Source organism: Acinetobacter sp. YH12102 (genome assembly GCF_013419125.1).
Taxonomy (GTDB): Bacteria; Pseudomonadota; Gammaproteobacteria; order Pseudomonadales; family Moraxellaceae; genus Acinetobacter; species Acinetobacter pseudolwoffii.
The window spans coordinates 1-56649 of record NZ_VPAS01000001.1; the positions used below are offsets into that span (position 1 = coordinate 1).

The 56649-nt window shown below is 45.1% G+C and carries 58 protein-coding genes and 1 rRNA gene (1 of these 59 only partly in view); 27 read left to right on the forward strand and 32 right to left on the reverse strand.

What is annotated here, in order from left to right; genetic code table 11:
• The 3 genes from rrf to FTU42_RS00015 form a co-directional block, all read left to right on the forward strand.
• A 5S ribosomal RNA gene (rrf, locus tag FTU42_RS00005) occupies positions 1-110 on the forward strand; the annotation flags it as partial.
• A gap of 180 nt (positions 111-290) precedes the next feature.
• A protein-coding gene (locus tag FTU42_RS00010; RefSeq protein WP_100358110.1) for an IS3 family transposase occupies positions 291-1438 on the forward strand; the annotation gives its coding sequence in 2 pieces (ribosomal slippage) (positions 291-537 and positions 537-1438; 1149 coding nt in all).
• Between the two features lie 156 nt (positions 1439-1594).
• The gene (locus FTU42_RS00015) at positions 1595-2767 is read left to right on the forward strand and encodes a PQQ-dependent sugar dehydrogenase (RefSeq protein ID WP_180082865.1); all 1173 of its coding nucleotides are present in this window, start codon (positions 1595-1597) and stop codon (positions 2765-2767) included.
• Positions 2768-3527: 760 nt separating this feature from the next.
• Here the strand turns inward: FTU42_RS00015 and FTU42_RS00020 are convergent.
• The 5 genes from FTU42_RS00020 to ribF all read right to left on the reverse strand — a co-directional run bounded on the left by FTU42_RS00020 (position 3528) and on the right by ribF (position 9125).
• Positions 3528-4070, reverse strand: a complete 543-nt coding sequence (locus FTU42_RS00020) for an NADPH-dependent FMN reductase (RefSeq protein ID WP_100354971.1) — start codon at positions 4068-4070, stop codon at positions 3528-3530.
• Between the two features lie 135 nt (positions 4071-4205).
• The gene (locus tag FTU42_RS00025; protein WP_100354970.1) at positions 4206-4688 is read right to left on the reverse strand and encodes a peptidylprolyl isomerase; all 483 of its coding nucleotides are present in this window, start codon (positions 4686-4688) and stop codon (positions 4206-4208) included.
• A complete protein-coding gene (lspA, locus tag FTU42_RS00030; RefSeq protein WP_074383807.1) occupies positions 4681-5220 on the reverse strand; it encodes a signal peptidase II in 540 nt (179 codons plus the stop codon). Before lspA ends, FTU42_RS00025 begins: the two co-directional genes overlap by 8 nt.
• Complete coding sequence (ileS, locus tag FTU42_RS00035) at positions 5213-8059, reverse strand: isoleucine--tRNA ligase (protein WP_180082866.1); 2847 nt, start codon at positions 8057-8059, stop codon at positions 5213-5215. Before ileS ends, lspA begins: the two co-directional genes overlap by 8 nt.
• A gap of 64 nt (positions 8060-8123) precedes the next feature.
• Complete coding sequence (gene ribF, locus FTU42_RS00040) at positions 8124-9125, reverse strand: bifunctional riboflavin kinase/FAD synthetase (protein ID WP_180082867.1); 1002 nt, start codon at positions 9123-9125, stop codon at positions 8124-8126.
• Positions 9126-9368: 243 nt separating this feature from the next.
• Here ribF and FTU42_RS00045 point away from each other — a divergent pair, with 243 nt between their 5' ends.
• The gene (locus tag FTU42_RS00045; RefSeq protein ID WP_005173404.1) at positions 9369-9932 is read left to right on the forward strand and encodes a 5'-methylthioadenosine/S-adenosylhomocysteine nucleosidase; all 564 of its coding nucleotides are present in this window, start codon (positions 9369-9371) and stop codon (positions 9930-9932) included.
• A 66-nt stretch (positions 9933-9998) separates the two neighbouring features.
• Here the strand turns inward: FTU42_RS00045 and FTU42_RS00050 are convergent, their stop codons facing one another.
• The 14 genes from FTU42_RS00050 to ubiG form a co-directional block, all read right to left on the reverse strand.
• Entirely contained in the window at positions 9999-10619 is a 621-nt protein-coding gene (locus FTU42_RS00050; RefSeq protein ID WP_005173402.1) for a TetR family transcriptional regulator C-terminal domain-containing protein, read from the reverse strand.
• A gap of 325 nt (positions 10620-10944) precedes the next feature.
• A complete protein-coding gene (locus FTU42_RS00055) occupies positions 10945-11751 on the reverse strand; it encodes an ABC transporter ATP-binding protein (RefSeq protein WP_100329557.1) in 807 nt (268 codons plus the stop codon).
• Positions 11752-11771: 20 nt separating this feature from the next.
• Positions 11772-12587, reverse strand: a complete 816-nt coding sequence (gene ssuC, locus FTU42_RS00060; RefSeq protein WP_180074918.1) for an aliphatic sulfonate ABC transporter permease SsuC — start codon at positions 12585-12587, stop codon at positions 11772-11774.
• Positions 12587-13762: an FMNH2-dependent alkanesulfonate monooxygenase gene (gene ssuD, locus FTU42_RS00065; protein ID WP_180074919.1), complete on the reverse strand. Its 1176-nt coding sequence runs from the start codon at positions 13760-13762 to the stop codon at positions 12587-12589. The genes ssuC and ssuD overlap by 1 nt, the downstream gene beginning before the upstream one ends.
• A gap of 36 nt (positions 13763-13798) precedes the next feature.
• Positions 13799-14794, reverse strand: coding sequence for an aliphatic sulfonate ABC transporter substrate-binding protein (locus FTU42_RS00070; protein ID WP_004647162.1), 996 nt, complete (start codon positions 14792-14794; stop codon positions 13799-13801).
• A 24-nt stretch (positions 14795-14818) separates the two neighbouring features.
• Complete coding sequence (locus tag FTU42_RS00075) at positions 14819-15775, reverse strand: sulfonate ABC transporter substrate-binding protein (RefSeq protein ID WP_180082868.1); 957 nt, start codon at positions 15773-15775, stop codon at positions 14819-14821.
• A gap of 333 nt (positions 15776-16108) precedes the next feature.
• Positions 16109-17452 carry an amino-acid N-acetyltransferase gene (gene argA, locus FTU42_RS00080; RefSeq protein ID WP_114542064.1) on the reverse strand — a complete coding sequence of 448 codons (1344 nt, stop codon included), beginning with the start codon at positions 17450-17452 and terminating at the stop codon, positions 16109-16111.
• Between the two features lie 132 nt (positions 17453-17584).
• Entirely contained in the window at positions 17585-17971 is a 387-nt protein-coding gene (locus tag FTU42_RS00085) for an RcnB family protein (RefSeq protein ID WP_180082869.1), read from the reverse strand.
• Between the two features lie 246 nt (positions 17972-18217).
• Complete coding sequence (locus FTU42_RS00090; protein WP_005173376.1) at positions 18218-18607, reverse strand: RcnB family protein; 390 nt, start codon at positions 18605-18607, stop codon at positions 18218-18220.
• Between the two features lie 313 nt (positions 18608-18920).
• On the reverse strand, positions 18921-19076 hold the full coding sequence (locus FTU42_RS00095) for a hypothetical protein (protein WP_005173373.1): 156 nt from the start codon (positions 19074-19076) through the stop codon (positions 18921-18923).
• A 181-nt stretch (positions 19077-19257) separates the two neighbouring features.
• A complete protein-coding gene (locus FTU42_RS00100; RefSeq protein ID WP_074383818.1) occupies positions 19258-19677 on the reverse strand; it encodes a hypothetical protein in 420 nt (139 codons plus the stop codon).
• A gap of 362 nt (positions 19678-20039) precedes the next feature.
• The gene (locus tag FTU42_RS00105) at positions 20040-20786 is read right to left on the reverse strand and encodes a YciK family oxidoreductase (protein WP_005173370.1); all 747 of its coding nucleotides are present in this window, start codon (positions 20784-20786) and stop codon (positions 20040-20042) included.
• 39 nt (positions 20787-20825) lie between these two features.
• A complete protein-coding gene (locus tag FTU42_RS00110; protein WP_180082870.1) occupies positions 20826-21515 on the reverse strand; it encodes an HAD family hydrolase in 690 nt (229 codons plus the stop codon).
• Positions 21512-22240, reverse strand: a complete 729-nt coding sequence (ubiG, locus tag FTU42_RS00115; protein WP_100357013.1) for a bifunctional 2-polyprenyl-6-hydroxyphenol methylase/3-demethylubiquinol 3-O-methyltransferase UbiG — start codon at positions 22238-22240, stop codon at positions 21512-21514. Before ubiG ends, FTU42_RS00110 begins: the two co-directional genes overlap by 4 nt.
• A 227-nt stretch (positions 22241-22467) precedes the next feature.
• Here ubiG and FTU42_RS00120 point away from each other — a divergent pair, with 227 nt between their 5' ends.
• The gene (locus FTU42_RS00120; RefSeq protein ID WP_005173368.1) at positions 22468-23082 is read left to right on the forward strand and encodes a thiol:disulfide interchange protein DsbA/DsbL; all 615 of its coding nucleotides are present in this window, start codon (positions 22468-22470) and stop codon (positions 23080-23082) included.
• Positions 23083-23135: 53 nt separating this feature from the next.
• Here FTU42_RS00120 and FTU42_RS00125 read toward each other — a convergent pair whose 3' ends face one another.
• Positions 23136-23831 (reverse strand): TetR family transcriptional regulator, encoded by a 696-nt coding sequence (locus FTU42_RS00125; protein ID WP_180082871.1) that lies wholly within the window; start codon positions 23829-23831, stop codon positions 23136-23138.
• 195 nt (positions 23832-24026) lie between these two features.
• On the opposite strand from FTU42_RS00125, the gene rph reads away from it, so the two are divergent.
• Both rph and FTU42_RS00135 read left to right on the forward strand, forming a co-directional pair.
• On the forward strand, positions 24027-24743 hold the full coding sequence (gene rph / locus FTU42_RS00130) for a ribonuclease PH (protein ID WP_005173362.1): 717 nt from the start codon (positions 24027-24029) through the stop codon (positions 24741-24743).
• A 200-nt stretch (positions 24744-24943) separates the two neighbouring features.
• Entirely contained in the window at positions 24944-25120 is a 177-nt protein-coding gene (locus tag FTU42_RS00135; RefSeq protein WP_180082872.1) for a hypothetical protein, read from the forward strand.
• 94 nt (positions 25121-25214) lie between these two features.
• Here FTU42_RS00135 and nadC read toward each other — a convergent pair whose 3' ends face one another.
• Positions 25215-26066 carry a carboxylating nicotinate-nucleotide diphosphorylase gene (gene nadC / locus FTU42_RS00140; protein WP_180001046.1) on the reverse strand — a complete coding sequence of 284 codons (852 nt, stop codon included), beginning with the start codon at positions 26064-26066 and terminating at the stop codon, positions 25215-25217.
• Between the two features lie 180 nt (positions 26067-26246).
• Here nadC and ampD point away from each other — a divergent pair, with 180 nt between their 5' ends.
• Positions 26247-26843: a 1,6-anhydro-N-acetylmuramyl-L-alanine amidase AmpD gene (ampD, locus tag FTU42_RS00145; protein ID WP_005173355.1), complete on the forward strand. Its 597-nt coding sequence runs from the start codon at positions 26247-26249 to the stop codon at positions 26841-26843.
• A gap of 54 nt (positions 26844-26897) precedes the next feature.
• Complete coding sequence (gene murJ, locus FTU42_RS00150; RefSeq protein ID WP_180001045.1) at positions 26898-28448, forward strand: murein biosynthesis integral membrane protein MurJ; 1551 nt, start codon at positions 26898-26900, stop codon at positions 28446-28448.
• A 110-nt stretch (positions 28449-28558) separates the two neighbouring features.
• Here murJ and FTU42_RS00155 read toward each other — a convergent pair whose 3' ends face one another.
• Complete coding sequence (locus tag FTU42_RS00155; RefSeq protein WP_004647174.1) at positions 28559-28717, reverse strand: DUF1328 domain-containing protein; 159 nt, start codon at positions 28715-28717, stop codon at positions 28559-28561.
• Between the two features lie 191 nt (positions 28718-28908).
• Here FTU42_RS00155 and FTU42_RS00160 point away from each other — a divergent pair, with 191 nt between their 5' ends.
• The gene (locus FTU42_RS00160; RefSeq protein ID WP_180082873.1) at positions 28909-29361 is read left to right on the forward strand and encodes a YcgN family cysteine cluster protein; all 453 of its coding nucleotides are present in this window, start codon (positions 28909-28911) and stop codon (positions 29359-29361) included.
• Between the two features lie 17 nt (positions 29362-29378).
• Here FTU42_RS00160 and FTU42_RS00165 read toward each other — a convergent pair whose 3' ends face one another.
• Positions 29379-31517: an EAL domain-containing protein gene (locus FTU42_RS00165; RefSeq protein ID WP_180082874.1), complete on the reverse strand. Its 2139-nt coding sequence runs from the start codon at positions 31515-31517 to the stop codon at positions 29379-29381.
• Positions 31518-31781: 264 nt separating this feature from the next.
• Between FTU42_RS00165 and FTU42_RS00170 the strand changes: the two genes are divergently transcribed.
• Positions 31782-33053, forward strand: coding sequence for a replication-associated recombination protein A (locus tag FTU42_RS00170; RefSeq protein WP_100354960.1), 1272 nt, complete (start codon positions 31782-31784; stop codon positions 33051-33053).
• A gap of 335 nt (positions 33054-33388) precedes the next feature.
• Here FTU42_RS00170 and purC read toward each other — a convergent pair whose 3' ends face one another.
• The 3 genes from purC to dapA are packed head-to-tail and all read right to left on the reverse strand — an operon-like array spanning position 33389 to position 35665.
• Positions 33389-34108 (reverse strand): phosphoribosylaminoimidazolesuccinocarboxamide synthase, encoded by a 720-nt coding sequence (gene purC / locus FTU42_RS00175; RefSeq protein ID WP_005173343.1) that lies wholly within the window; start codon positions 34106-34108, stop codon positions 33389-33391.
• A gap of 37 nt (positions 34109-34145) precedes the next feature.
• On the reverse strand, positions 34146-34751 hold the full coding sequence (locus FTU42_RS00180; protein ID WP_100329542.1) for a lipoprotein-34 precursor (NlpB): 606 nt from the start codon (positions 34749-34751) through the stop codon (positions 34146-34148).
• Positions 34752-34765: 14 nt separating this feature from the next.
• On the reverse strand, positions 34766-35665 hold the full coding sequence (dapA, locus tag FTU42_RS00185) for a 4-hydroxy-tetrahydrodipicolinate synthase (RefSeq protein WP_005173340.1): 900 nt from the start codon (positions 35663-35665) through the stop codon (positions 34766-34768).
• 724 nt (positions 35666-36389) lie between these two features.
• Between dapA and mhpT the strand changes: the two genes are divergently transcribed.
• From mhpT to FTU42_RS00200, 3 genes are all read left to right on the forward strand, one after another.
• Entirely contained in the window at positions 36390-37595 is a 1206-nt protein-coding gene (gene mhpT / locus FTU42_RS00190) for a 3-(3-hydroxy-phenyl)propionate transporter MhpT (protein ID WP_100329541.1), read from the forward strand.
• A 195-nt stretch (positions 37596-37790) separates the two neighbouring features.
• Positions 37791-38420: a bifunctional nicotinamidase/pyrazinamidase gene (pncA, locus tag FTU42_RS00195; RefSeq protein WP_180082875.1), complete on the forward strand. Its 630-nt coding sequence runs from the start codon at positions 37791-37793 to the stop codon at positions 38418-38420.
• Between the two features lie 123 nt (positions 38421-38543).
• Positions 38544-39518 (forward strand): bile acid:sodium symporter family protein, encoded by a 975-nt coding sequence (locus FTU42_RS00200; protein WP_180082876.1) that lies wholly within the window; start codon positions 38544-38546, stop codon positions 39516-39518.
• A gap of 126 nt (positions 39519-39644) precedes the next feature.
• Here the strand turns inward: FTU42_RS00200 and FTU42_RS00205 are convergent, their stop codons facing one another.
• Positions 39645-40898: a hypothetical protein gene (locus tag FTU42_RS00205; RefSeq protein ID WP_180082877.1), complete on the reverse strand. Its 1254-nt coding sequence runs from the start codon at positions 40896-40898 to the stop codon at positions 39645-39647.
• A 77-nt stretch (positions 40899-40975) separates the two neighbouring features.
• On the opposite strand from FTU42_RS00205, the gene serB reads away from it, so the two are divergent.
• From serB to FTU42_RS00240, 7 genes are all read left to right on the forward strand, one after another.
• Positions 40976-42196 carry a phosphoserine phosphatase SerB gene (gene serB, locus FTU42_RS00210; protein ID WP_100534551.1) on the forward strand — a complete coding sequence of 407 codons (1221 nt, stop codon included), beginning with the start codon at positions 40976-40978 and terminating at the stop codon, positions 42194-42196.
• Positions 42197-42611: 415 nt separating this feature from the next.
• Positions 42612-42947, forward strand: a complete 336-nt coding sequence (aciT, locus tag FTU42_RS00215; protein WP_074383829.1) for a ciprofloxacin tolerance protein AciT — start codon at positions 42612-42614, stop codon at positions 42945-42947.
• Between the two features lie 140 nt (positions 42948-43087).
• Positions 43088-43567 (forward strand): SCP2 sterol-binding domain-containing protein, encoded by a 480-nt coding sequence (locus FTU42_RS00220; RefSeq protein ID WP_180082878.1) that lies wholly within the window; start codon positions 43088-43090, stop codon positions 43565-43567.
• Positions 43568-43611: 44 nt separating this feature from the next.
• Positions 43612-43863, forward strand: a complete 252-nt coding sequence (locus FTU42_RS00225; protein WP_180082879.1) for a hypothetical protein — start codon at positions 43612-43614, stop codon at positions 43861-43863.
• 71 nt (positions 43864-43934) lie between these two features.
• Positions 43935-44330: a transposase family protein gene (locus FTU42_RS00230; RefSeq protein ID WP_180082880.1), complete on the forward strand. Its 396-nt coding sequence runs from the start codon at positions 43935-43937 to the stop codon at positions 44328-44330.
• Positions 44278-44748: a transposase family protein gene (locus FTU42_RS00235; RefSeq protein WP_180082881.1), complete on the forward strand. Its 471-nt coding sequence runs from the start codon at positions 44278-44280 to the stop codon at positions 44746-44748. The genes FTU42_RS00230 and FTU42_RS00235 overlap by 53 nt, the downstream gene beginning before the upstream one ends.
• 82 nt (positions 44749-44830) lie before the next feature.
• A complete protein-coding gene (locus tag FTU42_RS00240) occupies positions 44831-45346 on the forward strand; it encodes a hypothetical protein (RefSeq protein WP_180082882.1) in 516 nt (171 codons plus the stop codon).
• On the opposite strand, the gene dtd is transcribed toward FTU42_RS00240, so the two are convergent.
• Complete coding sequence (gene dtd / locus FTU42_RS00245; protein WP_180082883.1) at positions 45347-45787, reverse strand: D-aminoacyl-tRNA deacylase; 441 nt, start codon at positions 45785-45787, stop codon at positions 45347-45349.
• A gap of 227 nt (positions 45788-46014) precedes the next feature.
• Here dtd and FTU42_RS00250 point away from each other — a divergent pair, with 227 nt between their 5' ends.
• From FTU42_RS00250 to asd, 5 genes are all read left to right on the forward strand, one after another.
• Complete coding sequence (locus tag FTU42_RS00250) at positions 46015-47529, forward strand: catalase (RefSeq protein ID WP_180082884.1); 1515 nt, start codon at positions 46015-46017, stop codon at positions 47527-47529.
• A 187-nt stretch (positions 47530-47716) separates the two neighbouring features.
• Positions 47717-48247, forward strand: a complete 531-nt coding sequence (locus FTU42_RS00255) for an ankyrin repeat domain-containing protein (protein WP_180082885.1) — start codon at positions 47717-47719, stop codon at positions 48245-48247.
• Between the two features lie 118 nt (positions 48248-48365).
• Positions 48366-49571 (forward strand): nicotinate phosphoribosyltransferase, encoded by a 1206-nt coding sequence (pncB, locus tag FTU42_RS00260; protein ID WP_100357001.1) that lies wholly within the window; start codon positions 48366-48368, stop codon positions 49569-49571.
• A gap of 183 nt (positions 49572-49754) precedes the next feature.
• Positions 49755-50603 carry a sulfurtransferase gene (locus tag FTU42_RS00265; RefSeq protein ID WP_180082886.1) on the forward strand — a complete coding sequence of 283 codons (849 nt, stop codon included), beginning with the start codon at positions 49755-49757 and terminating at the stop codon, positions 50601-50603.
• Positions 50600-51451 carry an archaetidylserine decarboxylase gene (asd, locus tag FTU42_RS00270; RefSeq protein WP_180050761.1) on the forward strand — a complete coding sequence of 284 codons (852 nt, stop codon included), beginning with the start codon at positions 50600-50602 and terminating at the stop codon, positions 51449-51451. The genes FTU42_RS00265 and asd overlap by 4 nt, the downstream gene beginning before the upstream one ends.
• Before the next feature lie 163 nt (positions 51452-51614).
• On the opposite strand, the gene FTU42_RS00275 is transcribed toward asd, so the two are convergent.
• Together FTU42_RS00275 and argS are read right to left on the reverse strand one after the other, a co-directional pair.
• Positions 51615-52229 (reverse strand): SPOR domain-containing protein, encoded by a 615-nt coding sequence (locus tag FTU42_RS00275; RefSeq protein WP_180050764.1) that lies wholly within the window; start codon positions 52227-52229, stop codon positions 51615-51617.
• Between the two features lie 308 nt (positions 52230-52537).
• Positions 52538-54328, reverse strand: a complete 1791-nt coding sequence (gene argS, locus FTU42_RS00280) for an arginine--tRNA ligase (protein ID WP_180082887.1) — start codon at positions 54326-54328, stop codon at positions 52538-52540.
• Between the two features lie 258 nt (positions 54329-54586).
• Between argS and FTU42_RS00285 the strand changes: the two genes are divergently transcribed.
• Positions 54587-54874: a DUF2798 domain-containing protein gene (locus FTU42_RS00285; RefSeq protein ID WP_159138402.1), complete on the forward strand. Its 288-nt coding sequence runs from the start codon at positions 54587-54589 to the stop codon at positions 54872-54874.
• An 80-nt stretch (positions 54875-54954) separates the two neighbouring features.
• Here the strand turns inward: FTU42_RS00285 and FTU42_RS00290 are convergent, their stop codons facing one another.
• Positions 54955-56256 (reverse strand): DUF445 domain-containing protein, encoded by a 1302-nt coding sequence (locus FTU42_RS00290; RefSeq protein ID WP_180082888.1) that lies wholly within the window; start codon positions 56254-56256, stop codon positions 54955-54957.
• 11 nt (positions 56257-56267) lie between these two features.
• Positions 56268-56649, reverse strand: partial view of a hypothetical protein gene (locus tag FTU42_RS00295; RefSeq protein WP_180082889.1) — the 3' portion only. Its footprint extends 170 nt past the window's final position; the window shows 382 of its 552 coding nt (coding positions 171-552); its start codon lies off the right edge, out of view; its stop codon occupies positions 56268-56270.

Sequence of the window (56649 nt, forward strand, 5' to 3'; positions counted from 1 at the left end):
CGACAATAGCAAGAGTGAACCACCTGATCCCTTCCCGAACTCAGAAGTGAAACCTCTTTGCGCTGATGGTAGTGTGGGGTTACCCATGTGAGAGTAAGTCATCGCCAGCTCATTATTCGAAACACCCTCAAGCCAAGGCTTAGGGGTGTTTTTTTGTGCGCGGGATAATATTATAAGTAGATGAAATTGGGGCAGGTATTTAGATGCTAGATCCAAAAGTAAAATCTGAATAGCCACCGATTTTGTAGACACCTTTTAGTTAGATAAAATGGCTAATTAACGAGGTGCTTATGAGCAGTAAACGATACCCTGAAGAATTCAAAATTGAAGCAGTAAAACAAGTCACTGAGAAAGGTCATAGTGTGGCTGAAGTTGCTACACGTTTAGGAACCACTACACATAGTCTGTATGCTTGGATCAAACGTTATGATCCACAGCAGCCCAAGACAACAGAATCTAGTGATCCAACTACAGAATTAGCGAAATTAAAAAAAGAGCTGCAAAGGGTCACTGAAGAAAGGGACATATTAAAAAAGGCCGCGGTGTACTTCGCAAGCCAGTCCAAATGAGGTACGCCTTTATTCGGGACAACCAACATATATGGTCTGTTCGTCGTTTATGTTCAACGTTAGATGTTCATCACAGTGGTTATTACGCCTGGTTAAAGAAACCTACCAGTATAACTGCGAGGAAGCGGCAACAGCTTTCAGGATTAATTAAACAGTTCTGGTTGGAATCTGGCGGAGTCTACGGTTATCGCAAGATTCATTGTGATTTGAAAGACGTTGGCGAAAGTTGCGGTATCAATCGAGTACATCGACTCATGAAGGCGAATGGTCTCAAGTCACAGCGTGGCTATCGCAAACCTAGAGCTAATGTTAGTACTCCATCGATTGTGGCTCGAAATACTTTAGACAGACAGTTTAACCCCACCCAGCCCAACCAGTTGTGGGTGACTGACATCACTTATATTCGCACTCATGAAGGATGGCTGTATCTTGCAGTAGTAATCGACCTATTCTCACGGCTAGTCGTTGGCTGGTCTATGAAGTCGAGAATCACAACAGATCTGGTTTTAGATGCTCTACTGATGGCTTTGTGGCGAAGAAGCCCAAAGAACAAAGTCCTGATTCATTCTGATCAAGGTAGCCAATACACCAGTCATGAATGGCAGACATTTCTCAAGCATCACAACCTTGAAAGCAGTATGAGCCGGCGTGGAAACTGCCATGATAATGCTGTTGCTGAGAGCTTCTTTCAGCTGTTAAAGCGAGAGAGGATCAAGAAGAAAATCTATGTGACAAGAACTGAAGCAAGGTCGGATATCTTTGAATATATAGAGATGTTCTATAACTCAAAACGCAGACATGGTTCCAATGGTCAGCGTTCTCCATTAGATTATGAAAAGGCCCATCAAAAGATGGTTATGTGTGTCTAGAATTTTGGTGGCTATTCAATCAAAGCCATTCAAATACTATAAAACGAGTCTCTGCTGTTGCTGCAAATATATCTGTTTACTTTTCTATGCTGAATTTCTGTGAAGACTTGTGTATTGTGATATTAATTTAGAGAATAAAAAAGCGTGGAGAGGATGATGGTAGCGCAATTTAAAATAAAAATTTTACTCAGTTGTTGTGCTTTGGCATTGACTGCCTGTCATGCCGATAACTCATCTTCTGGCAGTATTCAAGAGGCTTCCACCTCATCTTCTAAATCTGAAGCTACAGCCTCAAATGTACAAAAATATAAGATCGCACAGGTGGCACAATTTAATGAGCCGTGGGCAATTGCATCACTCAAAGATGGCCGTTTACTGATTACCGAACGTAAAGGAAAATTACAACTTTTTGATCCACGTACCAAGCAGAAAGTCGAAGTTAAAGGTATTCCTCAAGTTGCCTATGGTGGCCAAGGAGGCTTGGGTGAAGTCGCTTTACATCCGGATTTTGCAAACAATCAGTGGGTCTATCTCAGCTATGCTGAACAAGGTCAGGGTGGCTATGGCGCAGTGGTGATCCGTGGCAAACTGGATTTAAACCAGACTACCCCTCAATTGACTCAAATTGAACGGATCTGGACTCAAGTCCCTAAATTTTCAGGGCAGGGACATTATGCACACCGGATTGTATTTGGACCGGATGGCAAGCTCTGGATCGGTTCAGGGGAACGGCAGCAATTTACTCCAGCACAGGATATGCAGTCCAATGCCGGTAAAATTATTCGTTTAAATGATGACGGTTCAATTCCTGCTGATAATCCTTTTATGAATCAGGGTAAAATTGCCCAGCAGATCTGGAGTCTTGGACACCGCAATCCTTTAGGCATGGCTTTTGATCCACAGGGGCAGTTCTGGGTGATTGAAATGGGTCCCAAAGGTGGGGATGAGCTGAATAAGATCATCAAAGCTAAAAATTATGGTTATCCAGTGGTGTCAAATGGTGATCATTATGATGGCAAGCCCATTCCCGACCATGCTACTCGCCCGGAATTTGAAGCGCCAGCACTGGATTGGACGCCGGTCATTTCTCCTTCAGATCTGTTGTTTTATACAGGAAATGTATTTCTACAATGGAAAAATAAAGCGATCACGACTGGTTTGTCTTCCAAGGCGCTTGTGATTGTGGATACGACACAGAATCCGGTCAAAGAAGTCCAGCGTGTGGATATGAAGGAGCGGATTCGTGGCGCGATTCAGGCCAGTGATGGTACGCTTTGGATAATTCAGGATGGCACGCAAGCCAAGTTATTAAAAATGACAGCACCTTAATCCTTTGTTTGAAAGGCTGCATTTGAACATGAAATATCGAGCGAGGCAGAATGCTCATGATCTGCTGACGATCTGAATAAATTTTTTTTAAAGATGATCCTGATATGAAAGAAAAAGGCCTCGACATTCTGTGAAGGCCTTTTCATATTCTGGCAAAGGTATAATGTCTGTTACACCGATCAGCATCCTGCTTGGTGAATATTTTTATTTTTCTGATAAGACTGCCTGTCTTGGTATGACTCGAATATAGCCCGAAGTAGTGTAGCCCAATAGGGCATTTAACTGCATCGATTATAGGTCAAAGCTGACAGGTGAATTTCAAAAATAGCAGTGAAAGAATGATTATTATTTTTATTCAATGAATCATTGAATACAACCTGAATATTTCTCTTGATCAGGATAAATTTTTGACTAGCCAGATCCTGAATACTAAGCCTACTCTGTATCAGCAGATTATAAAAAGTCTAGGGGAAATAACTATTCTTGCAAATCATATTTTGATGCATACAGATCACGATCTAAGCTTAAAAACAAAAAAGCCTCAACATCCTGTTGAGGCTTTTCTGGATTTGCTTCTCAGATCTGACTCCTGTCTAATCTGTCAACGTCCTGTTGATTTGCGCTTGTTATTGTTGTCGTATCGCTTTGCAGACGTCCTGTCTGTCTATGTAGTGACTATAGTCCTAACTAAGCGTAGTACATAGCCGCTATATGCAGCGGTCGCTGTAGGCGAAAACCTACGATGCTGTCGGCTAAAGTCTCAAGCACTGACATACTGAATTAATTTATCTACTACTACTTTTAGATTTTTAGTATCAAATTCATTGCCCTGGAACGAATAATCCTTATTTCTTGCGAAGATGTCACGGATTTCAATCACGGCATTGGTATCGATCAGTCCAAGTTGAGTCCCGACCTGACGAATCTGGTCTATTGAACGTGAACCGTTGGTGACACCATAACCAATATAGGCTGCCGGTTTGCCTTGCCATTCCTTGGCAAGGTAATCCAGCGCATTTTTTAGCGCAGGGCTGTAGCCATGATTATATTCAGGTGTGATAAAAATAAAGGCATCGCCGCGCGCAATTTTGTCTGCCCAGTCTTGCTGTTTGGGCTGATCATAGATCCCGGTCAGTGGCGGATGAGCACCGCTAAAGAGTGGAAGAGCCCATTCTTTTAAATCGACAATTTCAATTTCAAGCGTACTAAAACCATAGCTTTTAATTTCCTGTAGTACCCAGTGCGCCACTTTAAGCGCGGTACGCCCCTCACGTACACTGCCGACCACAATATAAATTTTCATACCTATTCCTTTCTGGGTTTCTTATCATCCAATTAAATTAATCAGATTTCAGAGAGGTGACTAGAGATGATTTGTATCCTGAGTATAAAAAAGCTCCCGAAGGAGCTTTTAAAAATCATGCGATTAGCAGATGTTTTACATCAACTTTAGGCCTTGCTGACCGGCAGGGGTTACTTTAAAGATTTCCACTTCAAAGGTGATGTTCTTGCCTGCCAGTGGATGGTTAAAGTCCACTTCGGTGATGTCATCATTGACTGAACGTACCACACCATACAAGGTCGCCTTGGCTTTGTCTTCAAACTCGATCATGTGACCCTCGATCGGACGTTCTCCAAACTTCACCGTATCGAACTTCTGGATGTTTTCCGGATTCCACGGACCAAAAGCATCTTCCGGAGGCAGACTTACAGTACGACGGTCACCGGCACGTAAACCAAACAGTGCTTTTTCAAAGCCTGGCAATAAATTACCATCGCCAATCGTGAGGCTGACCGGGGCTTCACGGCTACGGGTATTGTCAATTTCTACACCATTTTCGATCGCGACAGAAAAATGCAGCTCGACCTTAGAGCCGTCTGCAACCCGGGTTTCTTCATTAGGATGAATAAAATCAGTCATGTTGTGCTTGCGCCCGTTGAATTCGATGTTTTTCTAAGAAAAAGGTATCAATTAGCATCAGAATAGTGCCAAGCGTGATGGCACTGTCTGCGATATTGAAAGCAGGGAAGTGGCTGTTCTGGTAATACACATGAATAAAATCGACCACATAGCCGAGACTGACCCGGTCGATTAAATTACCGATTGCACCACCCAAAATCAGGGCAATTGCTAGCGGTAAAACCTTCATGTTTTTTGGCATACGCATTAGCCAAAAAACAAAGATCACAGACACAATCCCTGCCAGTGAAGTAAAGAAATAACGTTGCCAACCACCCGCATCGGACAGAAAACTAAAGGCAGCGCCATAGTTATGCAATAGTGTCCAATTTAAAAAGGGCAGCACAGGGATAGGATCTGCATAGTTCAGATTCGTCACTGCAATCCATTTGGTCCATTGATCCAGAATGATCGCCACAATGGCCAGCCCAATCCACCATAAATTATGTGGATAGAACTGGAATAAGCCCTTTTTAGTCTGGGTATTAGGCATATTTTCTCTCTTCGCCTTGGCCTGTAGGAAGGTTAATAATACAACGGCCACAGAGTCCTGGATGTGAGCTATGTGTATTTACATCCGGAAGCACGTGCCAGCAGCGTACACATTTCTCGCCATCTGCCGCAGAGACTTTCACGTTAAGCCCTTCAAGATCTGAGGCTTCACCTTGTGTAGCCTCAAACTCGTTCACGATCACTTGCGAGGTAATCAGAACGAAGCGTAATTCATCATCGAGACGGTCAAGTACGGTTTTCAGTTCTGCTGTTGCCCACAGTTCAACTTTCGCCGACAGGTTCGAGCCGACTGTTTTGGCACCACGTGCAGTTTCAATAAACTTGTTCACGGCCGACTTCACCGCAATCAGGGTTTGCCATTCTGCTTCTGAAATCACGTTGGCTGTAGACGCGACCGGAATGTCATACCATTCAGTGGTGAATACATATTTCTCTGATTGCTCAGGAATAAGTGGCCAAGCTTCTTGTGCAGTAAAGCTCAGGATCGGTGCCATCCAGCGCACAAAGGCCTGTACCAGATGATACAACGCAGTTTGTGCAGAATGACGCGCTTTTGAGTCCGCTTTGGTGGTGTATTGACGGTCTTTGATGATGTCGAGGTAGAAACCACCGAGGTCGTTGATACAGAAGTTAGTTAATGCGCTGGTCACGATATGGAAGTTCATATCTTCATAAGCTTGCTGAACGGTTTTCTGAACTTCCGCTGCACGTTGCAGGATGTATTGATCCAGTGCAATCAACTGATCGACTGGTAATGCATCTGTTGAAGGTTTGAAGCCATTCAAGTTGGCTAACAAGAAACGCAAGGTGTTACGGATACGACGATAACCATCGGATGCACGGCTAAAGATTTCTTTACCCGCGGTCATTTCATAACGGTAATCTGCAGAGGCGATCCAGAAACGTAAGCCGTCTGCACCCATATCTTTAATGATGTCTTGCGGTGTGATTACATTACCGATCGATTTCGACATCTTACGGCCTTTTTCATCGACCACGAAACCGTGAGTCAGCAAGCCTTTATACGGTGCGCGTTCATTGATGGCAATCGAGGTCAATAACGATGACTGGAACCAGCCACGGTGCTGGTCTGAACCTTCAAGATACAAATCAGCAGGATCAGTTAAGTCTTCACGTTCACGCAGTACCGCATAATGGGTGGTACCAGAGTCGAACCAAACGTCTAGCGTATCGCGTACAGCATTGTATTGCTCCGCGTCTGCACCGATGAATTCAGATGCATCACGGTTGTACCAACCATCAATGCCTTCTTGTTCAATCAGTTTTGCTACGATTTCGATCAATTCAGGTGTACGTGGGTGCAATTCATTGGTGTCTTTATGTACGAAGAACGGAATTGGCACGCCCCAAGTACGTTGACGTGAAATACACCAGTCCGGACGACCTTCGATCATGGCCTGAATTCGATTTTTACCCCAATCTGGAACGAATTGGATGTCATTTTCAATCGCATTCAACGCGCCCTGACGCAGGCCTTTGGCATCCATGCTGATAAACCATTGTGGTGTGGCACGGAAGATAATCGGGGTTTTATGACGCCAGCAATGTGGGTAGCTATGCTTGATTGGCTTATGTGCCCACAGCTTATTGGCTTCACCCAGCGCCGCAATAATTTGTGGATTGGCTTTATAAATGTGCTCACCCGCAAACAGTGGCGAAGTCGGTAAATACACCCCATTTCCGCCGACTGGATTGTCAACTTTCAAGTTGTACAATAAGCCCACTTTATAGTCGTCCACACCATGACCCGGAGCCGTATGTACTGCACCAGTACCACTGGTGGCAATCACGTGCTCGCCCAAAATGACCGGTACCTGACGATCGCTAATTAAAGGATGTTGCAGAACAAGATGTTCAAGTTTGCTACCGCTAAAGCCTGCAATTACTTCGAATGAAGTAAAACCATAACGCTCAGTTGCCGATTCCACCAGATCTTTGGCCAGGATAAAGTTTTGCACCGGCTTTTCGTCACCACGTGCTTTAACCAGTTGATACTCAATTTCGGCATGTACAGCAACGGCCTGGTTGGCAGGTAGTGTCCAAGGCGTGGTGGTCCAGATGACGATGTCTGTTGAATCACTAACAGTTACACCCAAACGTGCAGATAAATCCGCTAAATCAACCACCGTAAAACCGACATCAATGGCATCTGATTTTTTATCTTCATATTCAACTTCAGCTTCAGCGAGCGACGAACCACAGTCCAGACACCAGTTCACCGGTTTCAGACCCGGCTCGATATGACCGGCTTTAGCAATCGCACCCAATGAACGAACGATGTCGGCTTCCTGTTTGAAGTTCATGGTCAGGTAAGGGTTGTCCCAATCACCGAATACACCCATACGCACGAAGTCTTTCTTTTGCAGTTCAACTTGGGTGTAGGCATATTCACGGCAGGCTTTACGGAAGGTAGAAGCATCTACCTTGACGCCGACTTTACCGACTTTTTCTTCAACTTTGAGTTCGATTGGCAGACCGTGACAGTCCCAGCCCGGTACATAGGGTGCATCAAAACCATCCATCACGCGGCTTTTGATGATGATGTCTTTTAATACTTTATTGACTGCATGACCCAAATGGATTTGACCATTTGCATAGGGAGGGCCGTCATGAAGTACATATTTTTTCTTGCCAATACGCGACGCACGAATCTGCTGATAAATGTTGTCGGCATACCACTCTTCTAACCATTTCGCTTCACGTACTGCCAAATTTGCTTTCATTGCAAATTCAGTACCTGGGAGGTTTAGCGTGGCTTTATAGTCCACTGCATTTTCAGGAGTTTGCTTATCGCTCATGCAAGTCGTCTTCCAATCTAATCAGTTATGTTACTGACACGTTTTACAATAAAAATATGGGATATTAAAAGGGAAATGTAGGATGATTTCGACGAAACTCCAGCAGTTTCTCGACATCATCATCAATTCCGGCTTTTAGCGCTTCAAGCGAAGGATAGTCCTTTTCGCCATGTAAATAGTTTAAGAACGTCACCCGCATTAACAGGCCATACAGATTAGCAGAAACATCCGGAAAATGTACTTCTAATCGCCATTCTGGATGGGCTTGTTTGATGGCTGGGCGTGTTCCCACATGACCCGCACCAAACAGGGCAGTGGGGTCATAACCCGCAATGCCTGTTTTAGTAGCATGATCATGTTTTACTTTATCCCTGAGGGATTCAGTTTCACAGATGACTTCAACCCCATAAATGCCATTCAGACAGGGCTTATGCCGGTTTAGTCGTACATTAATGGTTGGGAAATCAATGGTTCGGCCAATCTGATCGCCGTATTGCACCCGTCCGGTAATGCTATAGGGTCGGCCGAGTAATTTGGCAGCAAGGGCTAAATCGCCTGCTTGTAAAGTTTGACGAATCCGGGTTGAACTGACCCGTTCACCCTCTAAAGCAATGGTGCTTAAATTGGTGACTTGGAAACCATAATTGCGCAGGAATTCGCTATTGCCCTGACGGTTTTTACCGAAGTGAAAGTCATCACCGAGTACCAGATGCTGTGCATTGAGTTTGTCTTTTAAAATATCGGCAAAGGCTTCTGCAGTCAGGCTGCGAAAAGTATGATCGAATTTCGCCACCGCAATATAGTCCACACCGAGTTCAGTCAGGTATTCGACTTTTTCACGTAAGGATGAAATCCGCGGTGGGGCTTCATAACCCTTAAAATATTCAAGCGGTTGCGGCTCAAAAATCATTACAACAGATTTTAAGCCCTGTGCTTCAGCCACTTGTTGCAGCTGACGGATCATCGCCTGATGACCTAAATGCACGCCGTCAAAATTGCCGATTGTCACGGCCGTTTTGGGTAGTTCAGAATGAGATGCTAAAGCATTTAGACGGAGCAGCTGCATGGGCAAATCAAGTGCTTGGAAATATCGAGAGGCTATATATTGCCATAATCTCGCCGTTTCGTCTTGTTGTTGTGTTTTTATGCAATATTTTTCTTGAAAATTCATTTTCCTGAATATCAAATCAGATTGTTTTTCGACGCTTTAAATGGATCCGATCAGCGCATTCCTGCTTTTCATTCAGCGAATTTTGCTTTCTAATGTCAGCGCTTTTCTTTGTATTTTTCTTTATATCAGGTATTTCAAATGTCCAATCTGGCACTCATCATGGCGCTACCCAATGAATCAAAAGGCTTGTTTGAAGCTCAAGGCATAAATGTGCATTACAGCGGAATTGGTAAAGTGAACGCAGCCTTTAAAGCCTTCGAGGTGATTCAAAAAACGGGCTGCAAAACCTTGCTGAATTTGGGTACAGCCGGCAGCTCGCATTTTAATGCTCATGACCTGATTGAAGTCAGTCAGTTTGTACAGCGTGATATGGATGTTTCACCACTCGGTTTTGAAGTCGGCGTAACACCCATGGATCAGGATTATCCTGCCGCGATTGAACTGGAGGCTTTCTTTGAACATTTACCCAAAGGAATTTGCGGGACAGGCGACAGTTTTGAAACCGGTAGTGCGAAAGTGCCATGTCATCTGGTCGATATGGAAGGTTATGCCCTGGCAAAAGTGTGTAAGAAGCTCGGTGTTCGCCTGATTTCAGTCAAGTATATTACGGATGGGGCCAATGAGACTGCGCATCTGGACTGGGAGGAAAACCTGTTACTGGGTGCGAAAAAGTTATTAGATTTATATCGAATGGTAAAATAAGAGAGAAGGGTAAGTTTGCTCGGCGACCATAGCAGCTATGGTCGTATGCCAATCAGAAGCGCTTGCTTATTTATCCGTACGTGGAATTACGCCGTATAACATCATATTGACCGTATGCTGGATAATGCGTTGCTGCATACTGCGGTTACGCAAGGTTTTCCCTGTCACCATTTCCATCTGGGTCGAAAAATCTGCATAGTTCTGGGTAAGGGCCCAAATATTCAGAATCAGCAATTCAGGATCGATATCTGCTGAAATCTTGCCCTGTTCCTGCCAGTTAGAAATGACTTTGGCTTTACGCTTCACCAGTTTCTTTAGTGGGCCTTTTAAAATTTCCAGTATATGCGGTGCGCCTTGGATCACCTCTAAAGCAAACAAACGAGATGCTTTAGGCTGGGTACGCGATACTTCAATTTTTTGCATTAAATAGTTGGTAATCGCTTCTTCAGGCTCAAGTTCGGCCTCAAGGGTTTGTAAAGGTGCCAGCCATTTTTGTAGAACGGTGGTCAATACCTCTACATAGAGGGCTTCTTTATTTTCATAATAATAGAAAATATTCGACTTATGCATTTCTGCAATCTGTGCAATTTCATCTAGACTTGCCCCATTAAAACCGTACAGGGAAAATACATCTAGTGCAGCATTCAGCAGCTGGTTGCGTTTTTGAGTACTCTTTTTTTGTTCCATTAGCAAATATAAAAAACAATGAAAAAATGGGAATCCTCAATTGTACGGCAAATCATCAGATTTGTGCACACAGTCCATGGCTAATTTTTTGAATAATGATGATTTATTCTCTAGATCAATATTTAAAATGGCTTAAATGCATCAAGCCAGAGCAAAAAATGCAAGTTTATGAAAATACTTAAATTATTGAAATATTTTTATTTTGAAATAGAGTCAAAAAATGAATGCTTTTATGACCCAGATTAGCCTGCAGTTTTAAATTCAGCTCAGGACTTGGCTTGAAGATGAAACCCAAAACTCCCCTATTCTGGGCTTCATCGGATATTTAGGTGGCCAAAACTGCCTGTAAGACTTGCTGTTCCAGTTCTGCAAATTTCAGACTTTTTTGCCGTGGACGTGGCAAGCCAACCCGAAACTCTTTGGCAATATGACCCTTATCCAGCAGGATAATCCGGTCTGCCAGTTGCACTGCCTCACTGACATCATGAGTCACCAGAATCGCGGTAAAGCCTTGCTCGGTCCATAAGCGTTCGATCAGGTTTTGCATCTCCAGACGTGTCAGGGCATCCAGGGCGCCGAGTGGTTCATCCAGCAGCAGAATACGGGGCTGATGCGATAATGCACGTGCTAGGGCCGTCCGTTGACGTTGACCGCCAGACAACTGTGATGGCCACAGCCCGGCTTTTTCTTTTAAGCCCACTTTTTCCAGCATGTGTGAAGCTTTGGCATGTTGCTCTTTGCCGAGGCCTAATTGTACATTCTGTTCGATGCTACGCCATGGCAGCAGGCGCGGGTCTTGAAACATCACCCGAATATCATCTGCAGTAATTCCTTCACGGATATGCCGTGCGGATTTAAACTTGATTTCGCCATAACTCTGTTTTTCCAGATCAGCAATCAGGCGCAAAAGGGTACTTTTACCACAACCACTACGACCGACAATCGCTAGAAATTCGCCCGGTTGAATATGCAGATCCAGATCTTCCAGAACTTTGACTGAACCATAAAATTTGTGCAATTGTTCAATAATGATTTCGGCACCAAGGGCTGCATTCGGATTGATATCTTTCGCAGGTTGCTCGGGTGGTGCAATCGGGTCATTGACATGACGCCCTAAACTCAGATCAGTCATCACATGCTCTCATTTATTCTTTATTTTTGATAGCCGGCATGCCAGCGCAACAGGAATCGCTCTAAGGCCACGGCCAGAACATCGGCCAGTTTGCCAAGCAGGGCATACAGTAAAATACCCACCAAGACCACGTCAGTTTGCAAAAATTCACGTGCATTCATGGTCATATAACCAATACCAGACTGAGCAGAAATAGTTTCGGCAACGATTAACAGTACCCAGACCAGACCTAGAGAAAAACGCAGTCCGACCATAATTGACGGCATCGCACCCGGCAGAATAATTTCTTTATACAGTTGCCAGCGAGTTAAGCCGTAGCTTTTGCCCATCTCGATCAATTGCGGATCGACGGAACGAATCCCATGATAGGTATTGATATAAATCGGGAAAAATACCCCAATCGCTACCAGAAACAATTTGGCAGATTCATCAATCCCGAACCATAAAATCACGAGGGGAATAAGTGCCAGTGCAGGAATATTGCGGATCATCTGCAAGGTGGTATCGAGCAGGGTAGAGGCAGTTCTGGATGAGCCATTTAACAGGCCCAGTAATAGGCCCAAACCACCACCCACCAGTAAGCCACTGATGGCACGCCCCGCACTGACTTGCACATTCGTCCATAGCTCACCGCTGAGCAATAAATTCCAGAAGGCTAAAACCACTGCACTCGGTGCAGGCAGAATCCGGCTTTCCAGCAGGCCTGTACTAGAGGCAATCTGCCAAATCGCAATCAAAAAAATTGGAACCAGCCAGGGCAGCAGATGCTGCCCCAGAATTGTTCCACGTGAAACCTGCTTTTGGGCCAGGGTTTCAACGGAAACGACTTTTGACATTAAGCAGACTCCTTAATTTTCTCAGCCTGCTTGTTCTCGTCCGGTGTATAGTTGTTCGCCACGATTTCACCAAATGGACCGGTCAAGTTTGGTTGAGTGAGTTTTTGCTGGGTTTCCAGTGGAAGTAAAGGGAATACCAGTTCGGCAAAACGGATTGATTCTTCCAGATGTGGATAGCCTGAGAAAATAAAGGTGCTAATTCCCAGAGCTGCATATTCCTGGATACGTGCAGCGACAGTTTCCGGATCGCCGACCAGTGCCGTACCTGCACCACCACGAACCAGACCTACGCCTGCCCACAGGTTCGGAGAAACTTCGAGTTTACTGCGATCGCCATTGTGCAGTTCTGCCATACGGCGCTGACCGACCGAGTCCATGGATTTGAATTTGGCTTGGGCTGCAGCGATAGTGGCATCATCCACATACTGAATCAGTTCTTCAGCCGCCGCCCAGGCCTGCTCATTGGTTTCGCGTACGATCACGTGTAAACGGATCCCGTAATTCAATTCACGACCTTTAGCTGCGGCCTTGGCTTTTACCACTGCAATTTTTTCTTTGACTGCGGCCGGTGGCTCGCCCCAGGTCAGGTAAGTGTCGACCTGATCCGTAGCCAGTTCAATGGCATCATCTGATGAACCGCCAAACCATAAAGGCGGATGTGGTTGCTGGATTGGTGGATACAGCAATTTTGCCTCGTCGACACTTAAGCGTTCGCCATGGAAGCTAAAGCTTTCACCGGTATGTGAGCGTTTTAAAATTTCACGCCAGATGGTGGTGTATTCGGTCGCCGTTTTATAACGGGTTGTGTGATCTTCATAGACGCCATCACCTTTTAGCTCCTGCTCGTCACCGCCAGTCACCAGATTCAGCAGTACTCGGCCATTAGACAAGCGGTCAAAGGTCGCGGCCATACGTGCAGCCAGTGCCGGCGTGGTCACGCCTGGACGCAATGCCACCAGGAATTTTAATTTTTTGGTCGCATCAATCAGGCTGGCTGCAGTTAACCATGGATCTTCACAAGAACGGCCAGTCGGAATCAGGACACCTTCATAACCTAAGTTATCTACCGCAACGGCAATCTGCTTCATGTAGGCATGATCTACAACACGTGCGCCCTTGCTGGTGCCTAAGTAACGACTGTCGCCATGAGTGGGGATAAACCAGAAAATTTTCATGTAATATTCCTTAAATTAAATGATCTTGTTTGCTCATCAATGTGTGGCCGCTGGCGACCAGATCTGTTGCTGGACGCTGATGGTTTTGGGAATCAGTTGAACCTGCTGGAAGAGATCGGCAATATTCTGTTGAGCTTTGATCACTTCCGTCGTTAATGGTTGTACCGGCGAAGGTTTAAGACGACGCTCAAATGCAATCTTCGCTACATCCGGTTTCAGACCGGTACTTTTCTGATAAATATCTAGAGCTACAGCCTGGTTTTTAAGAATCCACTGGTCAGATGCATTTAAAGCCTGGATAAACTTCCCGGGGCTATCCGGATGCTTCTGAATAAATTCGGGATTGCCGATATAAAAGGAGTAGGTTTGTGGAAAGTCACTAGATTCAATCAGCACCTTAACCTTGCTGTCGAACTCGGCTGCACCCAGGAAGGGATCCCAGATTGCCCAGGCATCAATGGCTTTTTTGTCAAAAGCAGCACGTGCATCCGCAGGGGGAAGCCAGACGGCTTGAATCTCTGACCAGCTTAATCCGGCTTTTTCCAGGGTTTTGGCCAGAAGTTCATGGGCACTTGAACCTTTCTGCACCGCGATCCGTTTTCCTTTCAATTGTTGAATATTTTGAATGGCACTGTCTTTCGGCACGACCACGGCCAAAGAATTTCCCGCCACTTTTTCAAAGGCCACGTAGCTCAGGGCTTTGTCTGCCGCCTGTGCAAAAATAGGCGGAGTATTTCCCACATAGCCATAATCCACTGCACCGACTGCTAAGGCTTCCAGCATTTGTGGGCCTGCCGGAAACTCTTTCCATTCAATTTTGGCATTGGGAAATTGTTGTTCTAACAGCTTTTCATCACGTGCCACCAGCAGATTTAAGGCTGATTTCTGAAAGCCAATCGCAATGGTTTTAACTTGTTGCGCTGACGTGGTTTCTGCGGCAGCCGTTTGCTGTGGTTCCTGTTTCTGGCAGCCAGTCAGACTAAAGCTCAATAGCGCTAAGCTGATATAAGAAACTGTTTTTATATGACTCATCTTTATTCTCGAATTATTCTGCTGTTATTTAATAATTGCTGCATCAATATTCAGCTTTTGTGGAATCAGCTGCTGCGCATAAAACGCATCGGCGACCTGTTGCTGTTTTTGAATCACGTCAGTCGTGAGGGGTTTAACACCGAAGCCCATGCGTGAAATAGAGGTTTTTAAGACATCGACGGCTAGACCTGTCGGTTTTTGCAGGAGCTGAGCGGCAGCGTCCTGATTTTTTGCGACCCAGTCCGTGGTCAGGTTTAGTTCATTGACAACCGCCTGTACCACCTGAGGATGGCTTTCTGCGAACTTGCGATCTGCCAGATAGAATTGGTGGTTGCTCACCACATTTTCACCGCTGGCAATGACACGTGCACCAATCTGATGTTCAGCAGCTGCAAAGAAAGGATCCCAGATCACCCAGGCATCGACTGCACCACGTTCAAACGCAGCACGTGCATCGGAAGGTGGTAAATAAATTACTTCAATATCACCGAGTGTCAGCTTGTTGGCTTCCAGAACTTTTAATAGCAGGTAATGCACGTTTGAACCTTTGTTCAGGGCCACCCGTTTACCTTTCAGATCCTGAATGGACTGGATTGTTGAATCTTTCGGTACAATTAAGGCTTCGGCCTTAGGTGCTTGCGGCTGATTGGCCACATAGACCAGATTTGAGTTGGCCGCCTGAGCAAAAATTGGCGGTGCTTCACCGGCTTCACCAAAAGAGACGCTGCCGACATTCAGGCCTTCAAGCAATTGCGGGCCAGCCGGAAATTCTACCCATTTCACATTGACCCCTTGCTGTTTTAAGCTGGTTTCCAGGGTACCGCGTTCTTTTAAAATCGGTAATACGCCGTATTTTTGGAAACCGATATTCAGGGTAATGGTCTCTTCTTTTTTCGAGCAGCCTGAAAGCATCATGACACCCGCCATCGCAGTACCGAGTACCGCAGTCTTTGTTAAAAACTGAACATGAGATTGGCGCATGAATCAAAACTCCCGAAAGTGAAAAACTAGTGAATGAAAACTTAGACACACGCTAATCGTTTTTGTTTTTCTAAAAAAATAACTATTCAGGAATTTCTAATGAAGAAAAAAGATAAATAAAAAAGCGCAAAACTTATGCAGAAAAGTGATTTATATAAAAATAAAGATTTAATATTTAAATTAATCAAGATTATGAAATTTATAGTTATTTTTTTAAATCTAATCTGTTGATATGTTTAGCTAAAAACCAGTAATAGAATTTTAAAATTTAAATCGAGATTGCCAGATATCTTTATCTGAAATTAAGCTAAAGCACTGAAAGAAAAAGCCACTTTAAAGTGACTTTTTGCAAACAATTGAATTACGTTGATAATTATAAAAAGCCTGACGGGCATCCGGCAGGTCATCGACTGAAGCCGGTTCAAAGCCCTGTTCCAGAAACCAGTGTGCAGTGCGGGTGGTTAAAATAAACAGTTGCTGGATCTGCATGCTTTTGGCTTTTTCTTCAAGATAATGCAGGATCTGGCTGCCCCGATTAGACTTGCGATAACTTGGATGTACCGCAACACAGGCAATTTCTGCAGAACGCAATTCATCACCCGTCGTCGGAATCGGATAAAGGGCGGCACAGGCTAGAATCATGCCGTCCCGTTCGATTACGGCAAACTGGTTGATTTCATTTTCCAGACGTTCACGGGAGCGATAGACCAGAATGCCTTCTTCTTCCAGTGGACGCAGCAAACCGATCAGGCCGCCAACATCCTGAATATCGGCCATCCGCACTTCTTCATAATGCGCGTCGGTGACCAGAGTTCCGGAACCATCCCGGGTGAACAGCTCTTCCAGCAGGGCACCATCATAGGCATAAGAAATCAGATGCACCCGATGTACGCCGTTCATTGAGGCTTCCTGTGCGGCTTTCACTTGTAGTCCTCTTTCAAGCGCATCTTGTTCGACCGGAATAAAATCATCCAGTTGTTGCGGTGTCACTTCGCGTTTGAGTTGGCCGTTACTGTCCATCAGACCATGCTGCTTACCGAGAAAAATCAGTTTATCTGCCTTAAGGCGAATCGCAGTTTTGGTAGCAACTTCTTCAGCCAGCAGATTAAAAACTTCTCCGGTAGTGGAATAACCGGTCGGGCCAAGCACCACAATATTATGATTGTCCAGATGGCGCTGAATCGCGTCAGTATCAACTGCACGCACTTCACCGGTCAGCTGAAAATCGATACCGTCGCGGATGCCATACGGCTTGGCGGTGACAAAATTCCCTGAAACGGTATCAATCCGGGCGCCATACATCGGCGAATTGGCCAGTCCCATAGACAGCAGTGCTTCAATTTGTAGGCGGATCGAACCGACGGCATTCATCACGCAGCTTAAAGATTCACGTGTGGTGACCCGACGCTGCTGGTAAAAAGGCGTCGTAATCTGGCTTTGAGCCAGATTCTGGTTAATTTGCGGACGTGCACCATGTACCAGAATCAGCCGAATGCCCAAAGAATGTAATAAAGCAATATCGTGAATAATATGCTGAAAGTTATCATTTAAGACGGCTTCGCCATCAAACATGATTACAAAGGTTTTATTGCGGTGCGCATTGATATAAGGCGCAGAATGGCGAAACCAGTGCACATATTGCAAAGTTGTGCTTTGTGACGTTTCTGCTGGAGTCATGCTGTGCCCATTTCAATGATTGAAGATCCAGCTTTGATTCTAATGAAAAAAAATGCAAGTGGAAGTGCAGATATAAAAAAACACCTGAAGGGGACTTCAGGTGTCTGCAAGACGAGCAGTAATGGAGAAAGCTTAGTTAATGATTCGTACAATTTTGTTGGTACGCTCATTGACCAGAACGTAGTCATTGTTGACCTTGTACCATTGCTGGAAACGATCGGTATTTGGCAAACGGCGTGCTTCGCGATCACTTACTTCAAAACGTTTGTTGTCATATTGGCGAGGTAAAGTTTGTCCTACGCGCCAGTCACGGCTTGGATTGACCATACGGTTGTTATGACGGCGGTCATCATTCCAGCGACGGTCGTCATTCCATTTCTTGCTGTCTTTGGCATTCCAGTGTGGTGCCGATTTATGCGGATTATGGTCATAACGCGAGTCATGCTGTGGTGCTGCCATTGCAGAAGTAGCCAACAAAGCACTTAGGGATAACGCAATTGTAGTTAGGACTTTTTTCATGGCTCTCACCTAAAATGTAGATCTGATTTTGATGAGATTAAATTAGCGAATAAGTACATAGAAAGCGTGAGGGCTATTTAGTTAAATTGTTAAATTCATGAAGAAATTTAGAAGATAAATCACTTAAACCAAAAGTGTGAAAATCAGCAGGAGTTTTAGTTCAAAAATTTTCAATTGCTGAAAATAAAAAAAGACCCAAACATGGTTGAGTCGATACGAGGATCGGAGCTTGAACAGGATGGTGAATTAATCCCCCACAATCCGGATAATGCTGTTATTTTCAGAATTGACCAGAATGTAGTCATTGTTGATTTTATACCACTGCTGTTTGCGATCTGGTCGAGGCAGGTTATGCTCTTTATATTCGACTTTATAGCCATTGCCACGATAATGCTGCGGCATGACATAGCCAGGCTGCCATCTGAGCTGTTGCAGGCGTTTGACCCCGCGTTCTTCACGCATACGGCGTTTATCATGTTGCCCTTGATCATTTTCACGGAATTCACGGCCTTTCTTGCCATGCCCATGACGGCTATCCATTTGTGATTCAGCATTGAAATGAGGGGAGGCTATTGCAACATGACTCAGCATGAATGTACTGCAGGAGATCGCTAATGCCACCAAAACCTTTTTCATGTTGAACCCTCATTAAATTGTTCATGTTCTACTGTGTCTAATATACGGAAAGATTACAGAGAAACTGTGAAGAACAGGCACCAGTTTTATAACAAATGCAGAGATATTATGATTATGTCATGATTTTACATGAGCTTAGGCTGAGCATTTGTCCGATGACCCGACAGGCTGAGCCTGGTTCTTATCTCATCAAAGTGAGGGCAAACATGCAAGCTAAAATCGATGATTTAGCTCAAAAAAACAGCATTGAAGTCACACCGAAACGATATATGATCGGCTTAAAACACAGAAAATTCTAAAAACTTTCTGGATATTAATTCCATTGCTCGGTCAAACCTTGCAAGGACTGAATCGCTGCAGCCACCGATTCAGCTTGAACTGCATCATCGAGTGCCACAATGAGAGCCTCGGATAACTGCAAATGTTCGATGCGGCGAATGGTGTCAATTTTACGTTTTTGGTCAGCCATGCTGTGTTCCTGATTTAAGCTATATGGGATCAGAAAAGCATAGCTCAGAACAATTTATTTGAAAAACCGAATAATTTTATAAATTTGATATAAAAAATCGATTGATTGTCAGGCTGATAAAACACAGGCTAAAAAAAGGCACTTTTAGGAAGTGCCCTCGTAGATATAAATTGCGTGGCTTTTAATACGCGTAATTCAGATCGGTATAATCGTTAAGTGATTTTTGTACATGTGCCTGAATAAAGCTACGGACATCTTCGGCAGTCATGGCTTTCCCCTGATTGCTGATCACATGCTCAATTTCGGGTTGACCTTCAATTTTAATGCGATAAACAAAATGCTTGGCCAGACGATAGCGATCGTCTAATTTTTCAATTCCGGTCACATAATAATACGCATGTTCAAAATTCAGATCACTATGTGAAAAAACAAACTGATCGAATAATTTCAGTTTCTGACCATTTTCGAGTGCCTTGATGTCATCCACAATACTGGCTTCAAACTTGGTGTCATATTTTTCTGAAATCGGCTGTTGATCGATCAACAGTGAAACCATGCCATCTTCCAGGTTGCTTACGGTCATGTTGTTTAATTCAGTCATGGTGCACTCGAGTGAAATTTGTTGGAGCTTAGTATGCTGTAATTTGAGGGGAACTCAAGGCTGGCTGTATCAGGCTGCGGAAGATTTATTCACTGTGCGAAGCTCAAACGGAAATGAAAAGGCAGCGATTACTGCATTGCTGTCTCATCATCTTTTCTTCAAATATTTAAATGGCTTGTGTCGGCGAAATCCTACTTTTGACAGACCCAAAGTAGGCAAAAATCTTTTGTTCGCCATACCCACCATCCTTGTCAGGATGGCTAAGGTGTGACATTCCTGTCACACTCGCGTATCCAAAATCCACTCAATACAATTGTGGGACAGCAACAGCAGGCGCTTGCTGATATTAAACCAAGATGATTTTAATCTTGTGCATCGATACTCTGACCATTCATATGCAGGCTGTCATCGCCCATCAGATACAGATAGGCCGGCATAATCGAATCTGGTGTTGGCAGGGTCTTGGGATCTTCATTGGGATAGGCCCTGGCACGCATGGCAGTCCGTGTTGCCCCGGGATTGATGCAGTTATAGCGGATATTCGGATGTACCTGTTCCTTGGCAAATAACTGGTTTACGGCTTCAATCGCGATTTTAGATACCGAATATGCACCCCAGCGTTCCCGGGCTTCGCGGCCTACACCCGAGCTGGCAAATACCACCGAAGCATGTTCAGATTTGGATAAGAGCGGTAATAGCGCCTGGGTCATGACAAAAGGCGCCCGCAGATTGACTGCCATGACATCATCCCAGACCTCAGGCGAATAATGCGCCAGTTCTGTACGCTCACCAAGGATGCCGGCATTGTGCAAGATCCCATCCAGACGGCCAAACTGACGGTCCAGGGTGTCGAGCAGAAGCTCATAATCCTGTTCCGAAGCACTGGAGAGCTGTAGCGGCAAGATGGCAGGTTGCGGTGCACCTAAACTTTCAATTTCATCATAGATGACTTCCAGTTTATTCAGGGTACGTCCATGCAGCACCACGGTTGCACCATGCAAGGCATAACTGATTGCTGCCGCACGTCCAATGCCATCGCCCGCACCTGTGATCAGGATAATACGATCCTTGAGCAGATCGGGGCGAGGTTGATAGGCTGAATATTTCATTATCTACCTCCTTATTTGTTATTGTTCAGTTTTAAGCGTTCAAGATACTGCAGTCTGCTGTTTGCGTAGTAAGGTCTGAATCAGCTGTTGTAATTCTGCCACCGTGTTCACTATATAGTCGGCTTGCCAGGCTGTTAAGTCATCTTTGTATTGCAGTGGTAAATAACCGTAAGCTGCCAGAATGGTAGGCATTTTGGCATGGCGTCCTGCATCAATATCGCGCGGATGATCGCCAATGTAGATACAGTCTTCTGCCGCAAGCCCCAGTTGCTTGGCAGCCAGATACATCGGTTCAGGGTCGGGCTTGGTACGGGTCACATCTTCCGGACAGACCAGCACGGCACAGCGCTCGGTCAGGTTTAATGCTTTTAATAAAGATTCACTGAGCCAGCGTGGTTTATTGGTGACGATGCCCCAGGGAACATCCTGTGCTTCCAGCTGTTCCAGTAACGGATACATGCCCTTAAACAGATCGGTATCGACTGCAATGTCTGCGCCGTACATGTCCAGAAAGCGCTGACGATGTTGCAGAAATACCGGATCTTCCAGTTCCAGTTCCGGATAGACCAGTTTCACCATGGCGCGTGCGCCTTCGGAGACCTGAGTCCGGATCAGTTCGGGTTCGACCAGCGCGCGGCCTTCTTCACGGCACATCTGCTGGATAATCCGGATAAAATCGGCCGCGGTATCAATCAGGGTGCCATCGAGGTCAAATAAAACGGCTTTCATGCGCTGGTCTCGTTCTGGCTTTCTTTGACTGTATAGACCATATAGTTGACATCGACATTTGGTGCCAGCCAGTAGCGTTTGGTGAGCGGATTGTAGTGCAGACCGGTCATGTCTTTGAGTTTTAAGCCGGCATTACGAATATCGTGCGCCAGCTCGGACGGCTTGATAAATTTGCTGTAATCATGGGTGCCTTTGGCCAGCATCCGCAGCACATATTCTGCACCAATAATGGCAAATAAATACGATTTCGGATTACGATTAATGGTCGAGAAGAACACATGGCCACCTGGCTTGACCAGCTTGTGACAGGCCTGAATAATCGAGGCCGGATCTGGCACATGTTCCAGCATTTCCATGCAGGTCACAATGTCGTATTGGCCAGCCTGCTCCTCTGCCAGTTGCTCGACCGGCACCTGACGGTATTCGATATTGCTGACACCTTCCTGTTCGGCATGAATCCGCGCCACATTCAGCGGGGCAGCACCCATATCAATGCCAAGTACATCGGCACCACGGCGCGCCATACTTTCGGCCAGAATGCCGCCACCACAGCCGACATCCAGGATTTTCTTGCCGCTCAGGCCACCGGCATGTTCATCAATCCAATTTAAACGTAGTGGATTAATCATGTGCAAGGGGCGGAACTCGGAATGCTGATCCCACCATATAGCTGCAAATGCTTCAAACTTGGCAATTTCTTGTGGATCAACATTCAATTGCGACATCGGTGTCACCTCAATCAGTCGTGATTATCTAAAAATACATAGGGGCCGAATGGCCAGAGTGACTGACTTAAAACCTTGAAAATCAGTCCTCTGCTTTAGTGTAGCGATTCTGGCAGAAAAAGCGATAAAAGCAGCAAAAAAGTTCACAGAATGAAAACGAAATCGGCATAATTGATTTATAGTGAACCCATACACTAAGCATAATGATTTAGAGGACGATAATCCCAATGAAAAAATTCCTTTTAGGCGCTGTTGCCGCATCTGTTTTGGCCTTTTCCGGCAGTGCTATGGCCAATTTTGTGGCAGGTCAGGACTATCAGGTGGTCGCACAACCAGTCAAAGTCGAAAAACCGGGCAAAATTGAAGTACGTGAATTCTTCTGGTATGGCTGTGGTCACTGTTTCATGCTGGAACCACATATGCAGGGCTGGTTGAAAAAATTACCTAAAGATGTTCGTTTTGTACGTACACCTGCTGCGATGAATCCACTCTGGGAACAGGCGGCACGTGCTTATTATGTGTCTGAAGCTTTGGGTGTGCGCCAAAAAGCCCATTTGCAGTTATTCCATGATATTCATGACAAGCAGCGTCCAATTTTAGAACAGGCACAACTGGCCAAGTTCTATACCCGTTATGGTATTTCTGAAGCAAAATTTAACACGACTTATAAATCATTCCCGATTTCGTCAAAAATTGCCCAGGCCAAAAATCTGGCTGCTCAATATCAGTTAAGCGGCGTACCGGCGGTAACTGTCAATGGTAAATATATTGTGCAGGGCAATGATGCCAAAGTAATTCAGGTGGTGAATTACCTGATTGAAAAAGAGCGTAAAGCCAAATAAGAAATAACCGAGTATCCGTAAAAAACCTGCATCAATAATGCAGGTTTTTTTATTCAGATGGGGGGAGTACTTGTTTCTGTATTGATTGATGGATCTGCTGTTTTTGTCGGAATTCGATACCAGTGCAAAATCCCTCGCAATAAAAGCTGCATCTGTAGCACGCTTTGGGTTTTAAAGACATTGGATAGGGTGCGGCGTAGCTCTGGATCAGCCTGATGTTGCAGATGAATCCAGCCCATGGCCCAGTTCAGCGACAGATCAATCAGCATCTGTGCCAGTGCCTGCAAATCTTGCGAAGACTGGATATGTTGGGCGGCTTGCATTTTTTCCAGTTCATGCATGACATCTTCAGTCAAAAAACGAATTTCCCGTTCTATTCCTGCACGTAACATTGCCGAGCCCCCCCAGCGTTCTGCAACAAAAAAAATCCAGGGTTCAGGGTGATATTCGACTGCCTGAAAAAATAGCTCAATTCCGGTTTTAGTCCGGGTGTTGGGCTGATACAGATAGGCCTGTCCCAGTTGATTCAGCACTCCCTTGAGATGAATCGCGACCTGATCCAGCAGCTCTAGTCCCAACTGCTCCATATCCTGAAAATGCCGATAAAATGCCGTGGGCACCAGTCCAACGGCATGCGCGACTTCACGCAGACTGATGGTGCTAAAAGCGCGACCCTGACTGCTGAATGCCAGTGTGGCATCCAGTAGCGCCTGATGGCTTTGCTGCTTGCGATCTTCACGTAAGGACATAAATGGGTTTCCTCAAGGGGAGATTTAGTCTAGCAAAAATTAAGGCAAATCGTAGCGCCACAGGTCGGCAGAATTTCGATATTTAACCGCACTCTGATGCATCGATTTTGTAAATCAATCATCCGGCTGACCAATCTTGGCAAAGGCTTCTGTTATACTGAGCCGCAATTATTTTTAGCCTATACAGGACTTATCATGCGTATCGACCAACGAGCATTAGATCAATTACGTGAAGTGAAAATTACCCGTAACTATACACGTTATGCGGAAGGCTCGGTATTGGTTGAGTTTGGTCATACCAAAGTACTGTGCACTGCCAGTGTAGAGAGTTCTGTTCCACGTTTCCTGAAAGGTCAGGGCCAGGGCTGGGTGACGGCTGAATATGGCATGTTGCCACGTTCAACCCATACCCGTAGCGACCGCGAAGCGGCACGTGGCAAACAGAGTGGCCGTACCCAGGAAATCCAGCGTCTGATCGGTCGTAGCTTGCGCTCAATGGTTGACCTGAAAAAGCTGGGTGAAAATACCATTACCATTGACTGTGATGTGATTCAGGCTGATGGCGGTACCCGTACTGCAGCGATTACCGGTGCTGCGGTGGCGCTGGTCGATGCCATGAATGTTTTGCTGGAAAGAAAGAAAATCAAACATGATCCATTAAAAGGTCTGGTGGCTGCGGTTTCTGTTGGTATTTTCAAAGATGAAGTATTACTGGATCTTTGCTATGAAGAAGATTCGAACTGTCAAACCGATTTGAACGTGGTGATGACACAGGCCGGTGAATTTATTGAAATTCAGGGCACTGCGGAAGACAAACCATTTACCCGTGCCCAATCGGATGCCATGCTGGAAATGGCCGAGAAAGGCATTCAGGAGCTGGTAAAAAAACAGCAACAAGCTTTGGGCTGGTAATTCATTCCTGCCAAATATAAAACGCATCTCAGGATGCGTTTTTTTATGCCGGAAATTTCAGAATACAGCTCCATTGAAAATGCAGCACAAAACTTCCTGACAAAATTCCGACATGAATCGGCTAGATCCAGAGCTATTTTACCCCGATATTCAAACGATATCACCATGAGGAATGCGAGATGAAACAGTGGATTTGTGCAATGTCTTTGCTGGGAATGTTTGGACTAAGCGCCTGTGACTGGGGCAATAATCGTGAAGATGACGAGCGTTCAGTGTTAAATCAGGATCGTGATGAGGATAATGGGAGATATAACGACCGTGATGGTGACGATGATGACCGCGATCGTCGAGGTAATCGGGACGACGATGATGATTAAGGTCTAAAATAGAAAATTGAGCAAAATATATGCAAAAAAAATTTCTAAAAATCAGAAAAGGGTGCTTCGCACCCTCAATGGTCATCTATCGAATTTAGGCTTCAGCATTAAATCGCATCGATAAATCCACAGCTTTGACATCTTTGGTCAAAACACCCATCGAAATATAATCGACACCGCTACTGGCAACTTCACGTAAATTTTCGATCGTGATATTGCCAGATGCTTCCAGTTTGCAGCGGCCGGCCACATGCTGTACTGCCTCAATCATTTGCTGCTGGCTGAAATTATCCAGCATCACGATATCCGCATTGGCCTCTAAGGCCTGATTCAACTCATCCCAGGTTTCCACTTCCACTTCGACCGGTTTGCCCGGCGCAATCTGGTGTGCCTTGGCAATCGCCTGAACAATTCCGCCAGCGGCCATAATATGATTTTCTTTAATCAAAAAGGCATCGAATAAACCCAGACGATGATTCTGCCCACCACCAATGGCAACGGCATATTTTTGTGCAATACGCAGGCCAGGAAGGGTTTTACGGGTATCCAGCAGCTTGGTATTTAAGCCATCCAATTGTTTGACATAATGCGCTGTTTTCGTCGCAACGGCAGACAGTGTCTGGACAAAATTCAGCGCAGGACGTTCCACAGTCAATAAACTGCGTGCAGAACCGGCCAGTTTAAGGAAAGTTTCATTGGCTTGAACCTGATCACCCTCATTTTTTAGCCAGATGACTTCAACACTTGGATCATAGGCCTGAATCAAGGCATTCACCCAAGGTTGCCCGGCCAGTACCATATCTTCACGGCTGATGATCGTGGCAGTGGCCTGTTCATCTTCAGGGGTCAGCAGGGCAGTAATATCACCGTCACCAATATCTTCTGAAAGTGCCTGTTGGATATTGATCTGAATCGACTGGTCTAGCAACGCTTGAGATATGCGCATGAGTATTTCCGTATCTTTTAAGCCGTGAAAATTGCGCCTTATCTTAGCACTGTTACATAAAAAATGAGCGATTTTTCCTACAGTCTGCCGGGATGAATTGAGATTTGTGCCTGAAAGTTTTAGCATGAAGCCGGCTGCAACCCTGATCGTGCAGATTTTATTTTTGGAGAGAATGGTTTTATGCAACAGGCAGCCGAGTTTCAGGTTAAGAATGGACAACTGATGGGCGCACGTCACATTCCCTCTCCCAATTTTAACCAGCGTCCGGACAATACCGAGATTCAGCTCATTGTGGTGCATAACATCAGTCTGCCACCCTCACAGTTTGGCGGCGGTTATATTGAACAGTTTTTTCAAAATCAACTGGATTGGTCAGTCCATCCCTATTTTCAAAGCATTGAAGGGATGCAGGTTTCGACCCATCTGCTGATTTTACGTTCTGGTGAGGTACTGCAATTCGTCAATTTTAATGACCGTGCCTGGCATGCTGGACGTTCGACCTATTTGGGTAAAAAAGAATGTAATGATTATTCGATTGGCATCGAGCTGGAAGGCAGTGACGACTTGCCTTTTGAACCGGTACAGTATGCCGCCTTGATCAAAGTCACTGCCTGTTTGCAAGATTATTATCCTAAAATTCAGCAGCATATTGCCGGACATTCGGATATTGCCCCGGGCCGTAAGACCGATCCGGGACCGTATTTTAACTGGGCTGATTTTCGTTGCCAGTTACAGCATTATAAAAATACCTCAACCTCGCTTGAGGGATGCAATTAAGCAATGAACTTCTGACAGAGGTTTCATTACAATAGCCACAAATTTATACATTAGGTGAATAGGATGGCGCTTTGGCGTTCGACCGTCATTGTCAGTGCGATGACCATGTTGTCACGTGTACTGGGATTGGTTCGAGATATTGTTTTACTGAATGTCTTTGGTGCGGGTAAGGACTTCGATACCTTCGTGGTCGCATTTCGTATTCCAAACTTTTTCAGGCGATTATTTGCCGAAGGGGCATTCTCACAGGCCTTTATTCCGGTTTTGACCGAATACAAAACCAGTCGTACCCATGCCGAAGTGCAGATTCTGATTAGCCGGGTCTTTGGCTGTCTGGCAACGGTAATGAGTCTGCTGACCATGTTCGCAGTGATTGCTGCACCGTTGATCATGTATATCTATGCGCCCGGTTTCCATAGCGATCCTGAGAAATTCGCCTTGGCGACTGACATGTTCCGCCTGACCATTCCTTATTTACTGTTCATGTCACTGACGGCTTTTGCCAGCAGTATTCTGAACAGTTATGGCTCTTTTAGTACACCGGCCTTTGCACCGGTCTTGCTCAATGTCGCCATGATTGCTGGTGCGCTCTGGCTGACTCCGCATATGGCAGAGCCGATTATGGCACTGGGCTGGGCAGTCATCATTGCCGGTATTTTACAGCTGGCGATTCAGATTCCTGAACTGTGGCGTAAAAACCTGCTGATCCCACCTAAAATTGACTTCAAGCATGAAGGCGTGGATCGCATCATGAAGTTGATGCTGCCGGCTTTATTTGGTGTATCCGTCACGCAAATTAACCTGCTGCTGAATACCATCTGGGCTTCATTTATGCAGGATGGTTCGGTGTCCTGGCTGTATAGTGCTGAGCGCATGACCGAGTTGCCGCTTGGCCTGATTGGTGTAGCAATTGGTACTGTCATTTTGCCATCTTTATCGGCACGACATACCGAGCAGAATCCGGAAAAATTCCGCGGCATGATGGACTGGGCCGCTAAAGTGATTGTAATGGCAGGTTTACCGGCCAGTATTGCCTTGTTTATGCTGTCGACCCCGATCATTCAGGCCCTGTTTGAACGTGGTCAGTTCAGCTTTGAAGATACCCAAATGACGGCTCTGGCGCTGCAATGTATGAGCGGTGGTGTGATTGCCTTTATGTTGATTAAAGTCTTTGCCCCGGGTTTCTATGCACAGCAGGATACCAAAACACCGGTGCGTGTCGGTCTGATGGCTGTGGCTGCCAATGCAATCCTGAACGTGATTTTTATCGGTATCTTCAAGTTGATTGACTGGGAAGCAGAACATATGGCACTGGCACTGGCATCGACCGGTTCAGCCATGGTGAATGCCGGCCTGCTTTATTACTATCTGCATAAGCGTCATATTTTCCGCTTTGGCCCGCACTGGAAAAAAATCTTCCTGCAATTCATGTTTGCCAATGTGGTGATGATCGCAGCTTTGGCTTATGCCTTAAGTTGGTATAATGCCGATGTGTCGCAATGGATGCGTGTCGCAGAAGTACTCATCTTGTGTGTCATTGGTGTGGTGGCCTATCTGGCGGCCTTGCTGGTGGCAGGTTTTAGACCGCATCATTTAAAACCTTAAGTGAATATTGAACTTGATATTCGCTTAATAAAGCCATAAAAAAACAAGAGCCAGAAGGCTCTTGTTTTTTTCGAAGGATCATACTTGCTTCGACTCAATCTAAACTGAATCTAGACCTTACCGCGGGAAAGAAATCCAACGATCGCAAGAATCACCGCAATTACTAACAAGATAATTGCAAAATCCTTAGATAAGCCTGCTACTCCACCGAAACCAAGTAGACTCGCAATTAATGCAATAACAGCAAAAATAATAGCCCAGCGAAACATATATATTCTCCATGTGTTTTTATTTTCAAATTTAGTATAGAAATAAACGATTCCAGCGACTGTTAGTGTTTTGTTGACGAACTGTCTATGATTTAACAATAGTTTACGTGATGGTAATAAGAATTTGAGCGGTAGGTCTGCGCAGTTTGGGCTGCTATAATCAGCTGATTTTTGAGTGCGCCGACCTGATCATGACCGATACTTTACGTCCCGAATTTTGGAAAAACTCTGGCCTTGCCGAACTCACGCAAGCCGAGTGGGAAGCCTTGTGTGATGGTTGCGGACTCTGTTGCCTGATTAAACTGGAAGATGAAGATACCCAGGAAGTCGCTTATACCAAAGTGGCCTGCAAACTGCTGGATTGTACGACTGCGCGTTGCTCCAATTATCCAGAGCGTTTGCACTATGTGCCAGACTGTATTCAGCTCACGCCAGAAAAATTGGAAACGATTCACTGGTTGCCTTCAAGCTGTGCTTATCGCCGGGTCGAGCAGGGCAAAAGCCTGCCATCCTGGCATTATCTGATCAGCGGTTCACGGGAAAGTGTGATTCAGGCACGCAAGTCGGCAGCAGGGCGCTGCCTGAGTGAAGCCGACATTCCTGAAGACGACATCGAAGACTATATCGTGCGTTGGGTGCGTTAATTTGCCGCGATAAGTAGCTATTGATTTGCCGGCTGCAGTAGGGCCTGAGCCGAAGCACCGGCCATCGGACGATAGAAATAAAAGCCTTGTCCAATCTGACAGTCACAATGGATCAGGGTATCGAGTTGTTCGGTATTTTCGATGCCTTCGACCAGAACATCCAAAGCAATACTGGAACCAATCTGGGTAATGGCTTTGACAATCGCCAAGGCGGACGGGTCACTGTTCATACGCTCGACGAAGTTGCGGTCAATTTTGATGCAATCCACCGGATAGTCTTGTAAACGGGTTAGTGAAGAATGCCCGGTGCCGAAATCATCCAGTGAGATCTGGATTCCGGCCTGTTTCAGCAGGTTCAGGGCCCGGATTACATAATTGGCACCATGCTCGGACAGGCTTTGTTCGGTAATTTCCAGTTCCACCTTATGCGCAGGAATATCAAAATTGGACAGGCGGGTCAACATTTTTTCAGCATAGTCATCGCGCAAAAATTCAACCGGTGCAGCATTGATTGAAATCGGCAACAGATCCAGTCCTTGGGCCTGCCAGCGACTCATATCGGCAAAGACTTTCAGTTGCATGGTTTCACTGATACGTGAGGCCAGCTCATAGTCCTGAAAGGCACCAAAAATCTCGGAAGGCAGTTGCACCTGCTGATCCTGATCTTGCCAGCGTAACAGCGCTTCAAAACCAATCACCACACCATCAGACAGACGAACTTTGGGCTGATAATAGGGAATGATCTGATCGGCCAGAATAATCTTGCGTGCCAGGGTCAGCTGCCTGGTCATATTTTCCAGTGAGCCGCACATGTCCTGACTAAACATGCGAATGCCACCACGTCCACTATTTTTCAGATCATTTAAGGCAATGTCGGCACATTTCAACAGGTTCGAAGTATTTAATGCATCACGTGGATAGATGGCACAGCCAATACTCATGGCACTGCTGATACTGTCGCCAATATAATTGATCGGTTGATCCAGCTGGCTATAGGCCAGTTGCGCCGTGGCCAGCAGCTGTTCTTCACTTTCCAGATTTTTCACCAGAACCGCAAATTCATCTCCACCCAAACGGGCCACAATGGTATTCGGGCCGAAACAGGCCTGGAAACGCTGACCCAGAACATGGAGTAGATGATCGCCAGCAATATGACCCAGGGTGTCATTGATGTGCCGGAAATAATCCAGATCAATCAGCAGTAGACCCGCCTTGGTCTGCTGTTGTTGCGCTTTCCATAGCACCTGTTTAAAGGTTTTATAGAAGGTACTGCGATTATACAGACCAGTCAGTTCATCTCGTTTAATGGCTTCTTTTAAGCGGGTTTCTGCAATTTTTTGCTGACTGATATTGCGTGAGACACAGAGGATGCTTTGGGTAATATTGTGCTGATCCAGAATCGGGGTCAGTAGATGATCCCAATATTGGATCGGCTGGTCTTTGCTCTGAATTTTACTAGAAAAACGGCTATTTAAGCCTAGGGCTGCCTGTTTCAGTGCGCGTTGTCCGGATTTTCGGGCTTCAGGTGCTAAACGGTTCAACCAGGACAATGAACTGTCCTGAGCCTGTGTTACGGTTTCGGTTTCCGCAATCAGGCCACAGCACTGGTTACTATGCCGAATTTGACCTTCAGGACTGATAATATGGATGCAGTCTGCGCTGGCATCCAGCATATTTTCCTGGGTTGAAACGATTTGGGACAGTTGTTGCTGGATTTCAAAATAATCATGCACATCGGTCAGTGAAACCGCCCACTGCAACAGATGTTCAGGTGCATGATGGAATTTTACCGCCAGCGTACACATGCGATAATGAGTATCGCTGCGTTTAATCCGGCACTGGGTTTCAAAATTCTGATGCTGATCCAGTGCCGCATGCCACAGCTTCGAAAACAGCTGTAAGTCCTCGGTATGAATGAAACTCTGCCATGGCATATTATCCGGTTCATTCAGGTTCACACCAAGATAATCGGTCATGGCGACGTTAAAATAGTGCAGATGTGTTTTGCTACTGACCCAGAGAGGTTGGGGTAAGGCATCAATCAGTTTTTGAAGCTGAATTAATTCAGACAGATGAACAGGGGTTGAACTCAGTGATGTTGCCAGCAGAGGTTCCGACTGGCTCACAGCTCCCTGTTCAAATTTATCATGCTTCATGCATTCACCAATACAACCCAAAAAATACCCAAAGGGCGACATAAGTTTCTTTTAATTAGAATAAACAATATGAAAATTACAGTGTAATTAATTCACAATTAATCATGTTCAAATTACTTGCTTTTATGAAGATTAATTCATTCAGAATTAAAAAAATAGAGGATTTCTACATAAATTAATTTTTTATGCTTTATGTTTGCAATCTTGGAATCAAAACTGCTGGTGTTAGAATGAGATCAGAATTTAGTTTGAGCCAATAATAACATGTCAGATAGTCATATCCCGCTTCCAGAACGCTTAAGACCACGTGACCTTGCAGAGATTATCGGGCAGGAACATTTGCTTGGGGAACAGGCGCCCTTACGCCAGATGATTGATCAGGGTCATCTACCGTCGATTATTTTCTGGGGACCACCCGGCGTTGGAAAAACTACCATTGCCTTACTGTTGGCACAAGCGGTAGATCGGCCTTTTATCAGTCTGTCTGCCCTGAATACCGGAGTGAAAGAGCTGCGTGAAGTGATTGCCGATGGTGGTGATCTGCTGACGCCAGTGGTCTTTATTGATGAAATTCACCGCTTTAATAAATCCCAGCAGGATGCACTGTTAAATGCGGTCGAAAAAGGGAAAATTACCTTAATTGGTGCCACTACCGAAAACCCGTCTTTTGAAGTGAATAGTGCCTTATTGTCACGTTGTCAGGTGTATAGCCTGAATGCGTTGAGTGCGGAATCGATTCAGACTCTGCTCACACAAGCCTTGCAAAATGACCGTTTTTTGCAGGAACGACATATCCTGATTGAAGAATTTGATGCCTTGGTGCAGTTCGCAGCAGGTGATGCCCGTAAAGCATTGAATTTACTTGATCTGATTGCCAGTACTTTTGAACCGGATATGGAAAATATCATCACCAATGCAGGGGTGGTGAAAGTGGCACAGCAAAATATTGCCCGTTATGACAAGTCCGGTGAACAGCATTATGATCTGGTCTCGGCTTTTATAAAATCAATTCGCGGCAGTGATCCCGATGCAGCGCTGTACTGGATGGCACGCATGCTCAAAGGCGGTGAAGATCCGGTATTTATTGCCCGCCGTATGCTGATTGCAGCTTCTGAAGATATCGGTAATTCCAATCCGAATGCCTTATTGCTGGCGGGTGAATGTTTCCGTTCGGTGCAGGCCGTCGGCATGCCGGAATGCCGGATTATTTTAGGACAATGTGCGGTGTATTTAGCCACCAGTGCCAAAAGTAACAGCACCTATCTGGCAATTAACAAGGCGATGGAGCTTGCAGATAAAACCTCGAATTTGCCGGTGCCTTTGCATTTGAGAAATGCACCGACCAAGCTGATGAAAGAACAGGGCTACGGGGTGGATTATCTGTATCCGCATCATTATCCTGAGCATTTTGTGCTGCAAGACTATATGCCACCAGAACTGAAAGATACCAAACTGTATGAGTCGGCACGCAATAAACGTGAAGTTGAAGGAGAGCGCTTACAGCAACGCCGTTGGCAACAACAACAGCAGCAATAATATCAGTACACAAATAGATTAAACTCAGGCAAAAAAAGCCCAATTCAAGGCGAATTGGGCATAAATTAGGATGTTTTTTCAAGGGAGAGAACATCCTAGAGGGTAGGCGATCAATCTGGTCGGCAAACCTTGAGTTAAATCAATCAGCTCACTGATTTGCCTGGTATGTGATGATATTAGACCATAGGCTTGCCAATGTAAAAGCGATCATTTTTATCTGTAATATTTATTTTTTCGATTAAAGCTTAAAAGGTCAATCTGGCCCAGCCAAAAAAATCAGGGATAAAAAAACCGAGCTGTTGAGCTCGGTTTTTTTGAAGCAATGGACTATGCCATTAGATGTTGTCGAGGTTAATACCTAAACGACCCGCAACTTCTTCATAGGCTTCAACTACACCGCCTAAACCTTGACGGAAACGGTCTTTGTCGAGTTTTTTCTTGGTGTCTTTGTCCCATAGACGGCAACCGTCTGGAGAGAATTCATCACCCAAAACGATACGGTCATGGAATACACCGAATTCAAGTTTGAAGTCGACCAGAATCATGTTGCCGGCATCAAACAATGCTTTCAGCACGTCATTGACTTGGTAAGTCAATTCTTTCATTTTTTCCAGTTGCTCAGCAGTCGCCCAACCTAAAGCAATCGCTTGCGATTCATTGACCATTGGATCGCCAAGCGCATCGTCTTTAAAGAACAATTCGAATGTAGATGGAGTCAGTTCTTTACCTTCTTCAACACCTAAACGGCGGCATAAAGAACCTGCTGCATAGTTACGAATCACACATTCAACCGGGATCATATCCAGTTTTTTCACCAGCACTTCATTTGGAGTCAGCAGCTTTTCAAAGTGAGTTTCAATACCCGCTTCTGCCAGCTTTTCCATGATGAAGGCGTTAAAACGGTTGTTCACCTTGCCTTTACGATCTAGTTGCTCGATTTTTTCGCCATTGAATGCAGAGGCATCATCTCGAAAGACTAAAATCAGATGGTCTGAACTGTCTGTGGTGTAGACAGATTTCGCTTTACCAGTATAGAGCAAGGTTTGTTTTAACATGAGGGAACCTTTTACAAAAAAAAATGCCTAGAAATGTCTAGGCTGGCCAATTTTGGTAAATCTGGTTGAGCAGTTCTGCGGCTTTTTCACGGTCGGCAAAACTGTTATCGGCATTGAACACAGCGAGGTTATTACTTGAACCGACAGAAGATAATCTTAATACATAGGTTTGCTGGTCGACCCGAATCGTGACTTCGTAACGGTTTTTATTCTGCGCAACGATGCTATGATTCAGGCTGCTGAGGGTGGCAAGCGTATATTGCCAAATTGTAGCAGAATTTCCGTCAATTTTAAGCAGCGGATTAAGATTTCCGTCTGTGACCAACTGTGGTTTACCAACAGCATTGCTTTCAGTCAGCTCAGCTTGAGCGGTGTTCTCAGTCTGGGCCTGAGGGCGTGGCAAGGCAAAACGGTTGCCACGCTGGTTTTCAAGCTTCGGTGCATTTTCAATTGCAAGCGGATCGACTGTTGGAGCAGGATACAATGGCGTTGCAGGACGTACCATGGCGCCTTCAGGATATTGTAAAGCGTCCAGAGTTGTAGTTTCTTTATAGTCTAAAGTGCCGTTATTAAAGGCCATTGAACTACAACCTGCCAAACTGAATACTGAAAGTGTAAGGCTAAGTCCTAAACGTAATTGCATAATCTTGTGCTCTTTTATTTAATAACGCCCGCTTCGACCAGTGCTTCATGAAGCGGAGCGCGATATTGTTCTGCAAGTGGTGTTAATGGAAGGCGAATGCCAGTACCAATTAAGCCCATGTCATGGAGTGCCCATTTCACAGGAATTGGGTTTGATTCGCAAAATAAAATATTGTGTAAATTTGCAACCTGAGCATTTAACTGTTCAGCGTCTGTAGCATTACCTGTAATGGCAGCGGCACACACTTCACTCATGGCTTTCGGAGCTACATTCGCTGTGACCGAGATATTGCCTTTGGCGCCATGACCCATCAGCTGATATGCCGTTGCATCATCACCTGAGTAGACCACCATGTCTTTGTCTTTCAGACCTTGCAAGAGTTCAGCACCACGCGGTACATCACCCGTCGCATCTTTAATCCCGACGATTTGTGGAATATCGGCCAGACGAATCACGGTTTCATTCAGCATGTCGACACCGGTACGGCCAGGGACATTATACAGAATCTGCGGAAGATCGACCGCTTCAGCCACAGCTTTATAATGCTGGTACAAGCCTTCCTGGGTCGGTTTGTTATAATAAGGCGTCACCAGAAGAGCAGCATCGGCGCCGAGCTCTTTGGCTTCACGGGTAAGTTGGATGGCTTCACGGGTCGAGTTTGCGCCTGTGCCGGCAATAATAGGAATACGTTTGTTGGCCACACGAATGATTTCTTTGATCACCTGGGTGTGTTCACTCATGCTCAGGGTCGAGGCTTCGCCTGTCGTTCCAACGGCAACAATACTGTTGGTGCCCTCTGCAATATGCCATTCAACCAGCTTCTCGAGACCCTTCCAATCTACGCTGCCATCTTCAAACATAGGGGTGACGATTGCGACTATGGAACCTTGAATGGTCTGTGCTTGCTGAGTCATTTTAAAAAACTATCCTATTTGTCCATCCGAAAGGAATGAGAAAACATAAATTGGGATGGATTTGTATTTTGATTTATAGCAAATTCAATGGACTTGCGCTGAATTGAAGATTGCTTATGCAAATTATGACTGATCAAACGCATAAGAACAATATGCTTTAGTCAAAGCCACTCAATTCTTTATACAAAGCCTTTTGAAAACAATCAAGTAATAAATTAGATGATTTATCCGGCGAAATACTGTGGTCAAACTGCGACTTAAGTCCCGGCTCAGCAAGATATTATGGAATTTTGTCTGCAAAATTAGCTCGATTTGAGTAAAAATCTCGGCCAAGTCATGAATTTCGTTGTTTTTAGCTGCTGAATTAATATTTTTATTGGATGAATCTATATGTAAAACATCTTTGTCTGGAGGCTAAGCTGATGTAAACAGGTTGAAAAATTGAATCTATTAATCTTTTTTTAATATCAATGAATTGGATGATATTTTTCTAATCGGTTGGTTTTTTAACTTGATGTATAAGTCTTAAAGCATAAATTGTGAATTTTAAAACTTTTTGATTAATTGCTTTTGCGACTTTATCTCAAGGTCTATTGCATGGAGCTGCTTCAGCTGCTGTGGGGATATCCAAGTAAAACGTTCAACTTATTGATAGTTATTTCTGCGCTCAGGCTCATAGATGATGGTCTTTCTTTTGTAACGCTGATTGAACAAGGATAATCCAATGGAAAAATCAGACAATAAGCATGCTATCGTCACGGTCGCCATCTGTTTTCTGATAGCGGTGATTGAAGGCTTGGATATTCAGGCTGCTGGTATTGCTGCAGCCGGTGTGCGTGAGCACTTCGGTCTCGATAGTTCCCAGTTGGGTGTGTTTTTTAGTGCAGGGATTCTGGGTTTATTACCCGGTGCACTGATCGGCGGTCGATTTGCAGACCGTATCGGCCGTAAGAAAGTGTTGATCTGGTCGACAGCAACATTTGCCATATTCACTTTATGTACAGTTTGGGTCAATAGCTTTAACAGTCTGCTGGCAGTACGTTTTCTGGCCGGAGCAGGTCTGGGCGGTGCGATGCCGATTCTCATCACACTCGCTTCTGAAGCGGTATCGCCGCAAAATCGTGGTCGTGCAGTCGGCTTGATGTATTGCGGTATGCCTGTGGGTGCTGCGATTTTATCTTTAATTGCTGCGACTGAATTTGGTGCCAACTGGAAAAATGTTTTCTATCTGGGCGGCTTGTTACCGATTTTTGCAATTCCATTGATGATGCTATTTTTGCCTGAATCGAAGGAATATCTGAAAACACAGAACAAAACTGCAGCAGAACTTGCCGTTGCACCACAAGGTTCATTTAAGGACCTGTTTAATTCGGACAACCTGTTACGTACCATGTGCATCTGGATCAGCTACTTCTTTACGCTGATGGTGGTTTACATCATGTTGAGCTGGTTACCCTCATTGTTTATGGAACTTGGCTTTACCCGTAAGGACGGTTCAACCGCACAGTTCTACTTCATGGTCACGGCGACGATTGGTACAATTATCCTGGGTATGCTGACCGATCGCTGGAAAAAAGCGTATGTGATCCTGTTGATGTACGGCGGTATTCTTGCAGGTCTATTGGCACTAAATGGTGCAAGCTCACTGAACCAGATGTATATGGCAGCAGCATTGGCAGGTGCCTTCGTAATTGGCTGTCAGGGTGTACTTTATGCCTTCGGTAGTATCGTGTATCCAACAGAAGTGCGCGGTACCGGTGTCGGTGTTGCTTCTGCAGTCGGTCGTATTGGTGCCATGCTAGGCCCAGTCATCGCAGGTCAGCTCCTGGTGGCAGGTTTTGGTGCCGCAGGGGTAATTACAGCCGCAATCCCATGTATCATCATCTCTGCACTGTGTATGCTATTCCTGGTGAACCGTACCAAAGTGTAATAGGCCAAGATTTGAAAAAGCCTGCTTTTGCAGGCTTTTTTGTGTTTAAAATTCAAGGAATCAGATCCGCAGTGCGGTTAAAAACAGGCAGAATCAGAATATGCAGTCACAGGGTTTTTAGCAGCCGCTCTAAAAATCCGATAACAATTTGCGCTATGCTTGGACATAAATCGAGATTTCAATGGATGAAAACAGATGCAGAATAATATCGCTTTACTGGTCGTGGACGTACAGAGAGGATTTACCCCAGGAGGTAATCTGGCTGTAGCCAATGCTGACCAGATTATTCCAAATATCAATCAATTGGGACAGTATTTTAAGCATATTATCCTGACTCAGGACTGGCATCCGGACAATCATATTTCTTTTGCAGATAACCATCCTGGCAAGGCCGCCTATGACAGTATTCAGCTGGATTATGGCACTCAGGTCTTATGGCCAAAACATTGTGTGCAGGGAACATTAGATGCCGAACTGCATCCGGATTTGAATTTACCGCAAGCACAACTCATCATTCGCAAGGGTTTTCATGAGCAGATCGACAGTTACTCGGCCTTTATGGAAGCTGACCGGAAAACCATGACGGGTCTTGCTGGCTATCTGCGTGAGCGTGGGATTGATACCGTATTTGTGGTCGGGATTGCCACGGACTTTTGTGTGGCCTGGACTGCCATTGATGCCTGCAAACTGGGCTTTAAAACCTATGTGATTGCCGATGCCACCAAGGGCATTGATCTGAATGGTTCCCTGCAACATGCCTGGCAGGATATGCTGTCGCATGGAGTGAAACGGATTTATGTCAAAGATATCGTCCAAACCGTTTAAAAGCTTACAAGAATAGGCTTTAGATATCTCGTTAATTGTCTTTGTATTTAAATCTATAAACTCAGGTATCAAGAGATACCTGTTTTATTTAATCTCCCTTGATGTCATACCTGGATGAAACCCATGTCAGCCTTGCTCCAGTTTAGCCAATTTATCCAAAAAACCTTTGCGCTATGGGTCGTGCTCTTTTCTGGCATTGCCTTGCTGGTTCCTGAAGCTTTTGTCTGGTTGAGGGCTTATATTCCGTGGATGTTGGGCATCATCATGTTCGGCATGGGTATCACCATGACGGTAGGCGATTTTAAAAGTGTGCTACAAAGTCCGAAAGCTGTGGCAATTGGTGTCGTCGCCCAGTTTGTGGCGATGCCAGGCTTGGCTTATCTGCTGTGCAAACTGTTTCAGCTACCGCCAGAGATTGCAATCGTGGTGATATTGGTGGGTTGCTGTCCGGGCGGAACGGCATCCAATGTGATTACCTATATGGCCAAGGGCAATACCGCCTTGTCTGTCGCCTGTACCTCGGTTTCGACTTTACTGGCGCCCATTTTTACTCCGGCCATTTTCTATGTGTTGGCCAGTCAGTGGATTGAGATTAATGCCTTATCCATGCTGGTATCAATCTTACAGGTGGTGTTATTTCCGATTGTTCTGGGTTTAATTGTTCGGGCGCTACTCAAGCAAAAAGTCAGCACCTATATTCAGGTCATGCCCTTGATTTCTGTGATTGCCATTGTTGCAATTGTCGCGGCGATTATTGCCGGCAGCAAAACCCAGATTTTACAATCGGGGCTAATAATTCTGGGGATTGTAGCCTTACATAATGGTATGGGCTATCTGCTGGGTTATTGGGCCAGTCGCATGTTCAAGCTGGCAGAAATAGACTGTCGTGCAGTATCGATTGAAGTCGGTATGCAAAACTCTGGTCTAGGCGTGGCCTTGGCGGCAACCCATTTTGCTGCTTCTCCATTGACAGCTTTACCAAGTGCCATTTTCAGTCTGTGGCACAATATTTCAGGTCCGGCATTAGCCACTTACTGGGCTGCCAAAAATAAAGACAGTGCCTCAGTGCCAAAGCAGAATCTGGATACAGAGCGCTAGAATTTTAAAAAAAGTTGATGTCTAAATTCTGCTGAGAAGCTAAAAGCAGCATCTAGCCAGTGAAAATTTGCAGAACTAAGCTATAAAAAAGCCCGATTCAATATCGGGCTTTTTAATTTAAAAAATTTATGAAGCTTTGGACTGTTTGGATTTTAAAATCTCGGTTCTAAAAGTCTGTGCCAGCTCTGCCGTTTCTGCATCCATTCCGTTCACCACAAAGGCATGACGGGTCAGGACATTGGTTGGATTAGGCATACTCACCAGCTGGAAGTGATCACTTACATCTTTCAGCAAATGATTCGGTACATGCAGGGCACTTTCTTTCGAGACCAGATGCTGTGTCAGACGCTCAGAGGCTTGTACCGAGCTGAGCTGCATCTCCTCGACTTTAGAGGCAATTGCGCTGCGGGTTTGCAGCACAAAACGTTTTTCTTCCCGGTAACGTTTATACAGTACTTCGGACAACAGCTGGAACACGGCACTGATCATGGTCAGGCAAGCCAGGGCATTTGGTTTATCTGCTGCAATACTGATCGTGGCCCCTTTTTCATCAAATTTATGTACGGTACAAATATCAGAACTATTCAATTTATAACGTTGCACACAGAGTTCGGTGGCTTTGTTCAGAAAAATCTGACAGAGATTGAAATAAGGCACCGAAACGGTTTTATTGACACTATCCAGTAATTGTTTTGGATCATAGAACTGGATATTCAAGCTCAGGCTATCCTGCTCCAGGACCGCCGGCTTATGTTCTTTTTCTTTGGCTTTGTTTTTCACTGCCTGTTGAGCTTGGGCAATGGCCAGCGCAGCATTGTGCTTTTCCTGTTCCAGAGCTTGGGTCAGGGTCTGAATCTCGAATTTTAAACGGGATTCATTGTTAATGCGTGCCAGATATTCGGTTCGGCTAGGACGCGCGATCGCGCGGTACGCCACCCAAATCAAAGCATGAATAATGAAAGAGAACAGAATCGCCAGCCATTGCGTCCGCAGAATTTCACCCATACTTGGCTCAATCAGGGTGATTTCAATCAGACCGACTTTTTTCTCGTTTTGCAGTGCATCACGGACAAAAACTTCACCATCACGAGTTTTGGTCAGTCCACCGGTGGCTAAAACCTGACCTTTCGCATCCAGAATTCGAATCGAAGCCACACTCGGGTTGGTCGCATAACGATTTGCCAGCAAAGCCAGAGAAACACGATTGGCCGGTTCCAGCTCGGACAGGCTGTCTGTCACCAGTTGACTGGTGATCAGCTGCCCCTGACTGGTGCGGTTTTCATTCAGTTGGTGAGTGGTTGCCAATACCAGTAAAAAGGTATGCAGAGCAAAACTTACAATCAATAGGCTAGCAAATAGCCCTTGTCTAGGCGCATTCAACGTAAACTTCCAAGGCAATTCTGTTCAATTTCGATTATGATTCTAACAATAGTTGTAGCTCAGACCCGAGTCAATTCATGCGAGAAATCATTCTTATATCATTTTTAGGACCTGACCAGCCTAATCAATTTACACGATTAATGCAGGTTTTGTCCGCCCATTCCCTACAGATTTTAGATGTGGGGCAAGCGGTTATTCATAATCAGTTAACCTTAGGTATTGTTGTAGCGTCTGATGACCAGACGGCGACAGCATTAGCCATGAAGGAAATCCTGATTCTAGCACATGATATCGGGTTAACTGTGCGCTTTAAACCGATCTCTGCGACTGAATATGATCAGTGGGTCAAAGAGGGTGGGCGCACACGTTATATCGTAACGGCATTGGCCCCTGAATTAAATGCCTCTCATTTGCAGGCCGTGACCCAGATTGTCTCGACTCAGGGTTTTAATATTGAAACCGTAACCCGTCTGTCTGGCCGTCCGGCCCTGGATGGCAGCAGTACCGGTCCGAAACGTGCCTGTATCGAATTTGGTTTAAAAGGACAAATGCTGGATGCCGCAGCCATGCGTGCTGCCTGTTTGCGTTTGTCCAGTGAACTGAATGTCGATGTTGCGGTTCAGGAAGACAATGCCTATCGCCGTAACCGCCGTCTGGTCTGTTTTGATATGGACTCGACCCTGATCGAACAGGAAGTGATTGATGAACTGGCGATTGAAGCAGGGGTCGGTGCGCAGGTTGCTGAAATCACCGAACGCGCCATGCAAGGTGAACTTGATTTTCAGGCCAGTTTCCGTGCCCGTGTGGCTTTATTGAAAGGCATGGATGCATCGGTACTGCCGAAAATTGCCGAGCGCCTGACCATTACCGAGGGTGCTGAACGCCTGATTTCGACTTTAAAAGCATTGGGTTACCGTACTGCAATTCTGTCGGGTGGTTTTCAGTACTTTGCCGAATATCTGCAAGGCAAACTGGATATTGATGAAGTACATGCCAATGCGCTTGATGTTCAGGATGGCGTAGTCACGGGTGAAGTCAAAGGTCATATTGTTGATGGCGCGCGTAAAGCTTTATTGCTTGGCGAAATTGCCAAAGAGATGGGAATTTCCCTGGAACAGACCATTGCAGTCGGTGATGGTGCCAATGACTTGCCAATGTTATCGATTGCAGGACTCGGTGTGGCTTTCCGTGCCAAGCCACTGGTGCGTCAAAATGCCACTCAGGCGATTTCCAGTGTGGGACTGGACGGGGTACTGTATCTGCTCGGGGTACACGATAAAGACCTGAATCAGGCATAAACACTCTTTTTGATAGAATAAACGCGACCTCAGGGTCGCGTTTTTTGATTGCCTTTGTACTAAGGTGACCAAGCCAGCAGAGAAGATTGACTATAAAAACATCGATCATCTTAAACGGAAAAATAATTTTTTCAGTCAATAACAGCCCTGATAATTTTGTAATGACACGCCAACATTGACACAGTCATTGATCCACAAAAATGCCAAAAGCAAAAAATGTAATGACAATATAGTATCGCGACAAAGTATGTCGTGAGACCAGATCACAGGACTTTTTTTATGCAAAAAACTCAGCATAATGCAGGCATAGAGATACAAATCAACAGATTCCATTTTATTGATTGAACGAAATTCAATAGATAGAACCGTTGCAATATCAAACAGGCAAACTATCTATTTGGATGGAGGGGTTTATATGGTAACAGCGAATTTAGCAACGATCGTGGGCTTCAGTTTAGTCGCTGCAGCTGTAGTTGCTGTGTTCTTCTCGCCTTATCGTCGCTGGTTGAGTTTTATGGCAGCCGGGATGTTGGTCTGGGGCTTGATTGAGATGATTCGTGTAGGCACACAAGCCTGGTTTGATCTGCCAATGACCTATAGTTATCTGAGTGCATTGACAGCAGTCATGATGGTGGTCACTTTCTTATTATTGCGTGAAGACCGTCGTGCAGAGCGTGCCTTGGCAAAACGCCGTTGTATCGAACATACGCCAGTCTATGAAGATGACCAGCAGCAGCTTTCGAGCCGTTAAGTCTACAAATCGCAAAGAAAAAATGCACCCACGGGTGCATTTTTTAGCTTAGAAATATGATACAAACTGCTTAATCAACCTAGCCAAGAATTATGCTAGGATATTTGTCAATTTTCGTACAATTAGAATAGGCATCCTCCATGAAACTGTCGTCCATTCCTGTGTTAAAACTTCCTCTTATTGATATGAGTACCGATCCACTGGACTTGTTGGTCGCGGGTCTGGCTTTACGTATGAAGCAATTGGCACGTACCAGCCCAAAATTTATTGAACTGGTACATGAGCGTCAATTCCGGATCCAGATTGGCACAGATGAAGGTATGGCACGTCAGATCATTGTCAATAATGGCCAGATTGATACGGTTTCAGGTGATGCAGAGAAAGCAGATTTTGTATTGCAGTTTGCTGATAGTGAACAGGGTGTAAAGACCTTGGTCAAAGGTGACCCGACGGCATTTATGACCGGCATGCAAAGTGGCACGATCAAAATGGAAGGCGACTTTGGCCTGTTGGTCTGGTTTAACCAAGTGGCGAAGATGATTCCACCAAAACTGCCAAAGCCAGTCAAAGAAAAAGTGAAAATGGTACGTCAGTTTATTAAAGAGAAAACGGGTCGTTGATATATGAGGAGAAGCATTGCTTCTCCTTAATTTTAGAGATTTTCATGTCATCAGAATTAATTAGCTTTTTAATGGGATTAGGTGCTAGTTCACTATTATTATTTATTTTTAAAAACTGGTTTATTGAACGTTTAAAGCAAAGTATACAACACGAATACTCTATAAAAATAAGTCGTTTAAATTCAGAATTAACTTTAAAAAATGAAACGCAGCTAAAGCAAATTAACAGTTTACTAGAGCTTCAAACACTAACTTTAAAACAAGTCAATGAATCCTACAATAGATCTCTTTCATAAATCAAAAAATGATCTTCTTTTTGGTTAATATTTGCACTCCAGATTTCTTGGCATTCGTGCATAATCTGCGGATGAAATACATCGATTCACACAAGCTTTCTGATCCTCAGTTCAAACGATATACGGGCATCTCATGGTCAACTTTCTATTTGATGGTTGAACAATTGCAGAAGCATGTCCCTGCCAAAGGCAGACCGCCCAAGTTAAGCCTAGAAGACCAGGTTCTGCTCTGCCTGAGCTATTGGCGGGAATACCGAACCTTATTTCACGTTGCGACGAGTTACGGGGTTTCAGAGCCCACAGCCTCAAGAATTGTCCGTCATGTTGAAGACTGCCTGATTCGGTCCAATCTTTTTAATTTACCCAAAGATTTACCCGAGGGCGAAGGCATTGACTGGAATGTTGTGATCGTGGATGCCACAGAAATTCCAATCCAAAGGCCTAAAAAAACAGAAGAAAAGCTATAGCGGCAAGAAAAAGACCCATACCTTTAAAGTACAGGCCATGATTCACTACAAGACTCAGCAAATTCTGAGTTTATGTAGCAGTCGCGGTGCAGTGCATGATTTCGAGTTGTTCAAACGCAATTTAAACCAGATTCCTTCAGGAGCCTTTGTTCTTGCAGATAAAGGTTATCAGGGGATTTATACTTTGTATCCCAATAGCCTGTTGCCTTTAAAAGCCAAAAGATGCTGTAAATTGGATCCTGAACTAAAAATCTATAATCAGGAAATCAATAAAAGAAGAATAGCAATTGAGCATGTATTTGGCAGTCTAAAAACTTTCAAGATCCTTGCGGAACGTTATCGCAATAGAGCTAAAAGACTTGGTTTGAGATTCAATCTAATTGCTGGAATTTATAACTTGGAGCTGAGTAAAAAATGATTTATGAAAGAGGTCTAATTTACATTATTCTAAAGTTTCTGAAAGGAAGTTAGATGCTTTAGAAAAAACTTGGGATGTGTTTTTGAGATTATCCAAAGATTCTCCAGGGATTATAGGTGGACTGGTAGATATTTTTACAGTAGATGAATATGAATGGTTATTTCGGAGAGAAAAATATCAAAATATTGTAAATAGCCAAGACCATGAAACGTTAGTTTCAGAATTTTTAGCATTTACTTACCCGATAGAGAGTCTAAGAATATACATAGGAGACAGTCTTTGGGAATTACTATTTATATTTAGAGCGATAATTTTAAGGATACATTATCTAATCTTATCTAGTTGTGAAGATACCTCGAAAGGTTTTGCGTGGCATCTAGATAACCTAATTTTGCAGCATTTGGATAGATTGCTAACTAGTAAGGAAAAAGAAGTTTTTGAAAACATGCAGATCGGTAAGTTTAGCTATATCCGAAGTATAATTATTTCTAGGGTTTTACTTGAGATTAATGAAACTATGAGTGGTAAAAGAGCTACTGAAGATATGATTCAGCAAGCTACTTCTACACAACAGTTTCTTATGAATTCAAAAATTTAACTATTCAACTTCCAGATTAAATGTCACCGGTCCATCATTGACCAAATGGACTTTCATGTCGGCGGCAAAAATACCGGTTTGCACATGTTCAAACTGGCTTTGGGCATATTCTACCAGCTGCTCATAAAGTGCTTTAGCCTCGGCAGGTGGCATGGCGGGACCAAAGTCGGGACGTAAACCTTTTTGGGTTTGTGCCATCAGGGTAAATTGTGAAACCAGAAGCAAACCACCTCCGGCTTGGGCAACATTCCAGCCCATTTTGCCCTGTTCATCATCAAAGAAGCGGTATTTCAATATCTTATCAATCAGCTTTTTGCCTTTTTCCAGACTGTCATCTTTACCTAAACCTAGAAAAACCAGAATTCCTTTTTCAATTTCCCCGGTGGTTTCACCCTCGACCACGACTTTAGCTTCTAAAACTCTTTGTAATAAGGCACGCATTTTACATATGAACTGCTAATGATAGATGGACGTGATTGTAGCAAGAATAAAATCTGGAACAGTATGAGATGCTGATTTTATGAGCTTTAAATATCTGAAAATCAATTGATTAATTTTTATAAATTCATTAAAACGATTGAATTAATAAAAATAATCTGTTTTATCTATTTATTGCGTTCGCGTATCTTAGCCCATGCAGGAAAGGTAATAAATTGAGAGATTTAGAAATGTTTAAGCGTTCATTACTGGTTGCAATGCTTGCAACTATCACAGCTGCACAAGCTGCTCCTTTAACGAAAGACAATGGCGCGCCAGTCGGTGATAACCAGAACTCAATCACAGCAGGCCCAAATGGTTCAGTCTTGCTTCAAGACGTTCAATTGGTACAAAAACTACAACGTTTTGGTCGTGAGCGTATTCCGGAGCGTGTGGTACATGCGCGTGGTACAGGGGCTTATGGTGAATTCGTTGCAACTAAAGACCTGTCTGACTTAACAATTGCTTCTCTATTCAAGACCGGTACTAAAACTCCAGTTTTTGTACGTATGTCTACGGTAATTCATGGTAAAGGTTCACCGGAAACCCTGCGTGACCCGCACGGTTTCGCGATCAAGTTCTATACTCAAGAAGGGAATTGGGATCTGGTCGGTAACCAGACACCGGTATTCTTCATCCGTGATGCGATCAAATTCCCGGACTTCATTCATGCAATGAAGCCAAGCCCGGTGACAAACGTACAAGATGCCAACCGTGTATTTGACTTCCTGTCGAGCCAGCCATGGGCTACCAACATGCTGACTTATGTGTACGGCAAACAAGGTGTGCCCACCAGCTACCGCGAACAGGACGGTTTCGGTGTACATGCTTACAAGCTATATAACGACAAGGGCGAATACAAATATGTGAAATTCAACTTCCGCTCGCAACAAGGCGTGAAGGGTTTGAATGTGAAAGAAGCTGCCGTGCAACAGGGCAAAGACTTCAATCACTTGACCAATGATCTTTATAACAACATTTATGCCGGCAACTTCCCGAAATGGGATCTGCATATCCAGGTACTGGATCCAAAAGATCTCGGCAAATTTGATTTTGACCCACTTGATCCCACCAAGATCTGGCCAACTGACTTAGTTCCAGAAGTGAAAGTGGGGACATTGACCCTGAACCGCATGCCAAAGAACTTCTTCAATGAGACTGAACAGTCGGCATTTGCACCAGGTAATCTGGTTCCGGGTATTGAGCCATCGGAAGACCGTCTGCTACAAGGCCGTATCTTCTCTTACTCAGATACGCAAATGTATCGTCTGGGTGTGAATCACCAGCAAATTCCGGTGAACCGTCCAGTGGTTGCTGTAAATAACAACAACCAGGAAGGTTATATGAACGTGTCTGAGCGTGATTCGGATGTGAACTATGAGCCAAGCCGCAAAGAGCCAAAAGCTGCAACTGCAAAAGCACGTGCGGTACAAACACCATTATCGGGTCATGTACAGCAAATCGGTGTGAAAGAGCAGAACTTCAAGCAGGCAGGTGAGCTGTACCGTTCGTATACTGCCAAAGAGAAAGATGACTTGATTATGAACCTGGCTGCGGACTTAGGTGCAGTAAAAGATTCAGAAACCAAGCACATCATGTTGTCTTATTTCTACAAGGCAGATGCCGACTACGGTACACGTATGACCAAAGCGGTGAAGGGCAACATCGCAACGGTCAAAGCCAAAGCAGCACAACTCAAAGACTGATTTCGATTGGTCGATCAGGATTGGTGACTAGGGTTTAAGAATTCACCTCCGCAAAGTCCTGTAGAACTCCAAACCTTTCCTGCACCCTAGGGGGAGTTCTACAGGCACTCCGTTTTACTCATCTTATCTAATCTGAATAGAATCATTTTCGATTCATGTCTCTATTTGATTTCTGTTGGAGTTCATTATGAAAGCTATGCAGCATGCTGTTTTAGCCAGTATTCTCGCGATAGGTTCCATATTCGCAAACGTGGCCACCGCCAAGGAGATCTCCCCCGCTAAAACTGTGGAAAATGTTCAGATGAGCTCACAACAGGAATTAGTTGCATTGTTTTTTGCCGCAGCCAAAACCGGCAATCACGAAGTGATTCATGAATTTCTAAAGTATGGTTTTCCGGTTGATGTACGCAATAGTGCCGGTTTTACCCCACTGATGATGGCGACCTATTATGGTCATCAAACTATTGTGACGACCTTGCTCAATCATGGTGCTGATCGTTGCGCCCGCGACAATAAAGGCAATACCGCATTGATGGGGGCACTGTTTAAAATGGAACTTGCGATTGCCAAACAGCTGCGTCAGGTCGACTGTGATGCCCAAGCCAAGCAGACCGGGCAAAAGACCACAGCCGAATTTGCCAAGGTGATTGGTCAGGAAAAACAGCTGCAGAAAATCATTCAGGAACAGGGGAAAACCCCAGGCCAGTTGCCGAAATAAAACCCCTTATACTCTGATACTTTTGTCGCGAATTCAGCTAGCTGTACGTAAATCCTGCAATATTGCATAAAATTTTATGCTTTAATGTTGAGATAAGCACAGCGATATTTCCTTAGTTATGGCTCCAATTATCCGTTCCCTGTTAGATACTGACTTGTACAAATTCACCATGTTACAAGTGGTATTACACAAGTTTCCGCAAACGCATAGTGTCTACCATTTTCGTTGTCGTAATCTGGAAGATACAGTCTATCCACTGACGGATATTCTGGATGATCTCAATCATCAACTTGATCTGTTGTGTCAGCTCAACTTTAAAGAAGACGAGTTGCAATATTTAAGAAGTCTGCGTTTTATCAAGAGTGATTTCGTCGATTATCTGGAACTGTTTCAACTGAAACGCCGTTTTATTCAGGCCAGTATCGATAGCGAAGGTCGTTTAGATATCACCATTGAAGGCCCGATGGTTCAGGCGATGATGTTTGAAATCTTCGTACTGGCAATTGTCAATGAACTGTATTTTAGCCGGATCCGTAGTCCTGAAGTGCTGGCTGAAGGTGAGCGCCGTTTACAGGCAAAAATACAATTATTAAAAGAATACGATGCATCGCAACATCCACATGATCCGCCATTTTTAGTGTCGGATTTTGGGACACGTCGCCGTTATAGTTTCGAATGGCAAAAGCATGTGGTAGAAGAATTCAACAAGGCTGCACCACATGTCTTCCGTGGTACCAGTAATGTGTTATTGGCCAAAGAGCTGGGAATTACCCCGATTGGCACCATGGCGCATGAATTCCTGCAAGCATTTCAGGCGCTTGACGTGCGTCTGCGTAATTTCCAGAAATCTGCACTGGAAACCTGGGTACAGGAATATCGTGGTGATTTAGGCATTGCCCTGACCGATGTGGTCGGTATGGATGCTTTCCTGCGTGATTTTGACCTGTATTTTGCCAAACTGTTTGACGGCCTGCGTCATGACAGTGGTGATCCCTATGTTTGGGGTGACAAGGCCTATGCACATTATAAAAAACTGAAAATTGACAGCAAAACCAAAATGCTGACTTTCAGTGATGGTCTGAATCTGGAAAAAGCCTGGAAACTGCATCAATACTTTAAAGACCGTTTTCAGGTCAGTTTCGGGATTGGCACCAACCTGACCAACGACATGGGCCAAACCCCCTTAAATATCGTATTGAAACTGGTGGAATGTAACCGTCAGTCGGTGGCAAAAATTTCGGACAGTCCAGGCAAAACCATGACTGATAATGATACTTTCCTGGCTTATTTGCGTCAGGTTTTCGAGATCACTGAACCTGCTTAAGCACATTTTAGACATGAGTAATTTTAAAAACCGCTTCGCTACAGGGGCGGTTTTTTTATACAAGATGGCTTTTTAGCATGACTTATCTAAAATCCTGCTAATCATCTTAAAAGAAACCGCATAAGTGTAAAAATGAGCTGTGCTAAGATCAAAACAATTTGACCCATCATAGCCATGATAACGATGATAGCTTCAGCTTTTAATTTTGGTCTGCTGATCGAGGCAGAAGATTTAGTTCCCTATTTGGGCCATGAAAAACTTCGTATTGTCGACCTGAGTCGTGCTTCTGTGTATGAACAGCTGCATATTCCGCATGCACTTCATTTAAAGCCAAAAATGCTGGTGCGTCAGGATGAATATAGCATGGGCTTATTACCGGACGCGGAAGGTTTGCAGGCCTTAATTAATTATCTGAATATTTCACCTGAATATCATGTCGTGGCCTATGATGATGAGGGCGGTGCATGGGCAGGGCGTCTGCTCTGGAATCTACATTGTCTGGGTTTCGAAAATACCAGCTTGCTAAATGGTGGTATTCATGCCTGGCTTGGTGCCGGTTTGCCGACCTCTTCCGATCAGGAAATATTTAACCCGGTGAGTCACTTGGTTCCTGTCAATCTTGAGAATAAAGCATCGTTTCAGATTGACTATGCTGAATTGCGCCAGCTTGTTGAAAATGAACGAGTTCAACTCTGGGATTGCCGGACTGAAGATGAATATACTGGTCTGCGTTTGGCAGCGCGACGCGGTGGTCATATTCCGGGAGCTCGTCATTTTGAATGGAGTACTGCCCTTAACCGTGAAAATCATTTAAAATTGCACCCCTTACCACGTACCCAGCAGCGTCTGGAACAACTCGGTTTCGATTTAAATCAGCCAGTTGTGGTGTACTGCCAGTCCCATCACCGTTCAGGTCTGGCCTATATTTTAGGTCGCCTGTTGGGCTGGAAAATTCGAGCCTATGATGGTGCGTGGAGTGAATGGGGCAACCGCCTCGATAGTCCAATCGCCACAGGGGAGTTGCCATCTTGAGCATCACATCACGTTTAAAACAGCAGTTTTTTATTAAAGCTCAACGATTAGTCCCGCAACATCGCTTGTCTCGTGTGGTGGGTAAAGTTGCAGCCAGCGAAAACCCGATTATCAAAACAGCGGTAATTAGCGCCTTTAAGGCACAGTACGACATTGATATGTCGATTGCTGAACAGGCTAATGCACTGAAATTCAAATCATTTAATGAATTCTTTACCCGTGCCCTGAAAGAGGGTGTCCGTGCAGTTGATCCAGATACTAGCAGTATTGTTTCGCCAGCAGATGGTGCAATTTCCCAGTTGGGTAAAATTGAAAATGGTGATGTATTCCAGGCCAAAGGCCAGAAATTTACTGTAGAAGCGCTGATTGCTGACCCGCAACTGGCTGAACCCTTCAAAAATGGTGAGTTCGCGACCGTGTATTTATCGCCGCGTGATTATCATCGGGTGCATATGCCATTTGCCGGCACCTTGACGGAAACATTGTATGTCCCAGGCGAGCTGTTCTCGGTGAATCAGGTGACTGCAGAAAATATTCCGGGCCTGTTTGCCCGCAATGAACGCATGGTCTGCCTGTTTGATACGGAAATTGGCCGTATGGCAGTAGTGTTGGTCGGCGCGATGATTGTGGCCGGTATTGAAACTGTTGCCACCGGCAAAGTGAAGCCATCTGGTCGTATTGAATTGAACCAGCATAATTTATATTTGGAAAAGGGTGCTGAACTGGGCCGGTTCTACCTTGGTTCAACTGCAGTGATTTTATTTGAAGAACATAAAATGCAGTGGGATGCCGCGTTCAAGGCCAATTCTTTGGTGAATATGGGTGAAGCATTGGGGCATACGGTTTAAAGATTTTAGCCTCTTGTATCCTCCCCCTTTTTCAAAGGGGGATCGAGGGGGATTAATCCTGAATGATATAAATCCTCCCTTGCGGAGCAATGCTCCTCACCCTTTTCCAAAGAGGGAAGGATACAAAAAAAGCGCCATCAGGCGCTTTTTCTCATTTAAATCTTTAGCGTTTCACCACAATCGAATCAATGCCACTGTGTTGCAAGGTCTGCTGGGCAATCAGTGCCGCATCAGCCGAGTCATAAGGGCCTGAGACCACGCGATACCAGACTTTGCCATTTTCTACGCTTCTGACCACATCAGCAGACAGGCCATTCAGAATAATTTCCGCACGGCGGGCATCGGCCTGATCCGGATCATCAAAGCTGCGTACTTGCAGAATATAGCTGACCGGAGCTGTAACCGGTGCTTCGCTGACTTCCAAGCCAGGTTCGGTGCTTGCTGCAGCTTCAGGAACTTCAGGTCGAGGTGCTTCTACAATCACCACAGTATCCTGTCTTTTAGCTTCAGGTACCGCCTGTTCAGGAATCGGAGTTACTTGTTGTTGTGGCAACAAATCGTAAAAACGGTAATCCTTATTGGTGTCTTCTTCCTGGACAGATGCTGTAGTCGTTTGAGTTTTAGGCTTAACCGGTTCCCATGGCTTCCACAACATCAGTGCCATTAAAAAACTCAACACGATTAAAATGATCACGAGTGTGCCGAGCCAGGTCGGAATCAGTGGCTTTTTAGGCTTATTCGGTCTTTCAGATACACCGCGTTGCGTTTTTCCAAACACTTGGGATTTCCTCTATATGGGGTTGCCTCATAGAAAAGGCATAACAGTGGTTATGCCTGACTATTATTTCATCCTATGTGATTAAGATCCAAATGTCATTATTTAGATCAAACTGCACACCAGATTTATACTTGAGCTATTTTTTCAAATAGCTGGCAGAATCTAGCCAGGTATTTTCTGAACAGCTAAAACAACAGTTTTCGTTGTGGCTTCGAGTAGAGCTTTTGTCTTGCGAGCATGCAAAACAATCTATACATGCTTACTCAAGCGAAGCTTTCGCCTTGCGAGCATGCAAAGCGGTGCTTTGCTTACATGCTCTCAGGCGCAGACACACCTAAAAGTTCTAAGCCATTACGCAATACCTGACGTACGTTCACTGATAACAGTAAGCGCGCCTGAGTCAGTTCAGCATCATCACCGAGTACCTTATTGTCGTTGTACCAGCCGTGGAACAAGGCTGCCAGCTCTTTCAGGTAGTTGCCGATTTGATGTGGCTCATGGCTGTTTGCAGCACGCACCAGAATTTCTGGATAGGCAGCCAGTTTAGCCAGAACTTCGGTTTCAGCATCCAGCTCAAGTCGGGCAGCCAAACTACGCGCTGCCGCAGCGTCAAAATTCACACCTGTAGAGGCCGCTTTTTCTAACATACGGCAGATTCGGGCATGCGCATACTGGATGTAATACACAGCATTGTCTTTGCTTTGCGACACCGCTAAGTCTAGATCGAAATCGATGTGTTGTTCAGATTTACGCATCACATAGTAGAAACGTGCAGCATCGTTGCCGACTTCTTTACGCAGATCACGCAAGGTCACGAACTGACCTGAACGAGATGACATTTGTACCATCTCGCCACCGCGCCACAGGCTGACAAACTGAACCAGAAGCACTGTTAATTTCTTCGAGTCATAGCCCATCGCATCAATCGCTGCTTTTACACGTGCGATATAACCGTGGTGGTCTGAACCCCAGATATCAATAATATCGGTATAGCCACGTTGTAATTTATTCAGGTGATAGGCAATGTCAGAGGCAAAGTAGGTGGTCTGGCCATTACGGCGTTTCACTACACGGTCTTTTTCATCACCAAATTCAGTCGACTTGAACCAGATATTGCCATCTTTTTCGTACAGGAAACCACGTTGATCTAAGGTCTGTAAGGCTTCTTCAATTTTGTCGGTTAATGATTCTTCGCTGAACCATTGGTTGAAAGTGACACCAAATTCGCCCAGGTCATCTTTAATATCGTCCAGAATCGCTTTGAGTGCTGCCTGTAGGAAGACACGGTAGCCTGTACCAATCAACGCCTGAGAATTAAAGATCAAACCATCAATGTGTTTTTCTTTATCGCCAGACACCACCACTTTGTTGCCATCTGCATCCAGTTCAGCAGCGAATTGCACATCTTCCGGTACATCTTTATACACATCCGCAACCGGGCGGACATAAGCATCGCCATCCTGGTCAATAATGCTTTGCGCGATTTCTTTGACATAGTCGCCTTGGTAAGCATTTTTCGGGAAGACCAGTTCCTGACCATTTAACTCTAAATAACGCAGGTAAGTTGAAGTGGCCAGAATGTCCATTTGACGGCCAGCATCATTGACATAGTATTCGCGATCTACTTTGGCACCAGTCGCCTCTAAAAGATTGGCAACGGTCATGCCATACGCGGCACCACGACCATGACCCACGTGCAGGCTAGAGGTCGGATTGGCAGAGACAAATTCAACCTGAATGCGTTTGTCCGCATTGACCTGGGTGCGACCATAAGCATCTTGCTGTGCTTGAATTTGATCGAGTACCACAAAGCGCTGGTCTGCATTGAGGAAGAAGTTAATAAAACCAGGACCTGCGATTTCCGCTTTGCTGATATCTGCCACTTCAGGAAGAACAGCAAGCATTTTTTCTGCTAAATCACGCGGCTTCATACCCGCAGCTTTAGAGGCAATCATCGCGATATTTGAGGCGAAATCACCGTGTGTTCGGTCTTTGGTACGCGTCAAACTACTGCTGTTTTTCCAGTCAGATGGGAGGACACCTTCAGCTTGAAGGGATTGCACTGCATGTTCTAGAGCTGCTTGGATTGCCGTGTTCATAATCAGTCGAAAATAAATGTCGCAGAAAAACAGCAAATATAGCAAATTTCATGCTCTTTAGGTAAACGCATTTCTAGGGAATCAAAAGGAGCGGGTCACTTAGTCGGAAATTTTGGGCTGAATAAATGCAGAATCACTGGATGAATCTCATGAAAATACAAGCAGTTTTAGCTTAAAAATGCCCATAAAAAAAACACTGCGCCACAGTGCGATATTTGGCTTATATTAGTCATCTGAGAATAGTAAGAAGAGCATGCCGTGGCTGCACCACAACGTCCGACCATTATCGGTGATATTCCTAAACTTCCTGCAAAATGGGCCTTGATTATTGTGCCTTTTATCCTGTCTTGCCTGATGAGTGGCATCATTTCCATGATCAATATGCTGCGTAATCTGGGCTGGATTGAAGGCTTTATGGCGCTCTGGTTCCATAACTGGATGATTTCCTGGGCGATTGCCTTTCCGATTGTGGTGACCTTATTGCCCTTTGTACGCAAGTTTACCGGGCTACTGGTCGATATGTCCGGCCCTCAGGCACCAAAATAAATTTCCTTCAGAATCGCCAGATCGAAGCTGAAGGGCTTCACACGGGTTAAAGGATGATGGATTAAGGCAGGGCTTATTGTTTAAAGCAGATGTTCGACCGCTGCACGAATGATCCCCAACACCAGACCGATGCAGGCACCGACCACAACGCCATTGACCCGGATCATATGAAGGTCACCGCCGACTTCATTTTCAATCTTGTCGATCATCTCGCTGGAATCCCATTCGTGAATGCGTTCGCTGATAAAGCGAATCACTTTTTCACTGTACTGGTCACTCAGGTCAACCGCGATCGCGCTGAGGCGTTTATTCAACAGCTCACGGACTGAGGCATTCGAGATAATGTTTTCTCCCACTTGCTGAATGGCAATCCTGAGATTTTCAGCAATACCGGAATCGGCTTTCTGCAAGTCGGTTTTGATCGCATCACATAAAATCACCACCGCACCACTGATAAAATTCAGCACTTGTGGACTGTCCAGTAAGGCATCTTTGGTTTCATTCAGGCGACGACTTGCTTCACTGTCATTATCCGCCAGCTGCAACATCCAGTTTTGTCCCATCTCCTCAATTTTCAGCCGCCACGGATGATCCGGGTCGGCCAGCATCGCTTCAACCCTCTGAATGACAGAATCAATACTGCGTTGCTGTACATCAATTCCAATCCAGCTCGCGCCTTTGGCCAGTTTCCAGACTCCCATTTCCTTGAACAGGTTGCGGGTCAGTTCCCGGGTTTCTTCAGGATGTGAGCTCATCCAGGCATGTACCACGTCTAGGCCGCGTTGCAGTACATCCTGATGAAAATCATTTTCGAGTACGGCGCGCAGCATCTCGCTGGCCAGGGTATTGATCTGGGTGTTCTTGACCCATTGCACGCTATTATTCTGGATAAATCCGGCAATCTGTTCCTGCCCGACAAATTCGAAAACTTTAGGCACGGTTTGCTGGATCACCTGGGTGACCTGGGCATTATTCTGCGGATTCGCCAGCCAGCGCCCCGCGGCCAGACTCAGGTCGGTACTGGCCAGACTGCGCTGTACAATTTGCGGAGAGAGAAAATTTTCCTGCACAAAACGGCCCATTGACTCTGCAATACGGGCCTTGTTGCGGGGAATGATTTCGGTATGGTCACGTAAAAATTTCGGGATCGGCAAGCGGCCAAAAGGATTACGGAACAGTACGGTAATCGCATACCAGTCAGCCAGACCACCGACCACACCGGCTTCTGCAGAGAGCATCAGGATATGAATCAGCCAGACATATTCGGGCAGCAGCTTGGCAGCAAGCATGAGTGCCAACCAGATCAGTACCGCGACCACCAGCGCGATGGTCGCAAAACGTTTACTGCGTTGTAAGCTCGGTGAGATACGCTCTGTCTGCATAGATCATCCTGTCAAGAGGGATTGGCCGGTTGCGGTTGCAGCACTGCGCCGGATGGACTTAGACCATATTTAGTCCCAAGTGACTGTAAAATCAAGCGCGCATCGAAAGCATCGCTAGGTGCCTGACCGGCTTTAAAGCATTCAATGGTATAGGCCACCTGAGCAGGATCCAGGCTGACAGTATAAGGACGGTCATAGAACGGGTCTGGCCAGAACCCCGGATAGCGACGGTAATAACCATATGGATAATAGCTCGGTGCCGGATAGACGATCGCCTGACGTGGCGGTTGCTGGGTACGATTACTTGGATCATTCAGCACTCTAAAGAACTGAAAGCCATTTTGCACAGTGGTCTGCGCGGCTTTGAGCAGGGTAATTTCCTCAGCCGTGCCA

What these genes read in the sequence shown, in the direction of transcription:
- FTU42_RS00015 (WP_180082865.1), top strand. Translation starts at nt 1,595, where the DNA reads ATGGTAGCGCAATTTAAAATAAAAATTTTACTCAGTTGTTGTGCTTTG.
- FTU42_RS00020 (WP_100354971.1), bottom strand. Translation starts at nt 4,070, where the DNA reads ATGAAAATTTATATTGTGGTCGGCAGTGTACGTGAGGGGCGTACCGCG.
- FTU42_RS00025 (WP_100354970.1), bottom strand. Translation starts at nt 4,688, where the DNA reads ATGACTGATTTTATTCATCCTAATGAAGAAACCCGGGTTGCAGACGGC.
- lspA (WP_074383807.1), bottom strand. Translation starts at nt 5,220, where the DNA reads ATGCCTAATACCCAGACTAAAAAGGGCTTATTCCAGTTCTATCCACAT.
- ileS (WP_180082866.1), bottom strand. Translation starts at nt 8,059, where the DNA reads ATGAGCGATAAGCAAACTCCTGAAAATGCAGTGGACTATAAAGCCACG.
- ribF (WP_180082867.1), bottom strand. Translation starts at nt 9,125, where the DNA reads ATGCAGCTGCTCCGTCTAAATGCTTTAGCATCTCATTCTGAACTACCC.
- FTU42_RS00045 (WP_005173404.1), top strand. Translation starts at nt 9,369, where the DNA reads ATGTCCAATCTGGCACTCATCATGGCGCTACCCAATGAATCAAAAGGC.
- FTU42_RS00050 (WP_005173402.1), bottom strand. Translation starts at nt 10,619, where the DNA reads ATGGAACAAAAAAAGAGTACTCAAAAACGCAACCAGCTGCTGAATGCT.
- FTU42_RS00055 (WP_100329557.1), bottom strand. Translation starts at nt 11,751, where the DNA reads ATGACTGATCTGAGTTTAGGGCGTCATGTCAATGACCCGATTGCACCA.
- ssuC (WP_180074918.1), bottom strand. Translation starts at nt 12,587, where the DNA reads ATGTCAAAAGTCGTTTCCGTTGAAACCCTGGCCCAAAAGCAGGTTTCA.
- ssuD (WP_180074919.1), bottom strand. Translation starts at nt 13,762, where the DNA reads ATGAAAATTTTCTGGTTTATCCCCACTCATGGCGACAGTCGTTACTTA.
- FTU42_RS00070 (WP_004647162.1), bottom strand. Translation starts at nt 14,794, where the DNA reads ATGAGTCATATAAAAACAGTTTCTTATATCAGCTTAGCGCTATTGAGC.
- FTU42_RS00075 (WP_180082868.1), bottom strand. Translation starts at nt 15,775, where the DNA reads ATGCGCCAATCTCATGTTCAGTTTTTAACAAAGACTGCGGTACTCGGT.
- argA (WP_114542064.1), bottom strand. Translation starts at nt 17,452, where the DNA reads ATGACTCCAGCAGAAACGTCACAAAGCACAACTTTGCAATATGTGCAC.
- FTU42_RS00085 (WP_180082869.1), bottom strand. Translation starts at nt 17,971, where the DNA reads ATGAAAAAAGTCCTAACTACAATTGCGTTATCCCTAAGTGCTTTGTTG.
- FTU42_RS00090 (WP_005173376.1), bottom strand. Translation starts at nt 18,607, where the DNA reads ATGAAAAAGGTTTTGGTGGCATTAGCGATCTCCTGCAGTACATTCATG.
- FTU42_RS00095 (WP_005173373.1), bottom strand. Translation starts at nt 19,076, where the DNA reads ATGGCTGACCAAAAACGTAAAATTGACACCATTCGCCGCATCGAACAT.
- FTU42_RS00100 (WP_074383818.1), bottom strand. Translation starts at nt 19,677, where the DNA reads ATGACTGAATTAAACAACATGACCGTAAGCAACCTGGAAGATGGCATG.
- FTU42_RS00105 (WP_005173370.1), bottom strand. Translation starts at nt 20,786, where the DNA reads ATGAAATATTCAGCCTATCAACCTCGCCCCGATCTGCTCAAGGATCGT.
- FTU42_RS00110 (WP_180082870.1), bottom strand. Translation starts at nt 21,515, where the DNA reads ATGAAAGCCGTTTTATTTGACCTCGATGGCACCCTGATTGATACCGCG.
- ubiG (WP_100357013.1), bottom strand. Translation starts at nt 22,240, where the DNA reads ATGTCGCAATTGAATGTTGATCCACAAGAAATTGCCAAGTTTGAAGCA.
- FTU42_RS00120 (WP_005173368.1), top strand. Translation starts at nt 22,468, where the DNA reads ATGAAAAAATTCCTTTTAGGCGCTGTTGCCGCATCTGTTTTGGCCTTT.
- FTU42_RS00125 (WP_180082871.1), bottom strand. Translation starts at nt 23,831, where the DNA reads ATGTCCTTACGTGAAGATCGCAAGCAGCAAAGCCATCAGGCGCTACTG.
- rph (WP_005173362.1), top strand. Translation starts at nt 24,027, where the DNA reads ATGCGTATCGACCAACGAGCATTAGATCAATTACGTGAAGTGAAAATT.
- FTU42_RS00135 (WP_180082872.1), top strand. Translation starts at nt 24,944, where the DNA reads ATGTCTTTGCTGGGAATGTTTGGACTAAGCGCCTGTGACTGGGGCAAT.
- nadC (WP_180001046.1), bottom strand. Translation starts at nt 26,066, where the DNA reads ATGCGCATATCTCAAGCGTTGCTAGACCAGTCGATTCAGATCAATATC.
- ampD (WP_005173355.1), top strand. Translation starts at nt 26,247, where the DNA reads ATGCAACAGGCAGCCGAGTTTCAGGTTAAGAATGGACAACTGATGGGC.
- FTU42_RS00155 (WP_004647174.1), bottom strand. Translation starts at nt 28,717, where the DNA reads ATGTTTCGCTGGGCTATTATTTTTGCTGTTATTGCATTAATTGCGAGT.
- FTU42_RS00160 (WP_180082873.1), top strand. Translation starts at nt 28,909, where the DNA reads ATGACCGATACTTTACGTCCCGAATTTTGGAAAAACTCTGGCCTTGCC.
- FTU42_RS00165 (WP_180082874.1), bottom strand. Translation starts at nt 31,517, where the DNA reads ATGAAGCATGATAAATTTGAACAGGGAGCTGTGAGCCAGTCGGAACCT.
- FTU42_RS00170 (WP_100354960.1), top strand. Translation starts at nt 31,782, where the DNA reads ATGTCAGATAGTCATATCCCGCTTCCAGAACGCTTAAGACCACGTGAC.
- purC (WP_005173343.1), bottom strand. Translation starts at nt 34,108, where the DNA reads ATGTTAAAACAAACCTTGCTCTATACTGGTAAAGCGAAATCTGTCTAC.
- FTU42_RS00180 (WP_100329542.1), bottom strand. Translation starts at nt 34,751, where the DNA reads ATGCAATTACGTTTAGGACTTAGCCTTACACTTTCAGTATTCAGTTTG.
- dapA (WP_005173340.1), bottom strand. Translation starts at nt 35,665, where the DNA reads ATGACTCAGCAAGCACAGACCATTCAAGGTTCCATAGTCGCAATCGTC.
- mhpT (WP_100329541.1), top strand. Translation starts at nt 36,390, where the DNA reads ATGGAAAAATCAGACAATAAGCATGCTATCGTCACGGTCGCCATCTGT.
- pncA (WP_180082875.1), top strand. Translation starts at nt 37,791, where the DNA reads ATGCAGAATAATATCGCTTTACTGGTCGTGGACGTACAGAGAGGATTT.
- FTU42_RS00200 (WP_180082876.1), top strand. Translation starts at nt 38,544, where the DNA reads ATGTCAGCCTTGCTCCAGTTTAGCCAATTTATCCAAAAAACCTTTGCG.
- serB (WP_100534551.1), top strand. Translation starts at nt 40,976, where the DNA reads ATGCGAGAAATCATTCTTATATCATTTTTAGGACCTGACCAGCCTAAT.
- aciT (WP_074383829.1), top strand. Translation starts at nt 42,612, where the DNA reads ATGGTAACAGCGAATTTAGCAACGATCGTGGGCTTCAGTTTAGTCGCT.
- FTU42_RS00220 (WP_180082878.1), top strand. Translation starts at nt 43,088, where the DNA reads ATGAAACTGTCGTCCATTCCTGTGTTAAAACTTCCTCTTATTGATATG.
- FTU42_RS00225 (WP_180082879.1), top strand. Translation starts at nt 43,612, where the DNA reads ATGTCATCAGAATTAATTAGCTTTTTAATGGGATTAGGTGCTAGTTCA.
- FTU42_RS00230 (WP_180082880.1), top strand. Translation starts at nt 43,935, where the DNA reads ATGAAATACATCGATTCACACAAGCTTTCTGATCCTCAGTTCAAACGA.
- FTU42_RS00235 (WP_180082881.1), top strand. Translation starts at nt 44,278, where the DNA reads ATGCCACAGAAATTCCAATCCAAAGGCCTAAAAAAACAGAAGAAAAGC.
- dtd (WP_180082883.1), bottom strand. Translation starts at nt 45,787, where the DNA reads ATGCGTGCCTTATTACAAAGAGTTTTAGAAGCTAAAGTCGTGGTCGAG.
- FTU42_RS00250 (WP_180082884.1), top strand. Translation starts at nt 46,015, where the DNA reads ATGTTTAAGCGTTCATTACTGGTTGCAATGCTTGCAACTATCACAGCT.
- FTU42_RS00255 (WP_180082885.1), top strand. Translation starts at nt 47,717, where the DNA reads ATGAAAGCTATGCAGCATGCTGTTTTAGCCAGTATTCTCGCGATAGGT.
- pncB (WP_100357001.1), top strand. Translation starts at nt 48,366, where the DNA reads ATGGCTCCAATTATCCGTTCCCTGTTAGATACTGACTTGTACAAATTC.
- FTU42_RS00265 (WP_180082886.1), top strand. Translation starts at nt 49,755, where the DNA reads ATGATAGCTTCAGCTTTTAATTTTGGTCTGCTGATCGAGGCAGAAGAT.
- argS (WP_180082887.1), bottom strand. Translation starts at nt 54,328, where the DNA reads ATGAACACGGCAATCCAAGCAGCTCTAGAACATGCAGTGCAATCCCTT.
- FTU42_RS00290 (WP_180082888.1), bottom strand. Translation starts at nt 56,256, where the DNA reads ATGCAGACAGAGCGTATCTCACCGAGCTTACAACGCAGTAAACGTTTT.